A 53,495-nucleotide genomic window follows, 5' to 3' on the forward strand; every position below is an offset into this window, starting at 1 on the left:
GCTTCGCTGCCTCGACGGCCTCGGCCGAGACGGTCACGTCCTTCATCAGGTGCTACTTCCTTGATCGGGAGTTACACCGTTCTTTGTACAGACCCATATGAGGTGGGCCCACTGGAACAGCATTCGAGGCGGCTGGCACCACACCATGGGAGTGTTCAATGAACGGCGGATCCGATGGTCGAGGAGACGCCAGACGAGTGACATCACATCGAGCGGTCCTCACCAACATCGTCACCACGCCGTGACCAGCACCTTCACCACCCGCCAGGACTTTGGAACATCCCTGGGGTGGCTGTGTGGTGGCTGGTCGGGGTGGCGGGTCGGTTGCCGCGGAATCCGGGGGCTGCGTAGCTGAGCTGCCAGGTGCTTCGGCGGGTGTGTGGCCGGCAGTGGTGAGGGTGTGCCAGAGGACTTGCCCGGCGGTGGTGGGGTGGTCGGTGTTGGGGTTGAACGGTGCTGCGAGTCGTCGGCGGAGGTCGTCAAGGTTGCGCACGGTGGCGGGTCACCTCTTCGAGTGGTCTCAGGGGGTCGGGGGCTGCTGATCGGGGTGCGTGGGCTGGGGCGGTGTTGGTGGGGATGGCGGGGTGAAGAGGCGGTGCTGTTCGGTGGTGGGGGTGCAGCCGGCTGGGCAGGGGAGGTACTTCCAGGGGCGGCCGTTGGGGTAGCGGTGCTGTTCGTGGTGGCGGTTGGGGTCGTTTGGGGTGCAGCGGACGGGTAGTTGGCCGCGTGAGCCGCAGTGCGGGCAGAGGTGGAGGGGGTCGGTGTTGTCGTTGGTGACGGGGTGGGGGTAGGGGCGGGCGGAGTAGTCGACGGGGTGGCCGGTGGAGGGGTTGAAGAGGAAGTAGGACGATCGGGGGTGGATGGGGATGGACCACCAGCGGTGGGTGGGGTCGCTGGTGAGGATGTGGCGGCTGTTGTGGACGGTGCGGCCGTTGTGGTGGGTGTGGGTCCAGCGGACGTAGGCCCAGCCGTTGCCGTAGCGGCGGTGGTGTATGCGGGTGGCGTTGCGGGCGTGCGCTTCGGGTATGGCGGGCGCTGCTTGTTCGAGCTCGCGGCGGGTCGGGGCGATGATGACGGGGACGAGGTCGAGGGGCAGGTCGGTGAGGTCGATCTCCACGGTGGTGTTCTCCGGGCGGGGCCGGGCAGGTGGTGTGCCTGCCCGGCCGGGCGGTCAGGTGCTGGGGTTCGGCGGGTCGTGGCGGATGAGGTCGCCTTGGCTGTCGCCGATGAGGGCGGCGAGGTGGGCGTCGCCGGGGCCCCCGGTCCAGGCGACGATCCGCTGGACCTTGTCGGTGGTGGTGATGGTGAACTCGGTGTTGGGGAACAGCTCGGTGAGCTTCTTGGCGAGGTCGGCGTCGGGGATTTGGGCGCGGTAGGTGCCGGGAGTTCCGGTGCAGCCGACGTGCCGTCGGTCGTGTCCTCGGCTCGCGCGCAGGTGGCTGTAGAAGAGGTGGCCGGTCCAGTCGCATCCGGTTCGGCCGCAGCGCAGGTGCCAGTGGACGTCGCTGCCGGGATAGGGGCTGAGCGGGACGAGTTCGAGTTCTTCGAGGCGGGCGAGGGCTTTTCGGGCTGAGGCGGCGTTGCGTCGGGTGGTGAGGTCGAGCACGTGGGGTCCTCGTGATGGTCAGGCGGCGGGCTGGTGAGTGGGGATGCCTTGACGCAGGAATGCCGGCTCGGTGAAGAGGCGGATGATCGTTTCGTCGGTGCTGGGTGGGGTGTGGCGGGTGTGGGTGTGGTTGGTCCAGGTGCCGTTGGCGCGTTCCCAGATGACCTTGTCGTGGACGACGTGGTCGCCGTCCGCGAAGGCGGTGGGCACCGCGGGGTAGGGGATCTTGGGGAGGGTGTCGGGGTCGACGTGGCGGTACGCGGCGACCGGGACGACAGTGCTGCCGCTGTGGGAGAGGGTGTTGGGGAACTTCCACCAGGTATCGGGGAGGGCGATCATCGAGCCGCGGGTGGGCGGGGTGACGGTGCGGGCGGTGCGCCGGTATTCGCCCCGGCCGAGGTGGCGGATGTTGGTGATGACGGACTCGTGGCCGGTGGCGGTGTGCACGATGACGTCGCCTCTGCGCAGTAGGCGGGCGGGGAGGTCCATGACGCCGTAGGCGCCGATGCGGCGCTCGGGGTGGCGGGCGACCGGGCTGTTGGGCCAGTCGGTGACGTAGGTGGCGATGGTGTCGACGAGTTCGGTGATGGCCTTGGTGCGGTTGCTGCGGCGGTCGAGCCTGCGGTCGACAAGGGTGATCTGCTCCTGAGGAAGGGCCTCGTTCGGGTCGCCGAGGTAGTGGATCGCGTGCAGGCCGCCGATCTTGGCCGCGTCGTTGTCGATGCTGGCGTGCTCGTCGGTGCTCCAGACGAAGGTGCCGTCGGGGAGGTCGACGGCAACCCAGGACACGCCGGCGGAGGCGTGGCTGCCGCAGGTGGTGGCGATGCCGTGCTGGTTGAGGCCGGTGGTGATCAGGTCGCGCAGGGTGTTCATGGGTGTTCCTTGCTGGCCGGGGGAAGCGAGTTGCCTCCCCCGGGCGGGCTGGGTGCGGGTCAGGCGGTGGCCTTGGTGGTGCGGCGGCGGGTGGTGGGCTTGGGTGGGGCGTCCGTCGGGGTGGCGGTCTTGGTCGTCGCCTTGCGGGTGCGGGCGGGCTTGGTGTCGGTGGACTTTGTGGTGCCCTTGCGGGCCCGGGTCGGCTTGTCGGCCGGGGCTGCCGGGGTTCGGGGGGTGCTGGCTGCGCGCTTGCGCGGGGTCTTGGTCTTCGGCTTGGGGGCGTCGGTCGGGTTCGGGGTGGTGGGCTGCTCGGGCTCGTCGGCGGGTGCGGGGTCGGGGCTCGGGGTGGTGGCCGTGGGGGCTGCCGGGTCGGCGGCGTCGGCCGGAGGCGGGGTCGCTGGCTGGTCGCTGGTCGCGGTGTCCCAGGGGCGGTGGCCGACGCAGAGCGGCTTGTTGTCGAAGGCGGGTAGCAGGTTGTGCAGGAGCGTGGCGTGGATGAGGTCGGCTGGGTCGCCGTCGAGGCCGTGGAGGTGCATCACGGCGTGGTAGCTGCTGCCGGGCGGGAGGGTGCCGCCGTGGGTGGGGTGGGACTCCTTGGGGCGGACACCGGGGGTGGTGATCCACAGCTGGAGGGTCACGCCGTCGGGTCGGATGCGGGCGCCGATGGTGCGGCCGTCGTGGTTGGTGAGGCGCTGGACGTGGGGGTCGTCGTGGGGTCGGGGGCTCGGGGTGTAGCCGTCGAGGCGGGTTGCGAGGTCCTGGAAGACGGTGGCGAGGGTGGTGGAGATGAGCAGCACTGCGTGGTCCCTTCGCGGGTGGGGTGAACCCAACCCGCATTGTTTAGATTTTATACTCATTCAGGGCGGAATTGGCGGCCTTCCGGTCCAGCCCGTCCGGATTCGAGTCGGGCGCATCAATCCCGAGAGGGGTTCCCCTGAATCCCTTCCCTTATGTTTATATTTTATACTCATTCATGATGGGTGTCCACTCCTCTTCCCCGCGGTCAGGCCGCCTGGTCCATCGCGGCCCCGGTGAGCAACGCCTCGGCCCTGCCGACGGCGGCGATCATCGTCGCGCCGCCCAGCAGGGCGTCACGGTGCTTGAAGATCGCGGCCTTCTCCTCCAGGGCCAGGCGCTCGGTGTCGCCCTCGGCGAGCACGTCCCCGCGCCAGACGGTGGTGTTCGGGCCGAGGCCCCAGAGGATCATGTTGACGGCCGCGCCGGCTGCGGCGACCGGATCGATGTCGTTCAGGTGCCAGCGGCAGGTGGCCGGGTCGATCCGGTGCTCGCGCAGGATCTGGGCGGCGGCGCGGGTCATCCCGCCGGTGCCGCCTGCGGGGTCGCAGAAGCTGTAGCCGGGTTTGACGTCGGAGCAGTCGCCGAGCTGCATGTGGGCCATGAGCTCGCAGATCTCCGGAGGGGTGTGGTACTCCCCCAGTCCTTCCCTGGAGCCCTTGCTGCGCAGCGTGGTGACCATCCAGGACATCAGGTCGCACTCGGCGAGGTCGTAGGGGTCGCTGGAGCCGGTGACGGTGAGCAGGCTGTGGGTGATCGCGGCGTGGGCGACGGCCTTCACGCAGGCGAGTTCGTGCTTGCTCAGGGTCTCTTCCGTCCAGGTGGCGATTGGTGCGGCCCGGTGGACGAGGTCTGGGCGGCGCATCCACCAGTAGGCCCAGCACTCTCGGATCAGCCGGACGAGGTCGTCGGCGTCGAGGCCGAGCATCCAGTCGGCCTGCTTCGGGGCGTCCGGTCCCTTGAGCGGCCACAGGGCGAGGGCTGCGACCACGCCGACGGGTATCTCCATCCGGCTGCCGCCGTGGTGGCTGTGCCAGGCGTCGGCGGCGGCCTCGGCGATGCGCTGCGCCGCCTCGTGCGCCCGGGTCCCGGACGGCACCGGGAAGGTGCGGACCTTGGGCTTGGGCTTGGACGGTGGCGCCGGCGGGGAGGCTTCCAGGCCGGGGATGGCGGCGGCTTCCGCGTGCAGGGCGGCCAGCTTGGCGAGGTCGGATCGCCGGTCGGTGTCGGGTACGGCGGCGAGGTGCCGCCGGGGTGCGACGGCGCGTGTGGCGGGACCGGGCTCGTCCTCGACCGTGGCGAACAGGTCGAGCTGCTGAGACCGCTTCATGATGGTTTGTCCTCTATTTCTGGGCGTGAAAAGGCCCGGCCGGTGGACTGCGACCGGCCGGGCCGCGTGATCGTGCTGTGGAGGGGTTCAGTCGGCGGGCTTGTGCCGTGCCGGCGCTGAGGGGATGTCGATCCGGGTTCCTCAGCCGGTGGATCGGCCGGACAGCGGTGGCCTCTGCGCGGAATCGCGGGCCGTCGGGTTCCCCGCAGCGGAGCGCCGCCGGGGCTGGGCGCCGCGGGCGCTTACCACGTCGTTCCGCCCGTGGCGGTGCCGTCGTACTCCAGCGCCTGGAGCCGCTGGGCGTGTTGCTCGGCAGTGATGAGACCGGCGTGGAGCTGGACGTCGGCCAGGCGCCGGATGGCCGGCTCGGCGGCGGCGCGGGCGGCGGCGATTCGGTCCTCGTCTCCGCTGAGCAGGGCGAGCCGCCACATGGAGTGGCGGGCGACGGCCATCCCGGCCATGTCCTTCAGGTGCAGGCGGACGGCCGGGTCCAGCGCGGGGGGCGTGCGGTCGTTGTCCTTGTCGATGCCGGCGGGGGTCGCGGGACGGGACGGGTGGTGGCCGTGGTCGCGGCCGGAGGTCGGAGAGGGGTGGTCGGTCATTCGGTTTCGTCCTCGGCGAGCTGGAGGGCCGGGCCGTCCGCCAGGGGGCAGGGGAATTCGATGACCTGCCCGTCGGCGGTGCCGACCGGGCGGGGCGTCAGTCGGTGGGCCTGCGCTATCCGCCGTCGGCGAGGTGCTGCGCCTGCGTCTCGACGAGGTGGCGGGCGATCGTGGTGGCGTAGGTACGGCTGATCGATCCGCCGTCGGCGAGACGGGCGGCGATCGCGAGGGTCACGTCCTCGGCGTGCTCGAAGTCGAGGCCGTTCAGGTGCTCGGCGGCGGCGGTCACGTCGGTCTCCAGACCGACCATGGTGTCCGCCAGGCCCGGGGCGTCGTGGAAGAGGCCTCCGCGTGGACGTCGCGCCTGGGTCTGCGAGCGGGCAGCGGGCCGGCTCGGAGCGGGTCCGGACAGGGCGCTGTTCAGCGTGTGAAGGAGGTGGGCCGCGGCGCGCCCGTACTGGCTGGACAGGTGCAGCGCCGTGTAGGTGAAGACGGCCGCGACGGCCTCGGGGACGAGCCGGTCCCGGTACTGTTCCGCGCTCAGGTCCGACTCGCGCTGCGGCCGGTGGTTGTAGCCGCTGGCGAGGACGGTGGCCAGAGTGTCACGGGCGGCGCGTTCGATCTGCGGGTCAAGGCGCAGCCGGGTGGTCTCCGCGCGCAGGGCCTTCTCGACGGTGGTCATCGCGGGTCGGCCTTCCCTTCGGTGGCTTCGGCGTCGACCAGGATGTGGCCGGCGATGTCCTGCCCGTGGTCCAGGAGGTCGTCAAGGACGGCCAGGGCCCGGGCGTGGGCCGCCGGCAGGGAGCGGGCGGGCAGGACGAAGTAGGTGTGTCCGGCGAGACCTAGGTTGTTGGCTTCGCGTCGGCTGGGTACTCCCTTGCGGATCTGCTCGATCTCCGTGTCGCCATTGAGGACGACGGTCCACCTCGGCGCGTCCGGCAGGTGGGCGAAGTTCCCGCAGTCTTCGCAGCCCTGGCGGGGGCGGTGGTAGTCGTGGACGAGCTTGGCGAGGTGGTCCACGACGGAGTCCGGGGCCCCGCCGGTGTCCTGAACGGTCTGCGCCCAGGCGTGGGTTCGGGTCTCGCTGGGCGAGCCGGAGTCGGCGACGTGCAGGTGCAGGCGCGGCTCGGTGGGGTTGAATCGGACCTCGGTGCGGACGACGGCGTGCCCGTTGAGGTAGCCGTCAATCGTGGTTCGGCCTGTCAGGGCATCGCGGTTGACGACGACGTCGAGGCGGGTGGGCTCGCCTCGCAGTTTTTCCTGTACGACTCCCAGGCCGGCAAGGGAGGCCGCGGTGTCGGCCAGGGCGCTGGCGACGGTGGGTTCGGACTTGGTCATGGTGTGCTCCGTCGGCGCGGCGGTGGTCAGCGGTGGAGGTGGCTGGTGCCTGCGAGCGCGGCTCCGACGAGGTCGGCCATGTGGTCGACCTCGCGGAGGTCTCCGTCGTGGTGCAGGGCCGCGTGGAAGAGGTCGCAGTAGTGGAAGTAGCCGACGGTGTCGTGGAACTCGGTGAGCTTGAGGCCGAGCAGGCCGTCGGGGCGGCGGGCCCAGGCGACGGTGATGGCCTGCTGGAGCAGCGTTCCTGCGTCCATGGCGAGTTCGGGGCAGGCCGCGTGGCCGACGATCGTTGACACCACCTTGGGCAGGTGCTGCTCGGGAACGAAGTACAGGTCGTCGGCGAGGCTGCGGGTGGGGACGAGTCGGATGACGGTGGTGTGCATGGTCGTTGTGCCCTTTCGTGGCTGGTGAGGGTCGGCGGTTGGGCCCGGCCGCCGGCGGGCGGCCGGGCGGGCGGGTCAGGGGTTGAGCTGCGGGTCGTCGACCAGGGCGACGGCGATCCCCGAGGCGACCTCGGCGATGCGGTCGGCGTCGGCGTCCAGCGCGAGGCAGTGCCGGTACAGGTCGGCGTAGTGGCGGTTCCAGACGAGGTCGTGGAACTGGGTGAAGGCGAGGGCCCGGAAGGCGTCGGGCCGGATGGCCCAGCCGATGGTGATCGCGTGTTCGACCATGGTGAAGGCGCGGTCGGCGGAGCGGAGGTTGATGGAGTCGGCCGAGGTGATGGCGCCGATGATGGCGGTTTCGTGGTGCTCGGGGCCCCGCATCGTGACGGTGCCGACGTAGGACATGGAGTCGATGCTGCCGAGGACGGTCATGGTGTTCTCCGATCGGTGGTTGGCCCGGGGCCGCTGCCCCGGGCCGGGCGGGTCGGTCAGGCGGTGAGGTAGTCGAGGACGCTGAGGGAGAAGTCCCGCGGGAGGGCTCCGGGGCCGGCGTCGCGGCTGGTGGCGTAGTTCTCGGCGAGGGCGAGGGTGTCGAGGACGGCGTCCTCGCGGTCGGGGCGGGCCAGGAGTCGGGCGACCGCGTCGAGGGCGAGGGCGGCGGCGGAGAGGGTGAGGCGGTGGATCTCCTGCTCGGCGCGGGCGGCACGGGAGCGGGCGAGGCGGGCGTAGTGGCGGGCCTCTTCGGCGGCGGCGGTGAGCGCGTTCATGGTGGTTCCCTCCCTGGCGGGTGGGGGCCTCTCCCCCTCCCTTCATGTTTAAATTCTATACTCATTCAGAGTGGGGGTCCACTCCGTCGGAAGGTTCTCAAGGGGTGGACGGCGCCATATTTCCGCAGGTCAGAGCTTCGGGAGGGCCGCCACGAGCGCCGTGGCGTTGTCGGCCCGCTCTCCATGACTACTCATACGGGCTTCGGCAACGGCCTGCTCCACCGCGTCCGCGACCAGGTCCCCGGCGGTCGACTTGGCGAGGAAGTGGTCGAGGGTCACGTAGGAGTACCGGTCGACGGCCGCTCCCGTGGCGCCGCTCTTCTCCAGCGGGTGGTAGGCGCCATCCGTGCACAGCACCAGCGCGTCGACGAGGTCCCGGTGCACGGTCCGCTCCTCGATGTCCCCGTAACCGAGCTCCGCCAGCAGCTGGTTGTGGTCCCACCAGTCCAGCGGCCTGCCGAGGCGCCGCTTCACGGCAGCCACGTTGTGGTCCTCGGTCACCAGCTCGCTGCGCCCCGACGGGCTGAGCACCCAGACCCGGGAGTCGCCCGCCCACGCGATGCGCACCTCGTCCCAGTCGGGGTGCCACGTCGCCAGCGCCGCCGTGGAGGTGGTTCCGTCCGCGACTCCGGATCGCCGGTACCAGTCCGGCAGTTCGGCCCGCACCTGCCGGATCGCGTCGCCCGGGGAGCCCAGCTCCGAGGCGACGTACGCCAGCCGCGGGGCGGCGTACCGTGCGAACGCGGCAGTCTCGTCGGTGTCCCCGACGCCGTCGCAGACCACGAACGCCCACACCCCGCTGCTCCGGTCGCGGTGGACGGCGAGAGCGTCGCACTGCTTGTCGCGCTGGCCCCTCAGCTGCGCCCCGCCGATCGAGGGGCCTTCGGGGTGTACCCACCGCGTCGAGTCCGCAGCCTCGGACAGGCGGTCGACGTCGGCCCGGGTCAGGTCCGCGTAGGTGCCGTCGTGGCGCCGCCGGCCGGTGACGAGTACCGGGCCTCGGAAGAACGGGGCCCGTCCTCCGCCGGCGATCCCGGACCACATCTGCTGGCCGTGCCAGTTGGCCGCCTCTTCGGCGTCCCGGTTTCGGCCGTGCATGGTGTAGCGGCCGATCGGCAGCGAGGAGTAGTCCGCGCCGAGGTTCCGGAAGAGGATCTCCCACTGGCCGGTGGGCTCCGGCGGGTTGGGGATCTCGTCCTGCTCGCCGTCGGGGCCGACGGCGAACGCGAAGGTGCTGTTGGGCATGGTTGAAGTCTCCTTGGTGGGATGGGCTCAGAGCCCGTTGGTGGCCCACTCGTGGGCGTATACGCAGTCCTCGCAGCACAGGTCGTCGAAGATCAGGCCGACGAGGCCTCCGGGTTCGACGGTGAATGTGCAGTGGGCGCAGGTGATGTGCTCCTGGGTGGTCTGCACAGGGTCGGGCCCTTTCCAGGGTCTCTACCAGCGGGTGTGGCGCTCTCGTTGCGGCCGCTGCTCCGGGTGTGTGCGCCAGTGGTTGTCGTAGACCTGATGCCACGGGCGGGTGAGGGTCATGACCGCTTGGGAGTCTGCGAGCAGGGCCATGGTGACGAGGCCTTCGACGACGGTGCGGGCCAGGTCCTCCCGGGCCTTCCCGGGCGTGATCGTGTAGGCGGTGCCGTACGGGCCGGGGCCTTCCCTCCAGGCGATCCAGTCGTGTGCCGGGCACTCCAGCAGCCACATCGTGCGGATCTCGACCGCGCCGAGAAGGTCCTGCTCCGTGGCCCAGCCGGGCACGGTCCGGATGAACGCCGGGCAGCCGTCCTCCCCGATGTGCGGGATGCACTGCCCGGCGTCGGACACGTACCAGCAGGCGTCCCGTGCGGCGTCCCACGGATCCAAGCCCGCTTCGGCGGCCCAGCGTTCGGCGTCGAGGGAGATGTGCAGGTCGATGCGGATCTTCACGGCCCTACCGGGGTTCGGAGGTCGCTCCGTACCCCGGCCAGCAGTTGTTCGAGGCTGTGGACCTGCCTGTCCGTGAGGTTAGTGAACTGCCCGTCGGTGCCGAGGGGGCCGAGGAAGAGGACCGGGCCGTTCAGGATGAGCAGCGAGGGTTCGTCGCGGAGCAGATCCAGGGCGAGGCTCGCGGGCAGGTTCACCGGCAGGGTGTCGTCCTTCGTGACGGCGACGGAGAGGACGGGCGTTCCGTGCGGGCAGGTCCCGGTGTAGCCGGTGTAGTCGGCTTCGCCTCCGAGGTGCTGCGAGGCCGCGGCGTGCCGGCCTCCGGGGTCGGTCGGCAGGTGCAGCGGCGTGGTTTCACCGGCTGGGTTGACGAGTACGGCGTTGACCGGGGCTTCGGGGAGCTCGCGCGGCTTGCGGGTGAGCGGTCCGTTGCTTGTGGGCATGTTGGTGTTCCTTCGTGGTTTCGGGTTCGGGCCGGGCTTTCGGCTCCGGCCCTGCTTCAGCAGGTGGCCGCGGGCGGGTACTCGCCCGACGCGGGCTCCGTGTGGGTGTCGTAGAGCTGGCGGACCCGGTTGGCCGCGTCCGTACCGCTCTGGGCGAGTACGCCGTAGGACTCGTAGCCGGCTTCGAGCAGGGTCTCGGTCAGGTGATTGCTGGTGCTGGCGCACAGGGGCTCGGACATGATCCGGGCGATGCTCATCGTGGGGCCGTGGACGTGGATGGCGACACGCCATCCGGTGGGCTGCTGCACGGCGGCCGGTGCCGGGACGACGAGGGCGGCAATCAGGGTGCGCGGGAACACGGTGGGGCTTCTTCGGGGTTCGGTGACGGGTATCGGCTTCGGGGGCCGCCGGCGAGGCGGCCCCCGAGGAGGGGCAGGTCAGGCCACCGGCTTGTACCAGGCGTCGATGACCTCGAAGAGGGCCTTCTCCGCGTACCTGGTGATGCCGTCCCCATCGCGGACGTTGCCCGCCAGGGTGTCGAGCGGGGCCTTGCGGGCGTCGAGCAGGGTGAAGTCCACCCGGGTCTCACCCGGCTGCCGCCCCGGCCCGAAGCCGATCTTGACGGTGCGGTCGTCCTCCGGGTCGACGTCCACGTAGACCGCGTTGAGGACGGCGCGGGCCTGGATACCCGGGTTGTGGATCAGTGCGGCGCTGGCCTCGGCGAGCCGGGTGTAGTTCATGCGCTCTTCCTCTCGGTTCGGAGGGGGGACCCCTCGCTTATGTTTATATTTTATACTCATTTAACCCCGGTGTCCACACTCGGAGTTCTCAACTCCCCTGCTACACCAGGTACTTCCGGTCGAAGCGGTGGAGGTCGACCACCAGGACAGCACCCTCCGCGCCCGGGGAGGTCGTGGCGCGGGCGAGCCGTCCGGCGGCGTCCTTCGGGCTTTCCCCGTAGTCCAGGGACTCGTACAGGTGGCTCCGGTTGATCGTCGCGTGCAGGTTGACTCCGGGCGTGGCCAGCGCCAGCCAGCTGACGGCACGCATCGAGACCTCCCGGTAGTCCAGCGGTCCCACGGAGCCGGTCCCGCGGTCCTCGCGGACGGGCGTCCCGAACATGTCACCGGAGGTGCGCAGGCAGTAGGACGCGATGCCGCCGGACCAGGCCAGTTGGAGGAAGTCGTCCTGCGCGCGCCAGGTCGCGACGATGATGCCGGACAGTGATCCGCCCCAGGAGTACGGCTCCGCGCGGACGGCATCGAGTTGCCGCCGGAGAGCCTTGAGCGGGTCGCCCGCCCTCGCGGCTCGTGCCGCGAGGGCGGTGGCGTGCCGTCGGGCGTACCCCCCGGCGAGGCCCCCGGTGCCGGCGTCGCACAGGGCGACCGCGCGGCGGCCCGAGCCGGCGTCGTAGGCGATGCCGTGGCCGCTGAAGCCGTCGGGTTGGCCGCCGGGCACGGTGGCCACGCTCAGGTCCCATCGGCGGCGGCGCCTGGTCTTCGGCGCCGATCGGAGGATGTCCTTGAGTACGTGGTCGAGGTGCCACGGGCGGTACGTCAGCTGCGTGCCGGCGTGCGGGTGGAGGGTGAACCACACGGGGCCGCGGAACACGGGGGCGGTTCCGCCACGGGCGATCTCGTTCCAGATGTACCTTGCCGCGTGGTTGACGGCCTGCTCGTGCGATTGCGGGGCGGTGTGGACGAGGAGGGGGCCGAGGCGGATGGCGCGGGCCTGCGGCGGGATCGCCCAGCGGCGGTAGGTGCCAACAGCAGCCACGGTTCCGTCGGCCGCGACGCGAACGGCGAATCGGTCGTGCATGAGGTCTCCAGGTCAGTGATCGAGGTGGTCGGCGAGGGAATTGAGGAGGGCGGCGCCGGCTTCGGCGCCGTGCCGCGCGGTGTCGTTGTCGCAGGCGGCGGCAGCCAGGTGCAGGGCCGCGACGAGGATCGGGGCCGGCAGGCTTGCCAGCCACTCGGCGTAGGGGACTTCGCCGCCGACGGATTCCCAGGCGCCGTGGGCGGCGCTCTCGGTGACGGCGGCGGCGTAGGTGGCGCCCAGTGGGGTGAGGCCGTAGTCCTGGACCAGCAGCGCGACCAGGAGGCGGCGGTCGTCGGCGGCGATGAGGGCGGGGAGTGCGGGCTGCAGGGTGGTGGTCATGGTCTTCCTCGGCTCGGGCGGCTCCCGGTCGGGAGTGGTCCTGGGGTGGTCAGTTGTGGTGGAGGCGGCGGTCGGTGGCGAGGCCGGCGAGGGTCAGGCGTGCGATGCGCAGCTGGTGGGAGCCGGTCCACGGGTCCCGCAGGGCTTGGGCGGTGGTGTCGGCGAGGAGCTGTACGAGGGCGGGGCTGGTGGTGCTCAGCCACTCGGGGAAGGTCTCGCCGGGTTCGCCGACCTGTCGCCAGGTGCCGGCCAGGGTGTCGGTGACGACGGCGGCGGCTTCGGCGGCTTCGGCGGCCTCGGTGGGTGCGAGGTCGTGGTGGCGGCTGATCCAGTGGTGCAGTTGGCCGAGTGCCGTGAGGTCGTGAAGGTCCGGGGGTTCGACGGCGGTGGTCATGGGCTTCTCCTGGAGTGGTGGACGGGTTGGCCGTGGATGGGGTGCCGGCCGGGACACGGGGCCCCGGCCGGCGGGGAACTGCCTATTTCCAATGGGCGATGATCGCCGCGAACTCGGCCTCTCGTGCGCGGTCCTCGGCCGCCAGCCGGGCGGGGTGCTCGGCCGCGATGGCGTCGAGGCGCGCGATCTCCTCGCGGTCTTCGGGGCGCTCCCAGCGCACGATCGTCGTGCCGCCCGGGTTGGGCTCGGTTTTGGTGTACTCGTCCTCGGCGGCTTCGCTGGTGGGATGGCCGGTCGACAGGTACCAGAAGGCGTTGTAGTCGTACTCGACGCCCCACTCGCAGTCGTCGGGGTCGCCGCCGTACTCCCACGGTTCGGTGACCTTGTAGAAGCCGATGCTCCAGGAGCCGTCTTCTCGTTGCCAGGTGACGTTTTCGCGGTGCAGGCTCATCGGGATCCTCTCTCAAACCTTGTGTTTATATTTTATACTCATTCCTTTGTGGGAGTCCACTCCGGCGACAGGTCTTCTGCCACCAAGTCCCCTCTACAGCAGACCAGTTGAATCATTTGCCGTCGGCCGTTGCATCTGTGGCCACGCGACGCCTGCGAGAGCGCGACGGTGCTGTTCGGGCAGGACGGCCACGGGGTGGCCGAGCCAGTCGCGGCCCATGTGTGCGAGGACGGCGGCGTCCGCCTTGTCGTACCGTCCTGGGCCTTCGCACTCCAGGCCGTACCGTTCGGCAACGAGGTCGCGAACCATGCCCTTCGCCACCCGCGCGCGCACCTGCTTGGGGTGGTCCTTGGCCGGGTTGGCGACCCCGCACGCGTAGATCTTCAGCGAGGCCGGCGGGACCTGGGCGTAGGGGATCCCGCTCTCCCACAACTTCTGGGTCACCATCCACCACAGCCCGCCGAGCTCATGGTGCCCGGCCTGCGCGCCGTGCCCGTAGGCCGCCCCTTCGAGGACGACGAGGTCCGCGCGCCGGACCCGGTCGGTGATCTCCCGCTTGTGCCAGTCCAGTCGGGGGTGGCCGCGCAGGTTCCTGGGCCGCAGGGCATCGGCCCAGTCGACGCCGGCGATGCCGGTGGAGGTGAGGGACAGGTCGAGGCCGATGACCAGAGGGACGGGCCCCGTGGGTGTGCTCGCGATGCCGGTGGTGTTCATTCGCGTTCGTGCTTCCTTGCTGGTGACTGGTGGACCGCGACCGGCCCCATCCCGGGCGGCGGTGGTACTGCTGGAGGTGGTGCGGGCCGGGTCCGGCCGCGGCGTGGGCGGGCTCCGGCCGCGCACACCCAGCGGTCGCTGGTCGCCGTCAGCCCCTCCCCTTCGGGCAGGTCGGGCCGTTCGGCCGCCGCCAGGGGATCGGGTGCGGGAGGGTCGCGGCACAGGTCAGGCCGCGATCGCGAGGATCAGCTGGACCTGCTCCGGTTCGGTCTCCGGCTCGACCTGCGGCGGAGAGTCGAAGGCTGCCAGGCAGGGCTCGCACTGCTGCTCCCCGACGACGCGGTGCCGCTCGTGGCCAGCGGCGCTGCCGCAGATGTCGCGGGACTTGCCGGGCAGGGGCAGGTCGAGGTCGTCGACGCCGTCGACGGTGCCGATGACCTCTCCGCCCAGCCACAGGCGGCCGCCGGCGACGCCGTCGAACTTCGATGGGTGGGGGCGGGTCTGGCGGATGCACATGGCCCGGTACGGGCAGGGCACGCACTTGGGCATGACCGGCGTGCACATCTCGATCAGGTCGCCCTTGTTCGCCCAGCCGCCTTCGGCGGGGCTGAAGAGGGGGTCGCGGTAGCACTCGGGGGTGAAGACGTCGGTGTCGGGCAGGGCGATGAACACGGGCTTGGTGGTCCTTGTCGGTGGGCGCCCTGTCCGGCCGCCCCGGAAGGGGGCGGGGCGGCCGGACAGGAGTTCAGGGGCGGTCGGCGGGGCGCCGGTGGAGGCGCAGCAGGGTGAGGCGGCGGCTCGGGTCGTGGCACACGCAGGTGACGTAGTCGTCCAGGAGCGGGCCGCCGTCCCAGCCGCCGGCGCCTTCGCAGTGGCGGCATTCCGGGTCGGGGGCCTGCGCGAGGACGAGGGCTCGGCGCGGTGGCGGGTCCAGGCGCAGGCGCCACCGGGGCCGGGGGCCGGTCACAGGACTTCCAGCAGCTGGCGGCCGATCCAGTGGGCGACGTTGCAGGACACCGCGTTGCCCGCTTGCATCGTCTGTTCGGCGCCGGTGCCCAGGACGATGTAGTCGTCGGGGAATCGCTGTCCGGCCAACTGCTCGCGGGGCTTGAGCATCCTGAACCAGCAGTCCTCAATGCTCTCCGCGGTGACGACGACCGCCGCCGAGTCCCGGGTGGACAGGGTGTGGAGCGGGTAGCCGGCGTGCTTGGCGGTGGCCTTGCGGTACGGGACGACCAGGGTGTTGCGGTCGCGGGGGTCGACGCGGCCTCCCGGCATGACGAGGCCGTGGTGGTTGCCCTGCGCGCTGACCGTGGAGATCGGGGCGTGTACCGAGGAGGTGGAGGCGTGGTTGCGGAACTCCACGATGTACGGGGCGGTGAGGAGGGCTTCGGACTCGCGGGTGGTGCGGGTACGTAGCGGCTGCTCCGCCGGGTAGGGCTCGGTGTTCCAGCTGCCGCCGACCGGCACGATCAGCGCCTCGCCCTGCTTGGTGCTGCGGGTCGGCATCGGCCGCTCGGCGACCGCGTAGGCCCGGTCTCCGCCGTCCTTGCCGTGGGTGAGGGTGATCGAGTACGGCTCGTACGGGTACTTCGCGCGTCCGGCTTCGATGCGCTGCATCGTGGTGTCGGCGAGCTTCCTGCTGCGGGAGCCGATGCGCTGGCCGAGGTCGGTCCAGTCGATGGCCGCGCTGGCCGGACGTACCCACGGTTCGACGAGGGCGTGGCGGCAGCGCGTGTTGGGGCAGCGGTAGTCGTACTGCTTGCCGTACTTGCCGATCGTGATCTTCGGGTCTCGCCAGGTCTGGACGGCGTTGACCTGCTCGGCGCACTCGAAGCACCACGCTGCCGGGGACGGGGTGAGGTTGGGCTTGCGCATGCCGCGGCGGGTGAACGTGATGTAGATGCGATCGCGCCACTGGGGGGCACGCAGATTGTCGGCGTCTCCGATGTGCGCCGAACTCACGGATGTGATCTGGTAGTTGTAGCCGAGTGCCTTCATCGCGGCTATCCATGCCGTGAACAGGACCCAGTCGGTCGCGAATTCGAGCACGTTCTCCACGACGATGGCCCGGTAGCGGTGGACCTCGGCGGCCCGCACGACGCACCACGCCGTGACCCGGGTCTTCTCGAACGCGGCGTCGGGCAGGACTTTGAACTCGTCGTCGCCGTCGAGGAGGTCGAGCTGCGGGGTCTCTCGGCGGAGGCCGCCGGCGGGGCTGATCTCGGTGCAGATCACCGACGCCCACAGCACGTCGGTTCTGGGCAGGTAGCGCATCGGCATGCCGGAGACGTCGATGCACAGGTGGTCGGCCCGGCTGTGGTTGGCGGCGTGAGTCGCCAGCGCAAGGGTCCAGTGGTTCACGCCCAGGGCGAGTTCAAGCCCGGCTTCGACAAGGCCTGTCGAGGAGCCGCCGGCGCCGCACAAGAAGTCGGTGACGGTGATGGACACGAGTGGCTCCTCTCAGTTCTCGGGGTCGTCGGTCGCGGGTCGGGTGGGCGGGCAGGTCGGTTCGGGGCTGTCGTCGCCGGGGTGCCCGGGGTGGGTCTTGATCGCGAGATGCCAGTGGTTGGCGGCGTGGGGTATGTCGGGCGGAGACGGGGTGCTGTCGGGGGTGGGCATGTGGAGGTCCAAGAGGTGATGTCGGGCTCATCGATGATGGCCCATACAAGTTGAGGGATTGAAGGTGCTCAGGTCCGGCGGGCGATGCCGTCGTGGCCGGCGGCGAGGCGCAGGAAGGCGATCCAGCGCACCCAGGCGGGGTATCCGTCGTCGGGGTCTTCGACGGCGACCTGGGCCGGGTAGGGGCAGGAGTCGTAGGTCGCGAGGGCTGCGGTGATCTCGGCGGCGCTGATGCGCCAACTGCCTGGACGGGTCAGCTTGCTGTCGGGGATGCCGGTGGGGTTCGGGTCGGCGCTGTCCGGATCTTCCTGGAAGAGGCGGCGGCGCTCCGGTCCGTCGAGGTCCGGCCACAGCAGCGGCTGGTAGTCGGTGAGCATCCCGAACCCGCGCATGGTCTCGCGCAGGGAATTCAGCCCGAGGGCGGTGGTGTCGAACCGGCAGTCCTGGTCGTCGGTGGAACCGGCGGACCGGATGAGGTGGAAGTGCACTGTCATGGTGGGGGCCTTCGGGTTCAGTTGGAGCGCAGGCCTGCGTGGTCGCCGGCTGTGTGGAGGAAGTCGATCCAGGAGTCCCATTCATCGATGAGGGCGCTCACGGCGGCCCGCTCGTCGTGGGGGGCTCGCTGGTGGGCGGCGAGGGCAGCGGTGATCTCGGCGGGGGTGATCAGCCAGTTCTCGCCGGTTTCGACCTTGTACCGGGGGATGCCGGTCGGATTGGGGGCGCTGGCTACCGAGACGGCGTTCTTCTTCGCCGTGACTGTCTCCTGCGGGTCCGCGCCCATGAGTTCGCGTTCGAGGTCGTACAAGGCGGCAGTGAGGAAGGGCAGGTCGTAGTGCAGGTCCTGGATCATGCCGAGGCGGTCCATGGCGCGGACGACGCGGTCGTGGGTGAAGTGGTCCAGGAAGTAGGTGACGGTGGGGTCGGACAGTTCGAGCTGGTAGGCCCTACCCATGGCGGTCTCCGTAGGTGTGAGGTCGGGTGATGGGTCCCCGGGCCCGGCTGTCGGGCCGGGCCCGGGGTGATGCGGTGTTCAGGGGCGCTTGCGGGCGCGGAAGGCGGTGTGGGCTGCCCAGAGGGACAGGATGAAGGCGGCGGTGCTCAGGGCGAGGGAGACGGTCTTGATGGTGGTCACGGGCTGTCGTGCTCCCGGCTTGTCGGTGGTGTAGGCGGTCGTCGTGGTGGTGAGGTCGGCGTGTCCGAGGTGAGCGGCGCAGCCTCTCCTTGGGCCCGCGGAGGACCAGTTGGGCGGGATGGGCGGGCTCGCCCAGAACAGCCCTGTGAAGTCCAGCGGCAGTTCGGGGCCGTCGTCGTGCGGCTGGTCGTCGCTGGGGTCAGCCACGGGCGTTCGCCGTCCGCGCGGGGCACTGCGGCGCGGTGAAGAGCCGGAGGCTGGCCAGGTAGACGCCGTGCGCGTCGCCGATCTTGATGCCGTCCGCGATCTGCTGGCCGAGCTGGTCCTCTTCTTCCCGGGTCTGCGGGTGGGGGAAGCGGCAGACGCATGGGCCGTGGGGGGTGTTGCTGCTGTAGGCGAGTTCGGCAAGGGTCACCTGGACGACCCGGGTGCGGTCGCGGGCGGCGAGCGCGTAGCGGGGCCAGTCGGGGCTCAGGTGCTGCTGGGTGATTTCGACGGGCAGGCTTCGTGCGACCGCCCAGGCGTATCGGGCGACTTCCCGGCTTGCGATCGGGAAGGCCTTCCGGATCTCGTAGGTTGCGGGGCCGTGATCGTGGATCGTGGTGACGGTGACGACGACGGGGTGGGCGTGGGGGACGGTCAGCAGGGCTATTCCTCGCGCACCGAGATAGGTGTCGATGGCGACAAGGAGCGGGGAAAGGAGAGCCCCGTTGAGGAGGTCGAGCCCGTCCGGGGTGGAGTCGTACACGGTGTCGCGGACGGTCGGGTTGTCACTGCTGCCCCTGATCGCCCGCCAGGCGGTGGCGGTGTCGATGTCGTCGGGAAGGTCTCCGATCTCGTCGCCGGTGTCGATTCGCAGGTAGCTGCCGTCGGGCAGGTCGGCGGTGATCGCCTCGATGTCGCCGTCGAAGGTGATGTCGGTGACGAAGCCGCGGCGACGCAACGCGGAGATCAGGGGGCCGAAGGCCTTGTAGCGGGCCTGCCAGTTGGGGTCCGTGACGCGGGGGTGGGTGGGCAGTGGTGCGAAGGTCATTGGGGTTCCAAGAGGTCGTTGTCGGGGGCCTGTCGGCCGGTGGGGTCAGGTGAGGCGCAGCAGGCGGGTCAGGAGGCTGCGTCGTCGGGTGCGGGTGGGCGTCGGGGAGGGTGGGGGTGGCAGGTAGCGGGCGATGGCGCCGAGGACGGGGCTGGGGTTGACGCCGAGGCGGTGGTGGTCGCCGAGGAGGGTTGAGTCGTAGATGACGGCTCGCTGGCCGGTGGGGAGGGTTCGGGTGATCTGCCAGCCGGTGGCGCCGTTGGGCTTGCGGGCGGCGGCTCCTCCGACGCCGTCGTCGGTGACGGCCAGGAGTGCGCCGTCGGGCAGGTGCAGGTGCAGGCTGGCGTGCCGGTTGTTGGCGGCGAGGTGGAAGGGGATGCCGTACTGGCGGGCGAGGTCGGTGATCGGCTGGTAGGTGCCGGCGAGGATAGGGGTGTCGAGTGGTGGCACGGTTCCTCCGTACATGATGTTCGGCTCTTGCATGAGTACCCATACATGTTGGGGGCGGCCGGGGGTATGGACCCCCGGCCGTGGGGGGGGTTAGGCGGCGCGCTCGGCGGAGTACCGGTCGGACCAGGTGCTGAGCGTGGCGGCCATCGCGCGGAGCTGGGCGGCGAGGCGCCGGGCGTTCTGGGCGTCGAACCGGTTGGGCTCGGCGGGCAGTTCGTGGCGGCGGTGGCCGAGGAAATCGAGGAAGTCGTCGACGCGGTTGGACAGTTCGGCGGCAGGGGCGTCGGCGGCGTCCCGATTGGGGGCGGCGCTGACGCTCTGGGCGAGGATGGCGAGCTGGTCGAGTTCGTTGTCGATCTCTTCGTTCTCGGCGCGCTCGGTGGCGATGGCGCGGACGAGCGGGTCGAGGATGCTGGAGTAGTCGAGGGCGTAGGTGGGGCGCCCCTGGTCGTCCTTAACGGCGATGAGCGCGGGCAGCATTTCGATTCCCTTCGTCGGGGGGCCTCCCCCCTCTTCATGTTTAGATTCTATACTCATTCAATGGGGGGCACAACTCCCGCCAGCCAGTTACCTATTCGTGATACTTGGTGCGCTGGCGCGCGGCCCGGAGCGCCTCGAACGCCTTCCGCTTCGCCGACTGCGCCGCCTCCGAGCCGACCTCCGCCTGCTCTCGCCGCACCTGCGCGTCCCTCCGGAAACCCTCCAGCCACTCCTGCTCCCGCTGCCTCTGCGCCACCGTGCGGCCCCGCTCCTCGGCCTGCCGCTGCGCCCGGGCGCTGGTCCCGCAGGCCCGGCAGTTCTCCGCGACCTTCCGGTGACGCGAGCACGGCCGCGCCTTCGCCCCCTCCGTATCCGCCGGCTCCCCCGCGGCGCCAGCCGTGGGGGGTAGGGGGGTAGGTAGGACATAGGTAGGAGCAGGAAAGGAAGGGGTTCCCCCGGGGCAACCTGCTGGGTTCCCTTCGGGCGACGTGTCGGGTTCCCCCGGGGAAACCTTCACCCCCGGCGGAGGTGGGTTCCCCTCGGGCGACCCACGGCGCTCGGCCGCCCGAAGCTCTCGCTCCTCCACGTCGCGGGACGTACGCGCCGGGGCAGCCGGGGCAGCACGCTGGGTCCGGGGCCGCGCCAGACGAGGGTTCCGCGGCGCGGCGACCGCCGCACGCTGACGCTCCCGCAACTCTTCCCGATCCGGGGTCCGCGGCACCCCGGCCGGGAACACCCGGTAGAGGGCCGCGCGCCCCGGCCTGCCGACCTCCACGCGCTCCACCAGCCCCTTCGCCACCAACGCCGTGACCAGGGTGATCGTGCGCTTCTGCGACACTCCGGTCCACGCCGCCATGCGGTGCATGCCCGGACTCGACAGGCGACTCTCGTCGTCCGCGCTGTCGCAGATCTTCATCAACGCGAGCTTCTCGGTCGGGTTTCCGATCACCTCCGGCGGCAGGTACGCGGCGGCGACCATCAGTTGTATCGACATGCGGGACTCCCCCTCGGCGGCACAGTGCGGGTCGGTGCTGCACCGCGCTCACCTGGGGGCCGCCTTGACCTCGATCCGGCGGGCGCCCTTCTTGACAACCCTGCGCGTGGGCACCGCGATGCCGGCGGTCACGAGGGCCTTCACCATGCGCTCCGCGTCCGGGACCATCGGTATCGGCGCCTGGAGGTCGTCGAACAGCTCGATCATGGCGCGCACGTCCGGCTCGTCCACCTCCTTGTCCTCGCCCCGCCACGCCAGGACGTTGCGCCCGTACGTCCCCGCTTCGGTGCCGTCGACGGCCTTGCGCACGAACTTCTTAACCCGGTCGGCCTCCGCCCAGTCCTTGTGGGCGTCGGCGTAGTCCGCCAAGTGCACCGCCACGTCCTCGCGGTTGTGCACGATGTTGGCCTGGACCGGCCGGCCGCCCGCCGCCACGCCCCAACAGGCCGTCGCGAACGGGCAGCAGTCGCACACGGTGTCGATTCCGGGCCCGTAGAACGAGCGGGGGGCCTGCTCGGGGTGCTCGGTCTCGGTGATCCGCTCCAGCCACCACACGGCCTCTTCGGCGACCTCCGGGTCGTAGGGGAACTCCTGGACGAACTCCTCGCCGTTGTCGCGGCATATGAACCGCATCCGCACCCGCTCGACCTGGACTGGGCCGAGGCGGGCCAGGACCCGCTGCCCGTCGACGTCGGCGAAGCCGCCGGTGCGCAGCAGCCGCACGTAGGTCATGACCTGCCGCAGCTCCCCGGCGGTGGCGCCGTAGCGCCGCACCTCGTCCCAGCGGTAGATCGTGCGGGTCTTGATGTCCTCCACGGTGTTCACGTCGGCAGCGACCTTGGGACGCAGGCGGCGCGGGAGCTGCCGGGCGGTTGCCCGGTCGAGCTGGACGATGTCGATGCTGCCGCGGATCGTCGCGTCGGCGACCCGCTTCTCGGTGATCCAGCCGAACTCGCGGCGGGCGGCGGTGGTCAGGCCTTCGTGGATGTAGGTGCCGAGCATCGCGGCCGGGCTGACGACGTGGTCGGTCGGCTCCCAGCCGTGGTGGATGTACGCTGCGCGGCGCTCGCACACGAGGTCGGACGCGCCGAGCTGGCGTTGCCGGGAACGCGGTCGGGCCTGGTCGACGGCGTCGGCCGCGACCCAGATGGACGGCGACTCCGGCACGTCTAGGACGGGGGTGGACATGGGTGTACTGCTCCAAGAGGTCGTGACGGTACAGGGGCCCGCGAGGGCCAGGGCCGCCCGCATGGGGGCAGGCCGAGGGGCCAGCGCGGCTGCGGTGTACGGCATGCCGGCCGGGGTACGGTGCGCGTGGTGAGGGCGGGGCCGGGCTCCTGGCGAGGAGGCCCGGCCCCGTCGGTCAAGCGGCGGCCGCGGCCTGGCCGACGGCTTCGGCCCGCTGCGCCTCGGCAGCGGCGACCCAGACGGGCGGCGACAGGGCGCTCATCGTCGGGGTGGACATGGGTGTACTACTCCAAGAGGTCGAGAGGGGCGCGGCGCCGCGCCGACGGCAAGCCGTGCCCAGGCAGAGGCGGTGCCGTGCGGTCTACGGTTCGCGGGGGCATTCGCAGGGCGGGACGCAGATGCATCCGGCACAGCCGGGGCACCAGTCCTCGGGCGGCATGCCGCACTCGGTGCAGCAGTAGCAGCGAGTCAGACACGTCGTGCCTTCGCACAGAGGCGCGGGACGGGGATTGTCGGAGTTCACGGAGGAGCCCTTCGGCCGGGCCGCCCGCACGGGGCGGCCCGGCCAGCTGCTATGCGGCGGCGGGCGCCGGCTCGGCGGTGAACTCGGCGTCGGCCTCGGCCTGCTGCGCCTCGGCGGCGGCGCGCAGCCGGGCGGCGTCGCTCTCCAGGGCGTTGTCGAGGTCGGCCTTCGGGGCGGCGAGTTCGGCGACCCGCGCCTTGACCGCTCCTCGGACGGTGTGCCACTCCATCTCCGAGAGGCCGGTCTCCGGCCCGGTGTTCAGCTCGTTCCACAGTTCGACGCAGGCGTCACGGTCGGCTGCGGCGGCGACGCGGGCCATCCACGGGCCGGTGCGGTCACCGGTCAGCTCGGGCATGTCACGGGGCTGGGACTCGGCCGAGCAGCCGAGCATGTCGAAGATCAGCTTCTCGAAGGAGAAGTCCAGCAACGGCATCGGGTTGCCGGACTCGACACGGAACCTCAGGGTGCGTGCCTTGATGATCTGGGTGGCCTTGTCGCGGCGCATCCGAGCCCACACCGTGGAGTCGAACCCGATGTCTTTCTGTGCCGTGACGCTCCACTCCTTCACGGCGCGGCCCCTCTCGACCAGCGGCTGGCCGTTGGCGTCGGTGGCCGAGACCTCCCGGCCCCGGGCGAGCATGATGGCGATGCCCGGCATGGTCTGGAGCATGTGGACGATGCGGTACCAGCGGGCGATACTGTCGTTCCACAGATGGCGGCCGACGTCGATGTTCGCGTCCGGGTTCTGGGCGAGCTTGGCCCGGTTGCCGGTGCTGCGCTTGGCTCGCTCGTAGGTCCAGTTGGACAGCATCCGCCATAGCGCGGACCCTGAGTCGATGACGAATACGACGGGCTTCTCGCCGGCGGAGGCGGCGCGGTGCGCCTCCCACCAGACAGCCTCGACCTGTTCGGCGATCGACTGGTAGGAGCCGTCGTGGACGATCACCTCGAAGTCGGCGCCGGGGATCGCGGCGTACTCGTCGGCAGAGCCCTCGGACAGGTCCATCACATACATCTGGCCGACTCGTTTGCAGGCGCTGAAGGCGATGGTCTCGTACGGCTTGCCGGCACCTTCCTCGCCCTCGACGAGGATGAACGGCCAGGGCACGATGCCGGTGGGCTTGCGGGAGTTGAGCTTCGGTGGCAAGGGTGGTTCTCCAAGAGGTTGGTGCGGTGCGTCAGTCCGTGCGCAGGGCACGGACTTCGATGCGTGGTGCCCACTCGGGGTGTCGCTCGATGAGTAGGCGGGCGTAGCGCGACCTGAAGTCGTTGTTCAGCCGGAAGTCGCCGTCGGAGCCGAGGGTGGCGCGGCCGTAGGAGTAGCGGACGAGTTCGAAGAGCATGCCGAGGCTGATCGTGGCGAACTTCGCGTCGATGCACTCCGCGGTGAGCCGCTCCAGCTCGGCGAGGACCCACGGGTTGGCCCCGTGGAACTGCTCGAATCGCTCCTGGATCGTCGCCACGCGGGGCATCCCGGGTGCGGGCACGACGATGCGGCGGACGGTTTCCAGGCCAGGAAGGTGGTCCTGAGTGACAGCGGGCACGGCGCTCTCTCCCCTCAACTTGATGGGGATACTAAGCAAGAGTGCCCATACAAGTCGAATCTCTGGTCACCCCTCTCCGCAGAGGGGGTGATCGGGCGCCTTCTGCCGCGGCACCGCATGCCGGCGAGCGCATTCCCACAAGTGACCCCCATCTACAGGGGGCGGGCCCTTCGCCCACCCTCTTGTTTATATTTTATACTCACTTATGAGGGGGGGGTCAACTGGGTTCAACTCTTCTTCGTGGCCCCCCTCGTGAGGATCTTCGATCCGGGACCGTCGTACAGTCCGCTCTTGAGCGCCTCCACGACCTCCCGATTGATCACGGGAGTCCTGCTCTTAATCTTGGAGAAGCGGGTCGTGCTCTCCAGCGTGTCGAGGGCACTGCTCAGCAGCCACAGCGGCGAACCCGATAGGCGCCAGTCCGATGCCGGGAAATCGCCGTCCTTGATCGCGGCATCCAACCGGGGCAGGAAGCTGCTGGGATCCTCGTCGATCATGGCGACGATCTCGCGCTGGCCGACAATCGGCGGCAGGTCGCCGCGGTGCACCGTCAGCGCGGACACGAGACCGCGCCCAGGGGACTGCTCCTCCACCAGTTGCTCAACGACCGCCATGTTCGGCTTCTTCGCGCGCGCGAACCGCTCGCCCTGGGCAACCGCGAAGCCCAACGTCCAGTAGGCCCGGCCGCTGATGATCACTGCCTCGTCGTAGTCCAGCTGCCCGCGCTGAAGCCACTGCGCGACGTTGCGGGCCGTCCCGTCGTAGATCGCGCTGAACTCCTGCTGGCCGACGAGCACCGGCTTCTTGTCACTCACTTCGCCACTCCCTGCCGACATGAAAAGTGAGTATTAAGCCTATGCCCAGGCTGTGGAAGATCCGCTATCGAGGCCCGGTGCTAGAGTGGAGAATCCAAGAGGTCGGGCCCCCATTCCATTCGGAACGGGGGCCCAACTCGTTCTTCGGCACGGCGCCTTCCGGAAGCTCCAGCTGGCCGGTCCGGCGCGCGCCGGGTGCGCGGCAGCACGCGCCGAACCGTCACCCCTACTGTGGCAGCGGGGCCTTCCCCGCCGGATAGGCCGGGGGCTTGGCGTAGCCGAGCAGCCAGCCCCACCGGGGCGACAGATAGTGCTCCGCCGCCCGGAACACCGCGTAGTAGATGAAGGACACCAGCGGCACGAGGACGCCGGCGAGCGCGGTGGCGTCGAGGTCGAGACCGTAGCGGGCAGCAGCGGCCACCAACCAGCCCACCAGGGCGGGCACGCCGGTACGCAGCAGGGACAGGTACAGGTTCACCGGGCTCCTCTCGGTTACGGGGGTGTCGGTCAGGACCACAGTCGGCTCCAGGTGGACGGGCCGGGCAGGCCGTCTGCGTCGCCGCCGGACCACCCCTGCGCGCGCTGGAACGAGGCCACGTTCGCCCGGTCGGCTTCGCCCCAGGAGCGGGACGGCCCGACCTTGTAGGCGCCGCCGAAGCCCTTGCGCACGAGCTGCTGCCCGAGGGCGAGGATCGAGTCGTTCACCTTGCCGGGGCCGAAGGCGTCCCGGCCCGGGAACGGCGGCGGGCCGGACGGCTGCGGGCCGGGCCCGCCCCCGAGGCGGGCGGCAACTCGGGCACGGAATTCGCCCATGTCGACGCCGCGCGGATCGGGCTTACCCGGCTGCCACTCCTTGTGGCCGATGACGGACCGCTCGGACCAGCCGTGCGCCCGGCACACCGCGGCGGCGGCCCGCACCATCGCCTCGATCTGGCCGTCCGGCCAGCCCTCCGCCCCGGTCCCGCTGTTGACGCACTCGAAGCCATAAAAGCGCGAATTGCCATCGGTGTTGGCCTGGTCGGCCGGAGGCAGGGCCCGCTCGGCGATGACGGCCTGCAGGACGTCCCCGTCGCCCGCGCCGGCATGGTTGGTCCGGCCGTAGCCGACCAGGTGCACGCCGCCGTCGCGGGCGATGACGCCGTGGCACAGCGGGCCCGGAAGGCCGTCGTAACCGTCGCGGCAGATCTGCACGGAGCTGTCGGTACCGGAGGTAGCGGTGTGGTGGATCACGATGCCGTGCACCGGACCCCACGCGCCCTTGTGGTTGCGGTTGTGTGCGCGCCAGTCACCGACTTCGGTGACGGAAAGCCCCTCGCCGCGAAGGGCGTTGAGGAAGGCGTCGGCACTCAGAGGCGTTGCCAAGATGTGGTTCGCGTTTCTCCCCCGCGCACCAGGTGGTGGTGTAACTCGGCGCCAGCTGCCTACGTGTGTGCGCCCTTGGAGAGCAGCCACAGCTGCACCGCGGCCACAACCAGCGGCGCGACGAACGCGCCGATCAGCCACCGTCGGGCGGCGACCGCCGCCGCCTCGGCTGATTCCCGGGCGCGGGCCTCCGCGGTGAGGTCCCGTTCGATGACGACGAGCCGCTGGTCGACCAGCCGCTGATCGGACGAGTAGACGTCCTTCGTCACGGCCTGCTCGATCCGGCCGGCGAGGACCTGGAGGTCGGCCCGCAGATTCTCACGGAGTCCGGCGATACCGTCCCGCTGGTCCTCGCGAAGCTGAAGCAGAGCGCGCTGGAGCTCCCCGAGCGTAGGTTCGGCGGTCGGCGGGACGCTCACGACAACTCCAACAGGCGTTCCCCGCGCCGGAAGTCATCATACGGCTTCCGACTACACCACCCCAATGCCGACCTTGCACATTACACCCACTTTGCCCAGCTTTTTCTTCGCACCGAGCCCCGCCGTCCAAGATCAAGCGGCCATCAAGCCAATCGGCGCATCAGCGTTCGGCGCACACAAAGAACGTCCGACAAGAGAAATCGGACATATCGCAAACCAGACCCAAGTCATGGAATACCAGCATCGATCACATTTGCCTCCCGACCGACAATGAAGCCGCCGTCCGGATTGCCCACAAATATCCGCCAAGAGGTTTTGAGACATGCTGGCGATATATTCAGCCAACGGCACACTGGCCTCAATTCGATCAACAGGGCACCGTTACGGTCAGAATGCGCCGTGAGCAAACGGTGCGCCATGAATCAAATTGAACGGAGTGGGATTTGAAGTTTCGCCGTACCTTCGTGAGCACCGTGATTCTGATCATGTCGGCAGCCGGAGCAAGTATCGCCAAGGCCGCCCCTGAAGACCCCCCCACTTCAGGGACAGCCGAAGCCGGTGTCACCTCGCGGACCGCGACCGAGTCCGAGCAGGCCGTCCTCGACTTCTGGACGCCTGAGCGGGTCCGCCAAGCGGCCACCAACCCACTGCCCGCACAAACGGTGACCGAGGAAGCCGCCCGCAAGGCCCGCGAGCAAGCAGCTCAGCACGCAGACACCAGCTTCCAGAAGACGGAAGCGGTCAGCGCGGACGCCGTTGCACCGCTCGTGCCCCACCAGGCTCTGCAGGCATCACCGCGTGCCGCCGCCTCAATCGGGGACCTCTCCCGCTCGGACCTCGCCGCTCCCCTCGGCTGGAAGACCAAAATCACCGGTCGGCTCTTCTTCGACGTCGACGGTGAAACCCTCGGAACGTGCAGCGCCGCCGTCATCGTCTCCAACAACAAGAACTCGATCTGGACGGCCGGCCACTGCCTGCACAGCGGCAAAGGAGGAAACTTCTACCAGAAGTTCGTCTTCGCACCAGGATACGATGAAACCGCCCCCTGGGGATTCTGGCCGCTGAAGAACATCATCGTCTCATCCGCATGGGCCGATGAAAGCGACAATCTCTGGGGCGATATGGGCGGGGGAATCGTCGCCCCGCTATCCCAGTACGGAAATCTCCAGGAGTGGGTCGGCGCCTACGGATACCGCTTCAACAGCGAATCCGACATCAACGGGGTCACTGCTATCGGGTACCCGGTGGACGGCTACAATCGCCCCAGTTCCGAGTTTCACAACGGCGCTAAGCCGATGTACTGCCACGGCAACGCCTTCGACGCGGGCAACTGGAACCCCTTCGACGACCGGCTGAAGCTCCCCTGCGATATGGGGCACGGCGCCAGCGGCGGCCCCGTGATCGCCGACCTCAACGGGAACAGCCAGATCGTGGGGGCCAACAGCCACCGACTGGCAGACAGCAACAACAACTGGGTCGACAACTACATGTACTCGTCCAACCATGGAAGCAGCGCCGCCGGTGTGATGAGCTGGCTCAACTCGCACTGACCGCTACAGGCATCGGGGGCTGGGGCTGCGTATTCGACCTGCGCAGCCCCACCCCTGTGCGCTACTTGCCTCCCCCACGGATCTCACCCATCAGGGGCTTCGGCGGATGCGAACGCAGGTAGTCCTCGAACGCCGCCGGAGTCTCGACAAACTTCTGCATCTCCGGGGTGATCGGGAGGTTCTCCTTCGTCACCACCCCTCCCGAGTCCCGGGCAAAGACCGCTGCGGTGACACCGCCAGCTGCGATCAGAACTCCCCCCAACGCCAACAGGACTGTCCCTGCACGTCCCACGGCCATACTGGCCCCCTTCTCGACCTACAGCCACCCCGGCCTGCTATCGGCGTACCGCGACACGACCCCGAGCCACCGAAGGTCCGGGCACTCGAAGTCGCATCTCAACAATGTAGGCGGACGAGCACCGTGTCGGGAGCAATTGAACAACTGAGCGTCCCGGCGAGCTGCCTTCCCTTCGCTGGTGATCACCCTCGGCGGCGGCCGGCATCACTCCGCCCAGCTGTCGCCGCGAGCCGCCAAAAGTATGGTCAGTCGACGCAGGACCACTCCACCCCGCTGAACGAGATCCAACCGCCAAAGCTGCCAGTGGCGTTCCAGACCTCCAGGTTGCCGTTCGGCTGGAGGAAGAGTGTCGCGACCGCCGGGTTGGCGGCGGAGACGGTGAAGACTTCGCCGACCTTGGGGCGCAGTGCGGGGTCGTCGATGACGGCAACGACCCCGCCGACGAAACCTGCCGGTACGGCCGCGATTCCGCGCAGCATCACGGTACCGTCGGGCCTCTTCTTGATCCCGACCGACCGCCAGCCGGCGAGCGACGTGCAGCCGCTCTGGAAGGTCGGTGTCGTCCATGCCGCCGACTCCGCCCGGACGACGCCACTGGTGACGACGACGTCCCCTCCCTGGACACGGACACCGGTGCTGCTCTGGAGAAGCATCCCTCCGGCCAGCGCCCTGACGGTCAGGCCGGTCTTGTCGAGGTAGGTGGCGGCGGCCTGGTCGACGAGCTGCACGATGTGCTGCGAGGGGCTGAGCAGTTGGATCGCGGACTTGGCGTTGTCCTGGCGCCGGGCGGTGGACAGGACCGTGGCCTCGGCCAGCCCCGAGGTCGTCCCTGCGACGGTGGCGACGGACGCGCCGCCGGACTGCCAGCCGCCGACCGCTTCGAGGGTCGCCCGGCCCTGGGGCGCGTACCCGGCGTCGGGCCCGCCGGCGGACAGGACCAGGCGGCTGGTGTGGGCGCCGTCGGGCGTCACCTGGGGGCTGGACAGGGTGGCGCTCGGCGCGCTCCCGTCGGGGGTGTCCTGGACGGTGGCGGTCAGCCGGGACGGCGCCCGCTCGGCGGAGGCCCCGGAGTACAGGAGGGCCGAGGGGACGGAGGCGCCGGTCACGGGGTCGGTCGGCGCCAGCATGACCCTGCGCCCGGTGGTGCCGGTCTGCAGGGTGCCGCCGGTGACGGTGCCGCCGGTGATGGTGACGCCCTTGATGGTCCGGCCGTCGATGGCGTCGGCGGACAGCGCGGCGGCCGTGATCGCTCCTGCGGCGATCTTGTCGGCCGTGATCGAGTTGGCGGCGAGCTTGTCGGCCGTGACCGTCAGCGCCTTCAGTTCCCGGCCGGTCACCGTGTCCGCGGCGATCTTCCCCGCCACCACGGAGTCGGCGGCGAGGTTCACCGCGGTGACCGAGTTGGAGGCGATCTTCGATGCGGTGACCGCGCTGGCGGCGAGCTGCCCGGCCGTGACGGCGCCGGCGGCGAGGTTCGCCGTAGTGACGGCCCCTGCGGCGAGTTCGCCTGTGCTGATCGCTCCGGCGGCGATCTCCCGTGCGGTGATGGCGTCTGCGGCGATCGTGCCCGGGGTGACCGCGTCGGCGGCGAGCTTCCCGGCCACAACGGCCGCTTCGCCGAGCTTCGTGGCGGTCACGGCGGCGTCGGTGAGAGCCTTCTCTCCGATCGCCCCGGCAGCGACCTTCGCGGCGGTCACGGCGTCGGCCGCGAGCTGGAGCTCACCGACGATGCCGTCCAGTACCTCCTGGGCGACGACGGGGGCAGGCCCGGCGGTCGCCGTGCCTGACGGCGCCGACGCCTTGCCGGAAGTGCTGCGCGCCACCAGGGTGACCCACACCGGCACGGTCGTAGGGACGGTGACGACTCCCCCTTGCGGCGTGTCGATGGTGGTGACGAGGGTGGCGGGCGACGGCACGAACACCGCGGTGGGCGAGGCGTGGACCTCGACGTGGGCCAGGTCCAGGGGGCTGACCGCCCCGTCGGCGAAGCCTCCGGTCCAGGTGACGCGGACGCCGCCGAGGGCCGCGGCCGCGGTCGGCGCGCGCGGCGCGGGAGGGACGGGCCCGTTGACGGCGGTGATGCCCGTGGTGCCGTCGGGCTGCTGGCCGATGATGGCGCGCAGCCGGCCGCCGGACGTGACGGTGAGGGCGCCGTCGTCGATGCTGCTGTGGGAGAGCCGGGAGGACCGGGACAGTTCGAGCAGGGCCGTCTCCAGCGTCGCGATGCGCGTCGCGAGGGCGTCCAGGGCGGTGGGCACGGTTCAGGCTCCGGTCGTGTAGGCGCGGTCGAGGCGTAGCGTGGCGGTTTCGGGCTGGTCGCCTTCGGCGGGGCGCAGTGTCCAGCCGGTGATGCGGCACCAGCCGGCGAAGTCGGCCCACTGGTCGTGGAGGGTGACCTGCACGTCGTCGCCAATCCGCCAGGAGCCGATCGGCGCGGCGGGGTGGTCAACGACGGTGATCTCCTCGACGGTGGCAAGCTGCTGGCGGCGGGCTCGTTCGGCGCGGGCGATCTGCGCGAGAGCGGCGGGGTCGGTCACCGAGGGCCGGTCAAGCACGTGTTCGAGACGCAGTCGACCATCGCGGACCGCGTCCACCGCCCGGACCTTCGCCGAGCCGTCGCCAGCGCCGAGCGCAACGACGACCTGCGCGTAGTCGTCGGCGCTGCTGGTGATCGGCTCGGGCTCGATGACGTTGACGCCGGACGCGAAGTGCAGGTCGGTGCGGCGTGTGCCCAGACGCGGCCAGGCGACGAGGATGCGCCGGCCGGGCCGTTCGCCTTCCCAGGCGACGGTCTCCGTCCACTCCGGGCCGCCGTCCAGGGCGGTGGCATCCCGGATCACCCCCGACAGGGCCGGGGCCTCCCACTCCTTGGTGGTGTAGGGGTGCTCGGCGTCGCCCAGACGGGCAGGGCAGCCGCCGGGCGGCAGGTCGACACGCACGCCCAGGTCGCCGTCGGGCTGCTCCTGGAGGTAGGCCCAGGTGTCGGCGATGACCTGGCACGGATCGACTCCGGCGTAGGGGCCTCGGCCGCCCAAGTTGCCGTGCAGGTCGTGCCGCCGGGTCGGGTAGGCACCGAACCCGGCGGCCTCCAGCTGGAGGGCAGGGCCCTCGGGCTTCGCCGACCAGATCTGACCGCCCCATACGAGCTGCTGGTCGCGCACCGCCCACGCCAGTACGGTGCCGGCCTCCGCCTGCGCGGGTGCCAGGTGCGCGAACCGGGGTTCGAGGGTGCCGCGCAGCTGGCCGGGCCCGTTGCGTTCGAAGCCGAACGCGACGCCGGACAACGGCAGGTCCCACACGAGGACCTCGCCCGTGAGGGCATGGGTCGTGAAGTACCGATACACGGCTCCGGGCATCAGTAGGTGCTCTCCACGAAGTCGACGGCGGCATGCATCACTGTCGTGCCCGTGAGGGCCACGTTGCCGCTCGTGTCGAGCCGGATGGCCTGGACGGCGAGGGACTGCGTGGTGCCGCGCTGGTCTTCCCGGAACCGGTAGCGATCCACGATGGTGATGGATTCCCGCGACACCACCGTCAGGGCGTCAGTGTCGAGATAGGAGTCCGAACCCGGGCCACCGCCGAGCACGTTCCGGAAGCCGATGTTCACGCTCCCGGCGACGCGCAAACCGTGGAGGCTGGTGGTGACAGATGCTTCTGTGGCCCAGGACGGTATGTCGATGTCGACCTTCGCACCGGCGGACGCAGGCCAGTCCTGCCAGGTCGCCGCCCCGGGGACCGACGAGTCGTCGAACCCGAGGACGGTGCGGACCTGGTGCTGCTGGCGGGGGTTGGCGATCTGGCGCAGGTCGGTGATCATCGCGTCGGTGATCGTCTGGCAGTTCGGCGGCTGGGTGATCCTGGCCAGCGGAATCGCGGTCATGCCGGGCGGCGGCGCGTCGGTGTTCGCCGAGACACCGGGGATGACGTGGAAAAAGCCGATGTCCTCGGTAGCCGGGTTCCGCGAGCCCTCGTAGTCGGGGTCTTCCACTCGCAGGCACAGAAGGTCAGTTCGGCCGGTGGCGCCGGTCGGGGCGATCGGCACGAGGTGGTCGCCGGTGTTGGCCTGCGTGTAGGAGCCCTGGCCCCAGGTCGCGCCCGCGATGATCGCGGAGCCGTTGCCGACGCGCACGCCGGGCCCGGCGGTGACGGTGGAAAGAACCTTGAGGTCGCCGCCCCCGGTGATGCCCTGGGAGCCGTTGGACAGATCCCTCACCATCATGCGAAGTGCGCGAGCCGGGTGGGTGCCGCCGGTGACCATCAGGGGCGGCTGGATGAGCGTCATTGCGTGGTGCTGCTTCCGTGCTGTGGTGCGGGAGGGGTTAGAGGGAGGAGGAGGCGTCGCGCCAGGTGAGGGCGAGGCGGGAGGTGCCGGTGGCGTCCTGGGCGGTCCAGCGGACCTCGCTGCGGCCCGGCGGGATCCGGAACTGATCGAGGCGGCTCGCGCGGGTGAGGGCGCCTGCGGCGGACCCGAGTTCGTTGCGGATCACGGTGCGGGTACCGGGCCTGGTCTCGATGTCGATCGTTTCGCCGTCGCCGAGGACGACGGCGAGTTCCAGGACCGCGTCGGTCCCTTCGATCCGCACCTTCGGGTTGACCACGGGGCCGGTGATGCGGATCGTCGGCCAGGTGGGCCGGTTGCCGGTGTTGACGGCCCAGCCGGGCCGGGCTTTCGGGTCGGCGGTGCCGGTGGTCATCGGCGCGCGCAGCGGCGCGGTGAAGCCCTGGCCGCGCCGGGCGGAGACGTCCAGTCCCAGGTTGAGGCCGGTCGTGCTGTCGGCGTACCAGGCCGGGTCGAGCGCCACGAAGGTGATGTGGACGGGGATCCAGCCGAACGGCGCGCCCGCGAGGCTGACGGCTTCGACGCCGGCCAGGCGCCCGTACTGGCGGCGTACGGGCTGGCCGGGCCTGCGGATGCGCAGCACGTCGAAGGCGCCCGGGGTGAGGCGCACCTTCGTGTCGGCGGCCCGCTCCAGCTCGGCGAGCCGGTCGAGCGCCGCGCCGGGATTGCCGGGGGTGCGGATGCCGGCGGTGATGCGCAGGGTGCGCGGAGCGTAAGTGTCCCGGCCCGGGTAGTTGCCGTCTTCGCCGGCGATGGGCCGGTCTCCAGTGCGCCGTTCCGGGGTGCCGATGCCGTCGATGTCCTCGATGAGCACGTCGGTGCCGTGGCCTATCAGGACTCCGCCGACGTCGATCTGCCAGTCGGCCAGCTGGGTGGTGTCGGTGGCCATCAGGCGCGACCTCCCCGCTGGAGGTGGCGCACTCGGCGCATCACGGCGTCGGCGACCTGCTCGCCGCTGACGTTGGCGCCGGTGACGCTGATCGTCATGGAACCGACCAGCGGCGCCGGGGCGTTGTCCCGCACGAGGACGGCCGTCGCGGCGGCCGGGCGGGCGGGGACGAGCTTCGTCGCGGCGGGCCGGGACGTCCGCGCGGTGTGGGCGGTGGCGATGCCGCCGTCGGCGAAGTGCCGCTGCTCGCCGTACAGCACGGTGCCGCCGAACCGGCGGGCGGTCTCCTCCAGGATCGCCTTGGAGCGGGCACGCTTCGCCGGCGCCAGGGGGATGTAGCTCTCCCCCAAAGTCTCCGGCTCCGCCATCACCCGCCAGGTTCCGCCGGGGACGATCTCCGCGATGTGGTTCTCCGGGCCACGCGGAGCCCGCAGCTTGCCGTCCCGGATGCCGCCGTTGGCGTAGAACTCGACGATGCCGCCATCGGCCTTGACCGCGGCGAACGGGCTGTCCCACGTCCCACCGTTGAAGTTCGCTGCGCCCTTCGGCGAGAGGATCACCGGGATGTCGATCCGCGACGGCGCGTTGACGTTCACCGAGATGGTCTTCGAGCCGGGGATGCTCTTCACCGACGCGCCGATGCCGTTCAGCTGCGCCTGGACGGCCGCCATGTCTCCGGACAGCAGCGCCGAGGTGAGGGCCTGCGCGGCCGCAGCACCCTTCTGCTGGGACACCTGCGCGATCAGCGTCAGCATCGACGACCACTCGGCGTTCGCCGCACCGCCCGCGGTCTTGAACGCCCCGATCACGGCGGACAGGTCGGGGGCGTCGATCGGCTGCTTCGCCCCCCAGATCGTTTTGATCATGTCCATCGCGGCGTTGATGTCGCCTGCGAGCAGCGCCTGCGAGAACGCCTTCGCCGAGTCCAGGCCCTTGAGGCCGGCGATCTGGGTGACCAGGTCGAGACCGGTGGACAGCTCGGTGCGGGAGGCCTCGGCGCCGGCCCGAGCGGCGTTCGTCATGTCGGTGACGGCCATCTGCTGCATCAGCGCACCGAACTTGGCGATGTCGTCGGTCTCCGCCGCCGACGCCCACGCCCTGGCCGTGTCCTTGCCGTACTTCTCGGCGATCATCGGGACCTGCTCCAGGCCTGCCCGGTAGGCGTTGGTGGAGCGGGCGGTGCCCTCGGTGACGATCGACTCCAGCTCGTCGGCGACCTGCGTCTGGCCGGACTTGAGCTGGCCGACGAGTTCGGCGAGCATCCCGGCGCTGGACACGCCGAGCTTGCTGAAGTGGTCGGCCAGGTCGAGGCGTCCCTGGACGGCGAGCTCCGACAGGTTCGCCTGGAACTCCCGCTGCGCCTGGAGCTGGCGGCGCATCTCCCCCATGTAGTCGTCCAGGCCCGCCTTGGCGACCTGGGTCAGCTCGGTGAGCTGCTGCGCGGCGCCGGTCTTCCCTGCCTTGAGGTTGGCGACGAGTTCGTGCGCCATGCCGGCACTGGCGTCGCCGAGCTTGCTGAAGTGGTCGGCGAGCGGCCCGTAGCCGCGCGCGGTCAGCTCTTCCAGGTCGCGCTGGAAGCCCTTCTGGGCGCCGGCCTGCTCGCCGAGGGCCTTGATGTAGCCGGACACCGAGGTCTTGGCGAGGTCGAGCTGCACGGCCCCCGCGCGGCTGGACGAGGCGACACGGTCCTGCGCCGCCTTGAACGCGTCCGCCGGTTCGACGATCGAGCCCAGGACCTTGGCCATGTTCTTCATCTCGTCGGTCCACTTGGGCGTGCCGTTCTTGTCGGTCGGCAGCGCCATGGACGGCGACCACACGTCCAAGTTGGCCTGCACCGACGCCTTGACCTTGGCGTTGACGAGGTCCATCGCGGAGGCCTGCTCGGCGTCGGCCTTGATCGCGTCGGACCAGGACTGGCGCCGGTCGTTGAGGATCTTCTTCGCCTTGTCGAAGCTGGCGTCGTACCCGCCCAGGTCGGGGTTCCACGACTGCGCCTTGCCCAGGTCCAACTTGTCGTTGAGCTGGGCGAGCCGCTCACCGCCGTTCATGAGGCCGTCGATGACCTCGGTCATCTCCAGCCCCGCGGCCTTCAGCTTCTTCATGTCGTCGCTGTTCGCGAGGGACTGCGCGAGGGCGCGCATGCCCGCGCCGACGTCGTGCTGCTCCCGCTCGGCGCGCAGCGCCTGGGTGAGGTCGTCGGTGACCGCCTTCGCCTTCTGCTTCGACGAGGAGTAGGCGGCGTAGCCGAGGACGCCGAGGGCGAGGACGCCGGTGAGGCCGGTGACGGCCAGGCTGGTGCCGCGCAGGATCGCGGGCAGCATGGAGCCGCCGGCCTGCGCCTCGGTGACGGCGGTGCGGAACGCGGTGAGCTGGGTGGAGAGTTGGGCGACACCGGCGCGGGTGACCAGGGCGACGGCGCCGAGCGCGACGAGGACGCCGATCGTCTCCTTCACGCCGGGCGGCAGGGAGTTGAAGGCGTTGGCGACGATCGACGCGTCCTGGGCGAGTTCCTGGAGGACGGGCAGCAGGACGCGGGCGATGTCCATGCCCAGCGCGGCGGCCTTGTTCTTGAAAAGGTCCCACTGGCCGGCGGTGGTGTTCATCTGGAGCGCGTAGGCGCGCTGGGTGGCGTCCGCGCGGTTCACCGCGATGGCGATGCCCTCGTAGGTGTCCGCGTAGTTCTTGCCGTCGGCGGCCGCCAGGGCCAGCACGGCCCGGACCGCGCGGATGTCCTTGAACAGGTTGACGGTCGCTTCGGCCTGGCCGCCCGTCGCCGCGTTGATCTTGTTCATGACGACGTACAGGCCGTCCTGCTGGATGGCGCTGGCCGCGGACTCGTAGCCGAGGTCCTTGAAGAGCCCGGCCAGGTCCCGCGTGGGCTTCATCAGCCGGGTCATGAGCATGTTGAGGCTGGTCGCGGACTCGGCCGCGGGGATGCCCGTCAGGGTGATCGCCGCGAGGGCGGCGGACACGTCCTCGAAGGAGACGCCTGCGGCGGCGGCCATCGGGACGACGTCGCCGAGCTGCATGCTCAGCTCTTCGAACGAAATGACACCCTTGTTGACGGTTTGGAACATAATGTCCATAACGTCGGCGGCCTTCGACGCGGGCATGCCGTAGGCCTTGAGGACTCCCAGCAGGCCTGTGGCCGCGGTCTCCGTGCTGGTCAGGCCGGCGGAGGCCCCCATAGCCGAGACCCGCAGGATGCCCATGGCCTCAGCGCCGTCGAAGCCCGTCGACACGATCTGATACAGGCCCTGCGCCAACTGGGTTGCTGTCTGCGGCAGTTCAGTCGACATGCGGACGATCTCGTCCGTGAACGCGCGGACGTTCCGGCTGTCGATCTGCTCACTGATCGTGAGGACGTTGGCCATCTCCCGCTCAAGGCGGATCGCGCCGATCGCGCCGGCGGCAAGGACGGCGCCGAGCGCGAGGGAGCCGGTGACCCAGCCGGATATTCGGGACGCCGTGGCGGCCTGGGAGGCGGCGGCGGCCTCGGTCTGCGCGCGGCTGACCTCGGTGGCGGCGGTGGCGGCGCGCCGGGTGGCCTGCTCCTCGGCGGAGGCGAGCGTGGTGCGGGCCTGCGCGGCGGCAGCTCCGGCCTGGGCCGCGGCGGTGCTGCTCCGCTCGGCCAGCCCGGCCGCGCGGGCGGCGGCTTCCTGTGCGGTGGCGGCCCGCGCGGCCTGCACCGCCTGGGCTTCGGCCGCTCGGGTCGCCGAGGCGGAGGCGGCCTCGGCGGTGCGCTGCGCGGCGACGGCGCCCGTGCCGGTGGTGGCCTGGGCCCGGGCGGCCATCGTCTGGGCGACTTCCTGCGCGCGGGTCGCCCGGGTCGTGGCCTCGATCGCGGCGGCGTGCTCGGCCTCGGCGCGGGCGGCGGCCTGGGAGGCCACCACCTGGGCGCGGCCCGCGCGCTCGGCGGAGGCGGTCGCCGCCTGCTGGGCGGCGGCGGAGCGTTCCGTGGCCTCGCGGACGGCCGTCTGGGAGACGGCGGCCTGCTGGGCGGCGGCTACCTGGGCGCGGCCGAGCCGGGCGGCCGCCGCCTCGGCGCGTTCCAGCTCGGCGCGGGTGGCGGCGAGTTGCCCGTCGAACTGCCTCAGCTGCTGCGCGCCACCGCGCAGCCCAGCGGTCAACTGCGGGAAAGAGGCCTGCAGTTGGACGTACAGGGTGTAGGCGCCGGACACCCGGCTGCTCCTAACTGGACTGCTTGATCAGCCCGATGCGCACCCCGCGCCCCTCGGCCCCTTCCGGGACCTGCTCCGACTCCATCTCAATCAGCTCGCAGCCCGGGCAGCGGCTGGTCTGCGCCACGTAGGCGTGGCGGTCGCCGCCCTGCTGCTCGTCCCACTCGGCGCTCCGCGTGCCGCACCCACCGCACACGTCCCGCTGCCACGCGGCCCACGCCAGCGCCTTCGCCCGGTCCAGCGCGCTCCACCTACCGCCCGCACTCGCGCCCATCAGCTGCGAGTGCGGGATCCGGTAGGCCTCGCACAGCTCCATCTCCGCGCGAAGGCCCGGGTCGGCCTCTAGCCTTTTCCCAGGTCAACCCGGATCTGCTGGTTCACGGCGAGCGCCCCGGTGAAGAGGATCTTGGCGTCGCTGTCGGACCATTCGTCCAGCAGCACCTGGGCGTCCTCCGCCGTCATGCCAGCGACCTCGGCACCGCTCTCGTCCCGCTCGACATGGGCCGCGGAGATCAGCCCGGCGGGGAACGTCTCGACGTCGTAGTCCATGCCTCGGTCGGCCTGCTCCTCCGTCGGCGCGTGCGCCTTGAGCAGCGCCTCCCACGCCGGCCTCGGCAGCGCCCGAAATGTCAGGGAGACGGTGGCGTCGGCGAGAGCCTGCTCGGCGGTCGCGAGGACCGAGCGGGCGATGACGACCTGCGGGTGCGCCTCCATGAAGGCGTCCACCGCGGCATCGTCGATGCCCTGTCCGGCGGCGGCGGTTCGGGCCGCCGCACGGGCCTGCGCCACCTTCATCTGCGCGTCGGTGACGGCGAGCTTCGCCGCGTCGTCGTCGCAGATCTTCACCGTGCGCTCCGGGAGGGCGCGGGCCCTGAGCCTGGCCATCTTGGCTCGCCAGTGCGCATCTTGGGCGACCGCCTGAACCGGCGGCTCCACCATGGTGGTCGTCATCGCCCGCCCCCTCAGCCCGCGGCGGCGGCCGGAACCGGCGCGTCGAGGGTCGGCAGGTCGCTGATGCTGAAGCTGACCTTCGTCTTCGCCGGCTCCGCCCCCGTGCTGTAGCTCGGCGCCCTGGAACCCACGCGCACCGGGAAGATATCGAGGCTCTTGGAGGCCGGGACGTCGCCCTTGCGGAGGATGCAGACGTAGCCGGTGACGTCCTTGGACAGCAGGGTCTCGACGGCGTCGCTGGTCAAATCCTCGTAGAAGGTCAGCGAGCTGTTCGCCGCCTTGTCCTCGCCGGGGATGCTGGTGCTGAACTTCGCGCCCAGGTCCGGCGTTTCGATCGGGCTGTTCTCCAGGCTCCAGCCTTCGATGTCGGAGATCTGCCGCGACAGGTCGGTGCCGGCGGTCAGCTCCTGCCGGGTCGGGATGTTCGTCGCGGCGGCGATCGCCTTGACGAAGTAGATCTTGGTGACGCCGCGGCGCATGTACCGCTGCTGCGTGGATGCCACGCTGGACTCGCATTTCCGGGGACGCGATCACCCGGGCGGTGCGCCGCCGGAGACCCATCCCCTCGTCGCACCACCCGACTTCGGGGCGGCGGCGGGGAGTCGGCCCGTACCGGTGGTCGGGCGTCCGTGCGGGGGTCTCCACGGTGAGATGAGGCCGCCGAAGCCGGCGAGGCCCTGCGGGTCAGCTGTCAGGTGTGGTCACGTGCAGCAGGAACCGCGAGATGTAACTGTATACGCCGTTGGCGACGGACTGGCCGTCTTCCTTGTCGATCTCCCGTCCGACGACGGTGTGCCCGGCCGGAGAGATCGGCGTCGCGAAGCCGCCCTTCGGCGACGTGCCGAGGATCGCGGCCCGGACCTTGTCGGCCATCCACTCGGCCTGCTCGCCGGTGCTCGCCACCGAGGTGACCTGGTACAGGAGACGTCCGTCACCGGCCTGGTCTCCGAACGGCGGGCCACTGGCGGTGCCGCCGAGTGGGTACAGCACCGTGTACGGGATCGCGTTCCCGCTGGGCTTGTCGGCCGTCGTCGGCGGCGCACCGTACCCGCAGCTGCGGCCGGTCGCCGCGGCGATCGCGTCCCGCAGCGCCGTCGACACCACGCGTCCCTGAACGGGCATCTACTCGTCCTCCTCTTCGTCTTCTCCCGCGTCGTCACCCAGCCGGCACGCCGTGATCTGCCCGGCCAGGTCGAGGTCCGCGTAGCGCAGCATCCCGGCCCGGTCCCACACCGGCATGTCCACCGGCGAGGTCTCCAGGTACAGGCCCAGCTCCCCCGTCTCCTCCTCCACGACCTCCAACACGAACACCGCCCTCGACAGCAGCCCGGCGCCGTGCGCCCGCAGCACCCCGGCCACCGCCTGGTGGATGTCGTCGGTCAGCTGCTGGTTCACCCGGCCACCGCCTCCGCGACCCGGGCCATCCCCGCGACGAACAGCGGCTCGACCCGCTGTACGGCCGGGCCGACGTGCGGGAACGGCGGCTGGTGATACACCCGGCCAAGGCTGTCGGCCCCGGAGAAGCCGTACTCCAGGCGCGCGGCCTGCGGGCGGGCGGTTCCGACGATCGCCTCCACCCCGGCAGGGGTGGCGTGGACCTCCGTCGTCCAGGAGCGCCGATAGTCGCCGGTCTGAACTCCGGGGCCCGGGCGCCCGGATGCGCCGGCGCGGATCGCGGCTTCGAGGATCATCGCGTGGTGGCGTACCACCGCCGTCGCCGCGGGAACCGCGACGGCAGCCCGTGCCTCCAGCTGTGCGGCCAGCACACTGGCGTTGCTGCTCACCTGGGCCATCAGCCGTCCACCGCCTCGTGCTCGCCGGGCTGGCGGACGCCGAGCGCCCACTCGGTGAGCTGGGCGAGCAGCGCGCGGGTGAACTCGTGGGGGCCGCCGTCGAGGAGGTCGTGCCGGGCGAGGACGGCGCGTTCGGTCTCGGGCGGGTCGAGGGCGCGCAGGAATGCGGCCGCGGCGGGGCCTGGGTCCGGGGCCTCGCCGACGACGACGCGCGCGGTGCCCTCCCACTCGGGGGCGGAGGTCGGGCGCAGCAGCAACTGGAGCTCCGGCGGCTGCCCAGCGGTGTGCCGCAGCTCGTACGAGCGAACCTGGTCGGCAATGTCATGGTCGTCGATCTCCAGGCGGGCCGTCGGGCCGGTCGCCTGGATGCGAACATGCCGCAGCTCAGGAGGGGTGGTGGGGGTCATGGTCATGAGCCTAGGCGGGGCAGCGGACATCCTCCAGGAGGGAGAGGCGCGGGCGTCCCCCGCCCGTTCTGGCGGTCTGCCAGACATGGGCCGCCCACGCTGGAGAGAATCAGGTCGTGACTCAATTGGAGCCGTTCACGCCGGAGCTAGAGAGGCAGCGTGAGGAGTACGTGCGGCTTCTGCGCGCCGGGATGCTTTCTCCGTACTCACTCCCGGCTGTGGCGCACACCGTGGAGGAGGCTGTCCTTACACGCGCATGGGCCCGAACCCGGGACCCATTCGAGAATGTGGGAAGCCGAGTATACGTTCTCTCCGTGGCGGGGACGCATGGGCGTGTCAAGGTGGGAAGAGCACGCAACGTGCACGGCCGCATCGCCACCCATCTGAATGAGTACCACTGCAATGGCCACGGACTTGTCGATGCCTGGATTTCGAACTCGCTAATTACGGCGGCCCCCATGGAACTGGCTATACACAGGTTCCTGAGGATCAGCCATCAGCCGAGCTATCGAAGGGAAGAATACCCGGACGGCGACTTCGACGGAATTTGCGAACTGGTAGCCACCTTAGATGCGACGAACAGCCTCACCGAGGAGCAGATTGAATTCTTCCGACAGGAGGAAGAAAAGCGCGGCAGAAGGGCAGAGGAGGATCTCCTCCGCGAGCTCGAATACCAAGTCGGGCACGCCGTCGACAATGGAAACGCCGACTGAAAGCCTCCATCAGCCGGGGCCTTTATCTGAGAGGCTGACGAGGCATCATCCTTCCGGTCCGGGATACAGGCGACGGCACGGTGCGCGGGCCAGCGACGCCTTCAACGCCAGCCCGCGCGCTAGGCCTACGGTGCTACAACCTCGTCCAGCCTCGTGATCCGGGCGACCTCCACGGTGCTGGCCTCTCGGGTCGAGGGCCTGCCAGGTCCGCCGGACCGTGCCGGCGGTCGGTGCCTTCGTGGCGGCGACGGTCACCAGGTCGCCACACGCGGACGGCAGGGCAACTGGCCGGCTCCCTTGTCCGACTCTCCCTCCATCCACGGCACCATCCCCGGAACCTCCCGACGCGCGGTTCGGCCATAGCCGTCGCGCGCCGTTCGCACCCCTTCACGCCGGTGACGATTCGCGTACGCAGTCTTACCGTTGGTTGCGATCGCGGGGCGCACTCGGCGCCCCGGTGTCCAGGAGGTCCCATCATGCGACGCCTCGTCACGACGCTCGGTACGCTCATCGCCGCAGGGACGCTGGCCGTGGCCGTCCCCACGTCCGCCCAGGCCGCCACGGGCACCCTGACGTTCTACAACGTGATCTTTCCCGACGGGTCGGGCTCCGGCCCGGGCGTGCCGTACGTCGACCCGGCCCCGGGCTGCTACGACGTACCGGAGACGACGCGGGGGCCGCTGTCGGGTGTGAACAACGCAACGGACAGCACGGTCCGCTTCTACTGGGGAGAGGACTGCACCTACGCGCTTTTCAGCGTGTCGGCTGGCCGTTCGGTCAGGTTCAACTCGCACCCGCGCTCCTTCCTGGTCGAGAGCTGACCGGAACCCGACTGCCGCCACACCGGCCCATGTAGCCGGAGGACGGGCAATTCGGGCGCAGGGCCCGGTCCGGTGGGCAGCGGCTACGTCGCTGTCTACACCGTCCGATCTGCGGCAGCGAGAGGAGTCGACCCAGCCGGGTGGCAGGCAAGTCGTCGCAGGCGCCCGCCACCACCCGGCGTCGCAGCTACAGCACCACCTCGTCGAGGCGGGTGATCCGCGCGACCTCCACGGTGCTGGCCTCACCGGGGTCGAGGGCCTGCCAGGTCCGGCCGACGGTGCCGGCGGTCGGTGCCTTCGTGGCGGTGACGGTCACCAGGTCGCCACGCTGTGGGAGCGGTGCGGCCAGCGGGGTGACGAGCCCGTACCAGGAGGCGTTGTCCTCCAGCCACCGGCCGCCGACGAGGTGCTCAACCGCGGCGAGGCCGTGCGCGGACAGCACCGCACCGGCGCCTTCCCAGATCGTGACCGTCGGCGTGGGCCCCACCAGCCCAGTGCCAACGTCCAGGACGGGGGTGCCGGTCGGCCTGCTGATCCGCACGGTGTCGACCATCACGGTGGCCTCCATGGCCTGGCGGACGGCATCGAGGTCCACGGGGGTGCTCACACCGCACCTCCGGCCTTCTCGATGCGCATCCACGTCCGGCGGACCACCGTCAGGCCGCCGGACTCCCCCGGGTCCAAGACCTTGAACGTTCGGCCGGCGGCGGCCGGGTCCGTGCTCTCCACGATCGTCACGGTGTTGCCCTCGGCAGCGACCGGCGCGGACAGCGGACTGAACAGCAAGTAGCGGCCGTCGCCGTCGTCCTTGTACGGCTGGCCTTCCAGGCGCAGCACGACCCCCGGACCACCGCTTGCCCGGTGCAGGCCGGGGCCCTCGTACTTCACGACATCGGGGCCCGGCACGTACTGGCCGGTGTTCGGGTCGAAGATCTGCGGGCCGGACTCGCCGATCCGGATCTTCTCGGTCAGGAGCAGCCGCTCGACGAAGGCGGTGACGCCGCCGGATTCGGGCATGGCGGTGCCGGGGTCTGTGGTGGGGGTGGTCATGATCCGAGCCTAGAAAGCACGGCGGACACTCTCAGGTTGGCAGCGAGCCCTCCCACCTGCGGGGCGCCTCGGTTGCTCGCACGCACCGTTCGCTTGCCGACGGCAGGCTGGTAGCCTTCCGTCCGCGTAGTGGCCACACAGAGTGTTGAAGCGTGGCCTGTCGGCCGGTTAGGGCCCAGCGGCGCAGGGGGCGATCAGATGGGCGTAGTTCTTCCCGACGAGTTGGCATGGCTTCTTGATCTCATCGGCGTGCATTGGCCGAACGTGGACGAGGACGAGTTCTACGAGATGGCGACCGCTCTGCGCAGCTTCGCCGACGAGGTCGACAACGGCCGCGCCGGTACGGTCGTCGCGGTTCAGCGGATGGTCGCGGAGAACCTCGGGGCGGCCACAACGGCGTTCGAGGCGCACTGGAACAAGCTCAACGGCACGCATCTGCACAACCTTGCCGAGGGCGGACGAATGCTGGCCACTGCCCTTGACGGTGTCGCCCTCGTGATCGCGGGCGCCAAGGGCGCCGCCGTCGTGCAGCTTGGCATCCTCGCCGGCGAGGTGGTGGCAGCTCAGGCAGCGGCGCCGTTCACGTTCGGCCTGTCGGAGTTCGGCGCGCTGGGCGCCACGCAGATCACGCGGATCGCGGTGAAGAAGCTCCTCAAGGAGGCTGAGCAGCAGATCGTGGCTCAGCTCATGGAGATCGCGAAGGCTCCGATCATGAACGCACTCGCCGGCATGGCGGCGGATCTCGCGATCCAGGCCGTGAGTATTTCTGCCGGCGTCCAGAGCGGCGTCAACTGGAAATCTGTGGCTGGTTCAGGCGTCGAAGGCGCCAAGGAGACTGATCTCGGAGCGGCTGTGACAGGGGGCGGGAATGGCGGACATCCGGCATAACTACGAGGAGACCGCAGAGCTCGCGAAACGCATGGGTGAACATGCGAATCACCTGGAATCCACGGCCGGCGGGCACACGAGTCACGTTGCGAACAGGCTGAAGAAGACTCGCGGAAAGGACCCGCTGGCCAATGCCGCGGTTAACGCCGCAGAGCAGATCATGAATGTCATTCGGAAAGCCGAAAGAGATCTCCACCGGCACCTTCGGCTTGTCCAGCAGGGCCTGGAGCACACGTCGAGGAACCATCACCAGAACGACAAGGCCCTGGCGACCATGCTCACCAAGATCAACAGTCGATCGGAAGACCAGGTCAAGGCGCTGAAAACGGCGCCCGACCGCGTGCAGGGCCCAGATCCGACGAAACCTCCGGTCACGGTCGCAATCCAGTGGAAGCCGGGGATGCCAAGGTCGGCATTCGCGTGGAAGGCCCAGAGCCTGGCCGGGGCGAGCCGCCGCGGGGAAACGTACAAGGCGACCAACAAGGTGCTGCGCGATCGCGAAATCACTGACACCTACAAGGGTGCCCTCATCCACCTCATCCTGAAGAACAACAAGGACAATCCGGATCTGGCCGAGAAGGCCAAACAAGCTGTCCGCACATCGATGCAGCCGGACCACATCATAGACCTTCAGGCCGGTGGACTCGACCACTGGCAGAACCTTAGAATGCTAGAAACAAAAACGAACTACGAAACCGGGACCGTGCAACTATGGCGGACCATTAGACCCGTCCCGGACGGAACACCTATCAAAGTCAAAGTGAAATGGAAATGACAGAACTCGACATTCCCGGCACGATCGCGCTCCTGCGTGAAACTCTGGCCGCGCACGAGAAGGAACTCGAACTCTGGGACCCGGAAATTCCCGCCGGAGCCGACCCCGACGAAATCCCGCCGAACATCCCTATGGGCGTTTCCGACCTGCTCTCCGCCTCCAACGGCCTCTACCTGACCCACTCCACAAGGCTCTTCACGGCCAGCGAGCTGATGGACAGGCAGTTCCCCGAAGGGCTGGAAGAAGCCGAACTCCCCGACGGGTCACCCATCGAAGACACCTCCAGGTTCTTCTTCTTCGGCCTGGCATGCGAAAACCCGCTGCTCGTAGACCGTGACGGGAGCGTGTGGCGGGCCCCTGACGAGGGCCACGTCTGGTTCACCGGATGCCGGATCGAACCGATCGCAGGCAGCGTCGACGAGTTCTTCCGGACCTGGGTGGCATCCTCCCGGTTCCAAGACCTCGCCGGCGTCGCCCCCGACGATCTGGGCAGCAGCCACTGGTACCAGCTGCTGCGGCTCAGCGGCCTCGCCGCGTAACCTCACTGCCTGAACCATCCGATCGCCCGAGGAGCACCGTGGCCACGCACGCAGAACTCACGAAGCTGTTCAGCCCCCAGGGGGTGATCACGCTTCCCCGTGAGGAAGCCGTCCGGAACAAGCTGCCGCAGGCCGACGTCGACGCCCTCGCGGACGTCGGCCTACCTGCCCACCTCGACGTGTTCTTCAGCATCGACGTCACCGGGGAGCCCTCTGCGTTCACGCTGGTCCCGATCGACACCGGCGACGCGGTCGTCACCGTGCTGTGCCTCGGCGGCCCGCCTGCCGCGGCCGACGGACGCTTCTGCCTTGATCTGGAGGACGGGTACATCATCCTGCTCCAGCTCGGAGAGCAGCCCGCCGCCGAGATCGTCAACACCTCGCTCGCGCAGTTCACCGAGTTCCTGTACCGCATCGGCCTGCGCTACGAGCACATCCACGGCAGGACCGACGACGAAGCTGACGACTACACCCGTAAACTCCGCGACTACCTCGCCGCCCGTGACCCCCAGGCCTTCGCCGAGAAGGACACCTGGTGGAGCATGGTCTTCGACCACCTCCTCGGCAAGGACCTCCAAGCCTGAACCCTCACCCGGCCGGGCAGGAGCGCACGGCTAGCATCGACGCCATGAGCAGCAGCGCCCCCGCACAGCGCCCGGCATGTGGCCGACGTGCGGCCATGAGGACCCGACCGGCCCCCGCAGCGGCCCGGGTGCCGGCCGTTGCGTGCGTCCTCGCGGTCACCGCGAACGCGCCGACGGCACCGGCCCGCTCATTCACCACGACGGCGTCCGCGAGTGGGAGCAGCAGCCGGAACAGCGGTGGTGGGCGGAACTCGGGCTCGGCGGCGACGACTGACCCCGTCCCGGGGCAGTGCGCTCAGGTGACCGCGTAGGGCCTGGGGTACCCCATCCGCTCGCAGGCGGCCGCTTCCTCGTCGATGTGAGCCAGGGCGCCCGCGTGCCCGCGGGCGTCCAGCAGCATGACCACAGTGCAGACCGCGATCACGTGGATCTGGTCCACAAGCCCCAGGCCTGCCACCGCTTCGGCGAAGCCCGCTTCCTTCGCGGCGACCCGGCGCACAGCGGCCGTCGTCGCGAACTCGGACTCCGGCGGCGCCAGGGCCGCCACCTCGTCGAGGTCTCGCACGTTCATGGGCGGCGCCCCGAGATCGCCGAGGAGGTCGTCGTAGGACAGGCCCAGCAGGGCGAGTACGAGCTCCCGGCGCTCCGTGCCCAGGCCTTCAAGGCATGCTGCGACCTGGCCGCGGTTCCTCGTCAGGTAGGCCCGCGTCAGGTCGATCCCACGCCACTTCGCGTCCACCATCCACGGGTGGCCTGTCTCTATCACACCTCCACCTCTACCCGACTGGCGGGTGCAGCGGAGGCGGTTTCGCGTTCCCGGGCTGGAACGATGGCTAACGAGCGCGCGGCTCCGCCCCATCTGTCGGGCGAGGCCGCGCGAGGGCTGTTTCGGACAGTTACCTATGGGGACAGTTAGAGGTGGTTCGACCGCCCCCGGGCTATGGATTCGTGGAGGTACCGGTCGCTGCCGCCTGTGCGGCCTCGGCGATGTCGAGGCGGCGCATCAACCAACTGGCCAGAACCAGGGTTTCCTGGGCCTCCTCGGGATCATCCAGCTGATCAGCCCCGTGAGCACGAGGATTCCGCAGCGCCTGCATGGCCCCTGCGAAGATGTCCCGCATCCCGTCCTGCTCGCTTTGAAGGGAGGCCCCCGACGATGTCGTAACGGTGATTCTCGGCGTCGGGCTGTTCAGGGCCTTCCCCATCAACGGCCTGCCTACATCGCCGAGTCCTGTGAGCTGCTGCACCCGGTGCTCCACCTCCCGGTACGCGGCAAGCACCGCATCTGCATACTCACCAGCATCGAAGCGTCGAGCTGCCACGGTGGCGATAGCAGGGTGCAGTGCACAGGTCAGCGTGAGGACAGGCACCGGAGCGGGCTGGTACTCCGTGACAGCTAATGGCTCCGGGATGCCAGCAACTGCTACCGCCTCCGGGCGGCCAAGATGCTGCTGACGGCGCTTCCAATAGGCACCGACATCTCCGAAGTCGATTGTCGCGTACTTCCTGACCCGCTTGTCCAACAACAGCTCCCAGGTCCCACCAAGGGGATCAGCCCAGGTCGACGGGGCTCCTGCCCACTCACCAAGGGTGCGCAGGTTAATCCCAGATGCCCATGGTTCAGAGGATGCGACGTGTGCAGCGAGCGCCACAGTCCGCTGGTCAAGGAACTCCGGATCGCACCCCACCGCAAACGCATCGAAGTTGAGACTAGGCAGGTCGGCCTCGTACCTAGGCCACCAGTCTCGCTCGACCTCGATGGCCCGCTGAAGAAGCCGGAGCATCGTGATGAGAACAAGCTCCGACCCGACACAGAGCACACCAGCGACGGTGAGTTGAATCTTCTGCTCGCCCTGCTGTGGGATCCCGGTTCCTGCGTCGACTCCCCATACCAGGTCCAATGGCAGCTGTTGGACAGCCTTCTCTGTGTCGAAGCCTGCCTGATACAAACGACGGTCCACCTCGTCGAAGGTTGGCCACTCCCCACATCCGTGAAACTGCTGGTAGGCGTACTTCAATAGCCAGAAGCCCTCATCACCCCCCGGACGCGGGATCCCCTCAGGAATGGTCCAAGCCATGTCCCACCTACTTCTCACACTCTGCTTGGACGGCAGAATATCCGCCAAGCCGGTTCGACCGCAGTCGGATTCCGTGGCCCGCGTCGAGCGAGATGGTGGCGATGGTGTTCCAGCAGATCTGCCAGCTGAAGCAGGTCCTTGCGGCCGGGCAGCGGTGCGAGGCACCAGTAGCCCTTGTTGACGCTGATCCGACTCACGGTGGACGGGGCATGACCGGGCCAGATCTAGTGGATGGCCTGGACAAGTTCGTCGGTGTCGGTGTCGGCGGCCGCGTAGGCGGCGGTCATATGGAGCACGCCGAGCGGGTAGTCGGTGGGGTCAGGGCCGAGGACCTGGTGGACGGCGGCGCGGACGCTGTACTGGAGGGCGGCGAGTTCGCCGTCGGGGTGCAGGTCGAGGCGCACGCCGGCGCGGTAGGCGATCGGCGAGCCGACCTGCAGGTGGATCGGCCCGGTGTTGGTCAGCGCGGTGCGCAGCCGGTCGGCGAGGTCTTGGCGTGCGGTATCGCTGATGTCCTCGGCCGGGGCGGAGGTGACCATGCCGAGAGTGATGTGGAAGCCGTCGGAACGTAGCAGCAGAACGGGGAAGTCAACCATGGCCGGGCGCAGGCCGGTGAGCAGGATGTCCCGGGGCGACCCCACGGGCAGGACGGGCAGGGCGTTCACCTGGAGGGCGCGCAGGCCGTCCGGCCAGGGCTGCTGTCCGAAGGTGTGGTGCACCCGCCGATGCCGTCGTGGCCCTGGACCCGTTCGTCGTGGTGCCCAGGTTCCCTTTCGGACGTGGCCGTCAGCGGGGTGAGTGCGTGATCGGGGCCCGACGCCTTGAGGGCGCACCCTGCGCAGCGGCGCCTGCCTGTCGTGAAGTAGTGGGTGACGGCCTTGTCGATGTGGCCGCAGGCGAGGTGGCGAACGCGCACCGGAACGCGATTGCCTTGGTACGGATCCAGGATTTCGTAGCCGGCATCGCGGAGGCGCTCTGCGACCACAGCCTGGTCGAGACGGGGCGGGCCCGAGCGGGATCGGCTTGGGACGGGGGCAGCGGGTGCCGGCACCCTGAGGGCCCGGCATCCCGGGCATTTGGTTCCGCGCTGCTTGATACCGCGGACCCTGCGGTCGCGGTTGTTCAGGTGGGCGCTCCGGACGGTGTCAAGGGAGCGGACCGAGACGTAGCCGCAGGCGACGTGACGGACCCGCCACTTGCGGGTGACACCGCCCGGGTAGGGGTCATCGGCCGGTTCGTATCCGAAGAGGAGAAGGAGTTCCTCAGCGGCTTTCGGACTGAGGGCCAGTTTTTGGTTGTTCGTCCAGGACTGGGTCGATCCGTTCTGGACTGCTTGCTGCCTGACGTGGTGGGCGCAGCGGGGGCACTGTGCGCCGGCGGTGAGCTGGTTGAGTGTCGCGGTGATGATGTGGCCACAGGCGGTGTGGCGCACGCGCCAGGGCTCGAAAGCGGAGCCGGGGCAGGGCTGCTCCCCGGTGTAGCCGAGGTTGTGCAGCAGCTTGGCAACCCTGCGGCTTCTCGTGGAGGAGGGGACAGCGGTCGTGATCCCGGCGCAGGTGCCGCAGTGGCCGTCGAACCCGACCAGGGAGATGTCCGATGCGGTGCCGCAAGCACGGTGCCGGAGGGGCCACTCCTTGGAGACGGAACCGGGGTAGGCCGCTTCGGGATCCCAGCCGAAGGTGGCCACGTACGCGACGACTTCTTCCGGTGAGAGGCCTTCGGCACGTGTGGGCCGGGCGGGTCCGTCGGGCAGGCAGATCCGGCAGCTGAGCCCGATACGGGTGAGGGTGTACAGGTGGGAGCGGGCTTGGTGACCGCAGTCTATGCGGCGGACGCTGACGGGGATGTGATGGTTCTGGTACGGCTCCAGGAGTTCGTAGCCGGCCTCGTGAAGGCGCTTGCGAACCTCGTCCTGGCTGAGCGATTGCCGGCCCTCGGGCCTGTCGCCGATCGGCGTGCGGCCCTCGATCAGATCAAGCTGCTGAGTCGAGTTGGCTGTCACGGAATGTCCTTACACAGATGGCCGAGTGGCAGGTCGGGGGCTCTGATGGTGTCGGGCAGATCGGGCAATGGGCGGGCGGCCTGGGTCCAGGACCCTCTTGCGGGTGAATCATGGGGATGCCCAGCGGGCATCAACACCGGCCGATCCGACGCCATGTCAACTTTGGTATTGGGCTGCGTGGTTCGTGATGCAATCCACGGGGTGATTGTGGCAGGGTCAGCAGGTGCTCCTTCTTGACTACGCGGACGCCCGCGATCACCGAGGCTTCGACTACCTGACCGCCGGGTCCCTGCGCGACCTGGCTGCCTCGGGCACGCCCGAGGACCAGGCCGCGGCGTTCGCGGCCACTGTCCTGCGCAACCCCTCCGTTCCGGCTGTGCTTGAACGCCTTGCTGGTCTTGGCTTGCCGCCGTGGTACCTGACGGCCGGGTCGCTGTTCCAGACGGTGTGGAACGCGGCTGCCGGCCGGACGGATCTGTCGGCGGGGATCCGGGATCATGATCTGTTCTTCTTCGATGAGGACACGTCGTGGGAGGCGGAGGACGTCTGGATCAAGAAGTGCCTGGGAGCGGTAGCGGATCTTGGTGTTGAGCTGGAGCCGCGGAACCAGGCGCGTGTGCACATCTGGTACGAGTCGAAGTGGGGCAAGAAGATCGCCCCGTACCGGGATCTGCACGATGCGATCAGTTCCTTCGCGGCGACCAGCTGCTGCGTGGGGCTGTCCCTGGACCTCGGCGGGAAGCTGGCCGTGCACTCCACCCACGGGTTCGTCGATCTGTTCAACCTGGTGCTGCGGCCGAACCCGCTGACCGTCGCCCCGCAGGAGGTGTACGAGGCGAAGGCCGAGCGGTGGATGCAGGAGTGGCCGCAGCTGACGAAGCTGCCGTGGGTGGAGCCGACCGGCCGGTAGGCCCGCGCTGGTCAGATCGCGGTGAGCAGCAGCGCGGAGTGGTCGCTGAGGCGGCTGACCCGTACCTCGTGGTCGAAGCCGACCGCGACCACGCGGGCGTGGATCTGCGGTGAGGTGAAGACGTGGTCGAGCCGCTGGCCTCCCTTGGGCCCGTACCAGCTGAGGTCGGCGGCTGTGGGGTGGGTCTGCCGGAAGGAGTCGAGCAGCCCGAGGCGCTGGCCGAAGGCCCGGTAGAAGTCGAAGTCGTGGTCCTCGAACAGGGTGCGGCTGGCGGACGGGCCGTGGTCGGGCTCGACCACGTTGAAGTCGCCGGTGACCAGGAGCGGGATGTTCGGCTCGGCGTCGAGCCGGGCCGACAGGGCGTGGAGCGTCTGCTGCTGGAACGTGCTGCGCCTGGTGCTGCTGTCGGCGCTCATGCCGTTGGTGAGGGCGTACAGGCCGATGACGTCGAGGGTGCCGAGGTGGCTGGCGAGCCGCACCCCGTGGAAGCGGGGGTTGACGCCGGTCAGCGGGGTCGGGCTGGTCTCGTAGCCCTTGGTGGCGATCACGGTCATGTACTTGTCGTCGGGGCCGGTGCGGGGCCGGGCGACGGCGTAGCCGGAGGAGGACAGCTCGCGTACCAGCAGGTCGGCGGCCTCGCCGGTCTTGACCTCGGTGAGGACGAGGCAGTTGGCGTTGGTGGCGTAGAGCCAGTCGAGTTGGCGGCGGACGCGCTCGGCGGACGAGCTCGCGATGTTGAGGGCGAGCACGCGCAGTTCGCTGGCGGCGACGCTGTCGGCGACGACGTCGGGGTTGCCGAAGAGGAAGTCCTGCTCGGTCACCGGTTCTCCTTGGGCTGGGTGGGGCGGGCAGTGAGGATGTCGTGGACGGTGGCGGCGATCACGTCGGGGCGCATGCGCTTGGCGTCGCGCTGGGCGTCGGTCTCGGACTGGGCGCCGCGGGCGGTGAAGGAGCCGCCGCTGGGCGCGTCGATGATGCGGAAGGCGTCCTTGACGGCGGGTCCGCGCATGACGAGGGAGATCGTTCCGGCGTCGGCGGTGACGGAGTGGACCGCGGTGTGGTGCAGGGCGTACTGGTCGCCGGCACGTTCGGTGCGGATCTGGCGGGGACGCAGGGCGGCCGGGTCGATGGTGTCGAAGCCCTCGTTGGTGCCGTACTGAATGTGCCGGTAGGCGCCGGTGAGGATCATCGACGCGAACGACCAGCGGTGGTCGTGGGGACGGTCGAAGTAGCCGGGCCGGAAGCGGTGGATCCGCAGGCGGTAACCGTCGTCCTGGTGAAGGACGAGCTTGTCGAGGAAGTCGAACCGCTCGCACATCGCGGCGAGTCCGGGCGAGGCGGGCAGGGTGGTGAGGAGGTCGGCGAGCAACGCCCAGTTGTCGCGGGTGAGGTCGTGGAAGGCGAGGGCGGAAGCGGAGGCCACGGCCGGGAGGTCATCCCAGTCGAGGCCGCTCAGCGACGGCAGCAGGGCCGGGGTCATGAGGCGGCTCCGTTCAGGCGGGGCGCGGTGTCGAGGCGTTGCCGCAGCGCGGGGTGCATGCGGTAGTGGCGGCGAGCGGTGCCGGTCTGCGGCTGACCGGCGGACAGAACGCCGGTGGCGGCGACGTTCCGGCAGACGTCGGTGAGGAGTTCGAGCTGGGTGTCCTTGACGGCCTGCCGCAGGTCGGGGATGCCGGTGGGCACCTCGCGGGCGGCCAGGACGTGCCCGGCGTCGACGTCGTCGGTGACGTGGTGGACGCTGCACTCCACTGGGTCTCCGGCGAGGACGGCCCAGGCGACGGCGTCCATGCCGCGGTAGCCGGGCAGGGCGCCGTTGTGGGCGTTGATCGTGCCCAGGTGGGGGACGGCGAGGACGGTCGCGGGGACGACGTCCATGCCGATCAGGACGAGCAGGTCGGTGCGCCAGTCCGCGAGGTGGGCGGCGACGGTGGGCCAGTCCCGGTGCGCGGCCCGCTGGTGCGGCACGGCGGAGGGCTCCGGGGCGGGGCGGGGCGGGGTGTTGCCGGAGGCCGGGTACCAGGCGCTGGCGTAGGCGCTGCGCGGTGGTTCCGCGCGCTGGCCGGCCTCGTGGAGGACCACACCGGTGATCGGCAGGTTGCGGGCGGCGGCGAGGAACTGGGGAAGGCCGCGGGAGTCGGCGCCGGCCAGCACCGCGATCCGCGGCTCCAGCATGGTGGCGGGCTCGTTGGTGCCGGTCTCGGCGACGGCGGGCAGCGGGGGGTCGGCGGGCCGCGGCGGGTGGACGGTGAGCGTGTCGAGGGCTTCGAGGGAGCGTGCGAGCGTGTCGGCTGCGAGTTCGGTGGCGGGCAGCGGCGCGATGAGGCAGACGCTGAGGAGCTTCAACGCGGCGTTGAGGTAGCGAGGGTCTGCGCTGCCCTTGGCCAGGTCCAGC

The 53,495-nt window shown here is 70.0% G+C and carries 71 protein-coding genes (1 of these 71 running past the window's edge); 9 read left to right on the forward strand and 62 right to left on the reverse strand.

The genetic code is table 11. The features are described from left to right. Positions 1-520: 520 nt before the first annotated feature. From ACGFSC_RS32320 to ACGFSC_RS32515, 40 genes are all read right to left on the reverse strand, one after another. Positions 521-1,117 carry a hypothetical protein gene (locus ACGFSC_RS32320; RefSeq protein WP_359898097.1) on the reverse strand — a complete coding sequence of 199 codons (597 nt, stop codon included), beginning with the start codon at positions 1,115-1,117 and terminating at the stop codon, positions 521-523. A 54-nt stretch (positions 1,118-1,171) separates the two neighbouring features. Next, complete coding sequence (locus ACGFSC_RS32325; protein WP_359898099.1) at positions 1,172-1,606, reverse strand: hypothetical protein; 435 nt, start codon at positions 1,604-1,606, stop codon at positions 1,172-1,174. An 18-nt stretch (positions 1,607-1,624) separates the two neighbouring features. After that, positions 1,625-2,479 (reverse strand): hypothetical protein, encoded by an 855-nt coding sequence (locus tag ACGFSC_RS32330; RefSeq protein WP_359898101.1) that lies wholly within the window; start codon positions 2,477-2,479, stop codon positions 1,625-1,627. Positions 2,480-2,538: 59 nt separating this feature from the next. After that, the gene (locus tag ACGFSC_RS32335) at positions 2,539-3,276 is read right to left on the reverse strand and encodes a hypothetical protein (RefSeq protein WP_359898102.1); all 738 of its coding nucleotides are present in this window, start codon (positions 3,274-3,276) and stop codon (positions 2,539-2,541) included. A gap of 206 nt (positions 3,277-3,482) precedes the next feature. Further along, positions 3,483-4,604 (reverse strand): N-6 DNA methylase, encoded by a 1,122-nt coding sequence (locus ACGFSC_RS32340; protein ID WP_359898104.1) that lies wholly within the window; start codon positions 4,602-4,604, stop codon positions 3,483-3,485. A gap of 242 nt (positions 4,605-4,846) precedes the next feature. Further along, complete coding sequence (locus ACGFSC_RS32345; RefSeq protein ID WP_359898105.1) at positions 4,847-5,206, reverse strand: hypothetical protein; 360 nt, start codon at positions 5,204-5,206, stop codon at positions 4,847-4,849. A 115-nt stretch (positions 5,207-5,321) separates the two neighbouring features. After that, positions 5,322-5,888 carry a hypothetical protein gene (locus ACGFSC_RS32350; protein WP_359898106.1) on the reverse strand — a complete coding sequence of 189 codons (567 nt, stop codon included), beginning with the start codon at positions 5,886-5,888 and terminating at the stop codon, positions 5,322-5,324. Further along, positions 5,885-6,544 (reverse strand): hypothetical protein, encoded by a 660-nt coding sequence (locus ACGFSC_RS32355; protein WP_359898108.1) that lies wholly within the window; start codon positions 6,542-6,544, stop codon positions 5,885-5,887. Before ACGFSC_RS32355 ends, ACGFSC_RS32350 begins: the two co-directional genes overlap by 4 nt. Positions 6,545-6,570: 26 nt before the next feature. Continuing rightward, positions 6,571-6,927 carry a hypothetical protein gene (locus ACGFSC_RS32360; RefSeq protein ID WP_359898110.1) on the reverse strand — a complete coding sequence of 119 codons (357 nt, stop codon included), beginning with the start codon at positions 6,925-6,927 and terminating at the stop codon, positions 6,571-6,573. A 75-nt stretch (positions 6,928-7,002) separates the two neighbouring features. Continuing rightward, positions 7,003-7,359: a hypothetical protein gene (locus ACGFSC_RS32365; protein WP_359898111.1), complete on the reverse strand. Its 357-nt coding sequence runs from the start codon at positions 7,357-7,359 to the stop codon at positions 7,003-7,005. Positions 7,360-7,415: 56 nt separating this feature from the next. Then, complete coding sequence (locus tag ACGFSC_RS32370) at positions 7,416-7,694, reverse strand: hypothetical protein (protein ID WP_359898112.1); 279 nt, start codon at positions 7,692-7,694, stop codon at positions 7,416-7,418. A gap of 129 nt (positions 7,695-7,823) precedes the next feature. After that, a complete protein-coding gene (locus ACGFSC_RS32375; RefSeq protein ID WP_359898114.1) occupies positions 7,824-8,939 on the reverse strand; it encodes a SpoIIE family protein phosphatase in 1,116 nt (371 codons plus the stop codon). A gap of 27 nt (positions 8,940-8,966) precedes the next feature. After that, the gene (locus ACGFSC_RS32380) at positions 8,967-9,107 is read right to left on the reverse strand and encodes a hypothetical protein (RefSeq protein WP_359898116.1); all 141 of its coding nucleotides are present in this window, start codon (positions 9,105-9,107) and stop codon (positions 8,967-8,969) included. Positions 9,108-9,131: 24 nt separating this feature from the next. Next, on the reverse strand, positions 9,132-9,617 hold the full coding sequence (locus ACGFSC_RS32385) for a hypothetical protein (protein ID WP_359898118.1): 486 nt from the start codon (positions 9,615-9,617) through the stop codon (positions 9,132-9,134). Next, positions 9,614-10,057, reverse strand: a complete 444-nt coding sequence (locus tag ACGFSC_RS32390) for a hypothetical protein (RefSeq protein WP_359898120.1) — start codon at positions 10,055-10,057, stop codon at positions 9,614-9,616. Before ACGFSC_RS32390 ends, ACGFSC_RS32385 begins: the two co-directional genes overlap by 4 nt. 56 nt (positions 10,058-10,113) lie before the next feature. Next, positions 10,114-10,416, reverse strand: a complete 303-nt coding sequence (locus ACGFSC_RS32395; protein WP_359898122.1) for a hypothetical protein — start codon at positions 10,414-10,416, stop codon at positions 10,114-10,116. A 78-nt stretch (positions 10,417-10,494) separates the two neighbouring features. Next, positions 10,495-10,797, reverse strand: coding sequence for a hypothetical protein (locus ACGFSC_RS32400; protein WP_359898124.1), 303 nt, complete (start codon positions 10,795-10,797; stop codon positions 10,495-10,497). Between the two features lie 100 nt (positions 10,798-10,897). Beyond that, entirely contained in the window at positions 10,898-11,875 is a 978-nt protein-coding gene (locus ACGFSC_RS32405) for a hypothetical protein (RefSeq protein WP_359898125.1), read from the reverse strand. A gap of 12 nt (positions 11,876-11,887) precedes the next feature. After that, positions 11,888-12,214: a hypothetical protein gene (locus ACGFSC_RS32410; RefSeq protein WP_359898127.1), complete on the reverse strand. Its 327-nt coding sequence runs from the start codon at positions 12,212-12,214 to the stop codon at positions 11,888-11,890. 49 nt (positions 12,215-12,263) lie between these two features. Then, positions 12,264-12,608 (reverse strand): hypothetical protein, encoded by a 345-nt coding sequence (locus ACGFSC_RS32415; RefSeq protein WP_359898128.1) that lies wholly within the window; start codon positions 12,606-12,608, stop codon positions 12,264-12,266. Between the two features lie 82 nt (positions 12,609-12,690). After that, entirely contained in the window at positions 12,691-13,059 is a 369-nt protein-coding gene (locus tag ACGFSC_RS32420; protein WP_359898129.1) for a hypothetical protein, read from the reverse strand. 93 nt (positions 13,060-13,152) lie between these two features. Continuing rightward, complete coding sequence (locus tag ACGFSC_RS32425; RefSeq protein WP_359898130.1) at positions 13,153-13,773, reverse strand: hypothetical protein; 621 nt, start codon at positions 13,771-13,773, stop codon at positions 13,153-13,155. 225 nt (positions 13,774-13,998) lie between these two features. Beyond that, a complete protein-coding gene (locus ACGFSC_RS32430; RefSeq protein ID WP_359898131.1) occupies positions 13,999-14,445 on the reverse strand; it encodes a hypothetical protein in 447 nt (148 codons plus the stop codon). Positions 14,446-14,518: 73 nt separating this feature from the next. Further along, on the reverse strand, positions 14,519-14,740 hold the full coding sequence (locus tag ACGFSC_RS32435) for a hypothetical protein (RefSeq protein ID WP_359898132.1): 222 nt from the start codon (positions 14,738-14,740) through the stop codon (positions 14,519-14,521). Beyond that, positions 14,737-16,224, reverse strand: a complete 1,488-nt coding sequence (locus tag ACGFSC_RS32440) for a DNA cytosine methyltransferase (protein ID WP_359898133.1) — start codon at positions 16,222-16,224, stop codon at positions 14,737-14,739. The genes ACGFSC_RS32435 and ACGFSC_RS32440 overlap by 4 nt, the downstream gene beginning before the upstream one ends. A gap of 12 nt (positions 16,225-16,236) precedes the next feature. Further along, positions 16,237-16,395 carry a hypothetical protein gene (locus tag ACGFSC_RS32445; protein WP_359898134.1) on the reverse strand — a complete coding sequence of 53 codons (159 nt, stop codon included), beginning with the start codon at positions 16,393-16,395 and terminating at the stop codon, positions 16,237-16,239. Between the two features lie 68 nt (positions 16,396-16,463). Further along, entirely contained in the window at positions 16,464-16,889 is a 426-nt protein-coding gene (locus tag ACGFSC_RS32450) for a hypothetical protein (RefSeq protein ID WP_359898135.1), read from the reverse strand. 17 nt (positions 16,890-16,906) lie between these two features. Beyond that, positions 16,907-17,347, reverse strand: coding sequence for a hypothetical protein (locus ACGFSC_RS32455; RefSeq protein WP_359898136.1), 441 nt, complete (start codon positions 17,345-17,347; stop codon positions 16,907-16,909). A gap of 78 nt (positions 17,348-17,425) precedes the next feature. Continuing rightward, positions 17,426-17,734, reverse strand: coding sequence for a hypothetical protein (locus ACGFSC_RS32460; protein WP_359898137.1), 309 nt, complete (start codon positions 17,732-17,734; stop codon positions 17,426-17,428). Beyond that, complete coding sequence (locus tag ACGFSC_RS32465; protein ID WP_359898138.1) at positions 17,727-18,560, reverse strand: hypothetical protein; 834 nt, start codon at positions 18,558-18,560, stop codon at positions 17,727-17,729. The genes ACGFSC_RS32460 and ACGFSC_RS32465 overlap by 8 nt, the downstream gene beginning before the upstream one ends. A gap of 45 nt (positions 18,561-18,605) precedes the next feature. After that, entirely contained in the window at positions 18,606-19,010 is a 405-nt protein-coding gene (locus ACGFSC_RS32470; RefSeq protein ID WP_359898139.1) for a hypothetical protein, read from the reverse strand. 90 nt (positions 19,011-19,100) lie between these two features. Further along, a complete protein-coding gene (locus ACGFSC_RS32475) occupies positions 19,101-19,490 on the reverse strand; it encodes a hypothetical protein (RefSeq protein ID WP_359898140.1) in 390 nt (129 codons plus the stop codon). A 91-nt stretch (positions 19,491-19,581) separates the two neighbouring features. Continuing rightward, on the reverse strand, positions 19,582-20,484 hold the full coding sequence (locus ACGFSC_RS32480) for a hypothetical protein (RefSeq protein ID WP_359898141.1): 903 nt from the start codon (positions 20,482-20,484) through the stop codon (positions 19,582-19,584). A 48-nt stretch (positions 20,485-20,532) separates the two neighbouring features. Further along, the gene (locus ACGFSC_RS32485; RefSeq protein WP_359898142.1) at positions 20,533-21,672 is read right to left on the reverse strand and encodes a hypothetical protein; all 1,140 of its coding nucleotides are present in this window, start codon (positions 21,670-21,672) and stop codon (positions 20,533-20,535) included. 572 nt (positions 21,673-22,244) lie between these two features. Next, positions 22,245-23,342 (reverse strand): hypothetical protein, encoded by a 1,098-nt coding sequence (locus ACGFSC_RS32490; protein WP_359898143.1) that lies wholly within the window; start codon positions 23,340-23,342, stop codon positions 22,245-22,247. A 31-nt stretch (positions 23,343-23,373) separates the two neighbouring features. Then, positions 23,374-23,739, reverse strand: a complete 366-nt coding sequence (locus tag ACGFSC_RS32495; protein ID WP_359898144.1) for a hypothetical protein — start codon at positions 23,737-23,739, stop codon at positions 23,374-23,376. Between the two features lie 227 nt (positions 23,740-23,966). Further along, positions 23,967-24,554: a hypothetical protein gene (locus ACGFSC_RS32500; RefSeq protein ID WP_359898145.1), complete on the reverse strand. Its 588-nt coding sequence runs from the start codon at positions 24,552-24,554 to the stop codon at positions 23,967-23,969. A gap of 226 nt (positions 24,555-24,780) precedes the next feature. Beyond that, positions 24,781-25,032 carry a hypothetical protein gene (locus ACGFSC_RS32505; protein WP_359898146.1) on the reverse strand — a complete coding sequence of 84 codons (252 nt, stop codon included), beginning with the start codon at positions 25,030-25,032 and terminating at the stop codon, positions 24,781-24,783. A 29-nt stretch (positions 25,033-25,061) separates the two neighbouring features. After that, positions 25,062-25,916, reverse strand: a complete 855-nt coding sequence (locus ACGFSC_RS32510) for a peptidoglycan-binding protein (protein ID WP_359898147.1) — start codon at positions 25,914-25,916, stop codon at positions 25,062-25,064. A gap of 59 nt (positions 25,917-25,975) precedes the next feature. Continuing rightward, positions 25,976-26,335, reverse strand: coding sequence for a hypothetical protein (locus ACGFSC_RS32515; RefSeq protein ID WP_359898148.1), 360 nt, complete (start codon positions 26,333-26,335; stop codon positions 25,976-25,978). A gap of 464 nt (positions 26,336-26,799) precedes the next feature. On the opposite strand from ACGFSC_RS32515, the gene ACGFSC_RS32520 reads away from it, so the two are divergent. Next, positions 26,800-27,885 carry a hypothetical protein gene (locus ACGFSC_RS32520; RefSeq protein WP_359898149.1) on the forward strand — a complete coding sequence of 362 codons (1,086 nt, stop codon included), beginning with the start codon at positions 26,800-26,802 and terminating at the stop codon, positions 27,883-27,885. A gap of 61 nt (positions 27,886-27,946) precedes the next feature. Here ACGFSC_RS32520 and ACGFSC_RS32525 read toward each other — a convergent pair whose 3' ends face one another. From ACGFSC_RS32525 to ACGFSC_RS32585, 13 genes are all read right to left on the reverse strand, one after another. Then, on the reverse strand, positions 27,947-28,183 hold the full coding sequence (locus ACGFSC_RS32525) for a hypothetical protein (RefSeq protein ID WP_359898150.1): 237 nt from the start codon (positions 28,181-28,183) through the stop codon (positions 27,947-27,949). Positions 28,184-28,428: 245 nt separating this feature from the next. Beyond that, entirely contained in the window at positions 28,429-30,441 is a 2,013-nt protein-coding gene (locus ACGFSC_RS32530; protein WP_359898151.1) for a hypothetical protein, read from the reverse strand. Positions 30,442-30,444: 3 nt separating this feature from the next. Continuing rightward, positions 30,445-31,539: a hypothetical protein gene (locus ACGFSC_RS32535; protein ID WP_359898152.1), complete on the reverse strand. Its 1,095-nt coding sequence runs from the start codon at positions 31,537-31,539 to the stop codon at positions 30,445-30,447. Continuing rightward, complete coding sequence (locus ACGFSC_RS32540) at positions 31,539-32,465, reverse strand: hypothetical protein (protein WP_359898153.1); 927 nt, start codon at positions 32,463-32,465, stop codon at positions 31,539-31,541. Before ACGFSC_RS32540 ends, ACGFSC_RS32535 begins: the two co-directional genes overlap by 1 nt. A 37-nt stretch (positions 32,466-32,502) precedes the next feature. Further along, positions 32,503-33,411: a hypothetical protein gene (locus ACGFSC_RS32545; RefSeq protein ID WP_359898154.1), complete on the reverse strand. Its 909-nt coding sequence runs from the start codon at positions 33,409-33,411 to the stop codon at positions 32,503-32,505. Further along, a complete protein-coding gene (locus ACGFSC_RS32550; RefSeq protein WP_359898155.1) occupies positions 33,411-37,592 on the reverse strand; it encodes a phage tail tape measure protein in 4,182 nt (1,393 codons plus the stop codon). The genes ACGFSC_RS32545 and ACGFSC_RS32550 overlap by 1 nt, the downstream gene beginning before the upstream one ends. 10 nt (positions 37,593-37,602) lie before the next feature. Next, positions 37,603-37,908 carry a hypothetical protein gene (locus ACGFSC_RS32555; RefSeq protein WP_359898156.1) on the reverse strand — a complete coding sequence of 102 codons (306 nt, stop codon included), beginning with the start codon at positions 37,906-37,908 and terminating at the stop codon, positions 37,603-37,605. Positions 37,909-37,934: 26 nt separating this feature from the next. After that, positions 37,935-38,543, reverse strand: coding sequence for a hypothetical protein (locus ACGFSC_RS32560; protein WP_359898157.1), 609 nt, complete (start codon positions 38,541-38,543; stop codon positions 37,935-37,937). 11 nt (positions 38,544-38,554) lie between these two features. Further along, a complete protein-coding gene (locus tag ACGFSC_RS32565) occupies positions 38,555-39,046 on the reverse strand; it encodes a hypothetical protein (RefSeq protein WP_359898158.1) in 492 nt (163 codons plus the stop codon). Between the two features lie 181 nt (positions 39,047-39,227). Then, positions 39,228-39,665 (reverse strand): hypothetical protein, encoded by a 438-nt coding sequence (locus tag ACGFSC_RS32570; protein ID WP_359898159.1) that lies wholly within the window; start codon positions 39,663-39,665, stop codon positions 39,228-39,230. Continuing rightward, positions 39,666-39,938, reverse strand: coding sequence for a hypothetical protein (locus ACGFSC_RS32575; protein WP_359816783.1), 273 nt, complete (start codon positions 39,936-39,938; stop codon positions 39,666-39,668). Beyond that, complete coding sequence (locus ACGFSC_RS32580; RefSeq protein WP_359898160.1) at positions 39,935-40,336, reverse strand: hypothetical protein; 402 nt, start codon at positions 40,334-40,336, stop codon at positions 39,935-39,937. The genes ACGFSC_RS32575 and ACGFSC_RS32580 overlap by 4 nt, the downstream gene beginning before the upstream one ends. Further along, positions 40,336-40,743 carry a hypothetical protein gene (locus ACGFSC_RS32585; protein ID WP_359898161.1) on the reverse strand — a complete coding sequence of 136 codons (408 nt, stop codon included), beginning with the start codon at positions 40,741-40,743 and terminating at the stop codon, positions 40,336-40,338. Before ACGFSC_RS32585 ends, ACGFSC_RS32580 begins: the two co-directional genes overlap by 1 nt. A gap of 116 nt (positions 40,744-40,859) precedes the next feature. Between ACGFSC_RS32585 and ACGFSC_RS32590 the strand changes: the two genes are divergently transcribed. Both ACGFSC_RS32590 and ACGFSC_RS32595 read left to right on the forward strand, forming a co-directional pair. Continuing rightward, a complete protein-coding gene (locus tag ACGFSC_RS32590; RefSeq protein ID WP_359898162.1) occupies positions 40,860-41,456 on the forward strand; it encodes a hypothetical protein in 597 nt (198 codons plus the stop codon). 476 nt (positions 41,457-41,932) lie between these two features. Next, positions 41,933-42,277, forward strand: coding sequence for a hypothetical protein (locus tag ACGFSC_RS32595; protein WP_359898163.1), 345 nt, complete (start codon positions 41,933-41,935; stop codon positions 42,275-42,277). A 187-nt stretch (positions 42,278-42,464) separates the two neighbouring features. Here ACGFSC_RS32595 and ACGFSC_RS32600 read toward each other — a convergent pair whose 3' ends face one another. Both ACGFSC_RS32600 and ACGFSC_RS32605 read right to left on the reverse strand, forming a co-directional pair. Further along, a complete protein-coding gene (locus tag ACGFSC_RS32600) occupies positions 42,465-42,884 on the reverse strand; it encodes a DUF6093 family protein (protein WP_359898164.1) in 420 nt (139 codons plus the stop codon). Then, positions 42,881-43,327: a DUF6093 family protein gene (locus ACGFSC_RS32605; protein ID WP_359898165.1), complete on the reverse strand. Its 447-nt coding sequence runs from the start codon at positions 43,325-43,327 to the stop codon at positions 42,881-42,883. Before ACGFSC_RS32605 ends, ACGFSC_RS32600 begins: the two co-directional genes overlap by 4 nt. A gap of 198 nt (positions 43,328-43,525) precedes the next feature. Here ACGFSC_RS32605 and ACGFSC_RS32610 point away from each other — a divergent pair, with 198 nt between their 5' ends. From ACGFSC_RS32610 to ACGFSC_RS32630, 5 genes are all read left to right on the forward strand, one after another. Continuing rightward, a complete protein-coding gene (locus ACGFSC_RS32610; protein WP_359898166.1) occupies positions 43,526-44,215 on the forward strand; it encodes a hypothetical protein in 690 nt (229 codons plus the stop codon). Further along, on the forward strand, positions 44,196-44,990 hold the full coding sequence (locus tag ACGFSC_RS32615) for a hypothetical protein (protein WP_359898167.1): 795 nt from the start codon (positions 44,196-44,198) through the stop codon (positions 44,988-44,990). Before ACGFSC_RS32610 ends, ACGFSC_RS32615 begins: the two co-directional genes overlap by 20 nt. Next, positions 44,987-45,529 carry a hypothetical protein gene (locus ACGFSC_RS32620; protein WP_359898168.1) on the forward strand — a complete coding sequence of 181 codons (543 nt, stop codon included), beginning with the start codon at positions 44,987-44,989 and terminating at the stop codon, positions 45,527-45,529. Before ACGFSC_RS32615 ends, ACGFSC_RS32620 begins: the two co-directional genes overlap by 4 nt. Positions 45,530-45,567: 38 nt before the next feature. Then, the gene (locus ACGFSC_RS32625; protein WP_359898169.1) at positions 45,568-46,113 is read left to right on the forward strand and encodes an SUKH-4 family immunity protein; all 546 of its coding nucleotides are present in this window, start codon (positions 45,568-45,570) and stop codon (positions 46,111-46,113) included. Positions 46,114-46,255: 142 nt separating this feature from the next. Next, a complete protein-coding gene (locus ACGFSC_RS32630) occupies positions 46,256-46,387 on the forward strand; it encodes a hypothetical protein (RefSeq protein ID WP_359898170.1) in 132 nt (43 codons plus the stop codon). 21 nt (positions 46,388-46,408) lie between these two features. Here ACGFSC_RS32630 and ACGFSC_RS32635 read toward each other — a convergent pair whose 3' ends face one another. The 4 genes from ACGFSC_RS32635 to ACGFSC_RS32650 form a co-directional block, all read right to left on the reverse strand. After that, positions 46,409-46,879 (reverse strand): hypothetical protein, encoded by a 471-nt coding sequence (locus ACGFSC_RS32635; protein ID WP_359898171.1) that lies wholly within the window; start codon positions 46,877-46,879, stop codon positions 46,409-46,411. 172 nt (positions 46,880-47,051) lie between these two features. After that, complete coding sequence (locus ACGFSC_RS32640; protein ID WP_359898172.1) at positions 47,052-48,191, reverse strand: TIGR02391 family protein; 1,140 nt, start codon at positions 48,189-48,191, stop codon at positions 47,052-47,054. Between the two features lie 224 nt (positions 48,192-48,415). Beyond that, entirely contained in the window at positions 48,416-48,910 is a 495-nt protein-coding gene (locus ACGFSC_RS32645; RefSeq protein WP_359898173.1) for a 2'-5' RNA ligase family protein, read from the reverse strand. Next, entirely contained in the window at positions 48,853-50,193 is a 1,341-nt protein-coding gene (locus ACGFSC_RS32650; protein WP_359898174.1) for a hypothetical protein, read from the reverse strand. Before ACGFSC_RS32650 ends, ACGFSC_RS32645 begins: the two co-directional genes overlap by 58 nt. Before the next feature lie 223 nt (positions 50,194-50,416). Here ACGFSC_RS32650 and ACGFSC_RS32655 point away from each other — a divergent pair, with 223 nt between their 5' ends. Next, entirely contained in the window at positions 50,417-51,103 is a 687-nt protein-coding gene (locus ACGFSC_RS32655; protein WP_359898175.1) for a nucleotidyltransferase family protein, read from the forward strand. 11 nt (positions 51,104-51,114) lie between these two features. On the opposite strand, the gene ACGFSC_RS32660 is transcribed toward ACGFSC_RS32655, so the two are convergent. The 3 genes in view from ACGFSC_RS32660 to ACGFSC_RS32670 are tightly spaced (each overlapping or abutting the next) and all read right to left on the reverse strand, a layout consistent with a single transcriptional unit that may run on beyond the window. After that, positions 51,115-51,924: an endonuclease/exonuclease/phosphatase family protein gene (locus tag ACGFSC_RS32660; RefSeq protein ID WP_359898176.1), complete on the reverse strand. Its 810-nt coding sequence runs from the start codon at positions 51,922-51,924 to the stop codon at positions 51,115-51,117. Beyond that, positions 51,921-52,583, reverse strand: a complete 663-nt coding sequence (locus ACGFSC_RS32665; RefSeq protein ID WP_359898177.1) for a hypothetical protein — start codon at positions 52,581-52,583, stop codon at positions 51,921-51,923. Before ACGFSC_RS32665 ends, ACGFSC_RS32660 begins: the two co-directional genes overlap by 4 nt. Further along, positions 52,580-53,495, reverse strand: the 3' portion of a protein-coding gene (locus ACGFSC_RS32670) for a formyltransferase family protein (protein WP_359898255.1). 365 nt of this gene lie beyond the right edge of the window; 916 of the gene's 1,281 nt are visible here — the last part of the coding sequence; its start codon lies beyond the right edge, outside the window — the gene reads right to left on this strand; its stop codon occupies positions 52,580-52,582. The genes ACGFSC_RS32665 and ACGFSC_RS32670 overlap by 4 nt, the downstream gene beginning before the upstream one ends.

This window comes from Kitasatospora sp. NPDC048715, assembly GCF_043198905.1.
GTDB classification, from domain to species: Bacteria; Actinomycetota; Actinomycetes; order Streptomycetales; family Streptomycetaceae; genus Kitasatospora; species Kitasatospora lactacystinica.

Bases quoted from the DNA above. Each gene is read 5' to 3' on its own strand.
- ACGFSC_RS32330 (WP_359898101.1), bottom strand. From the start codon at position 2,479: ATGAACACCCTGCGCGACCTGATCACCACCGGCCTCAACCAGCACGGC.
- ACGFSC_RS32340 (WP_359898104.1), bottom strand. From the start codon at position 4,604: ATGAAGCGGTCTCAGCAGCTCGACCTGTTCGCCACGGTCGAGGACGAG.
- ACGFSC_RS32345 (WP_359898105.1), bottom strand. From the start codon at position 5,206: ATGACCGACCACCCCTCTCCGACCTCCGGCCGCGACCACGGCCACCAC.
- ACGFSC_RS32350 (WP_359898106.1), bottom strand. From the start codon at position 5,888: ATGACCACCGTCGAGAAGGCCCTGCGCGCGGAGACCACCCGGCTGCGC.
- ACGFSC_RS32355 (WP_359898108.1), bottom strand. From the start codon at position 6,544: ATGACCAAGTCCGAACCCACCGTCGCCAGCGCCCTGGCCGACACCGCG.
- ACGFSC_RS32360 (WP_359898110.1), bottom strand. From the start codon at position 6,927: ATGCACACCACCGTCATCCGACTCGTCCCCACCCGCAGCCTCGCCGAC.
- ACGFSC_RS32365 (WP_359898111.1), bottom strand. From the start codon at position 7,359: ATGACCGTCCTCGGCAGCATCGACTCCATGTCCTACGTCGGCACCGTC.
- ACGFSC_RS32370 (WP_359898112.1), bottom strand. From the start codon at position 7,694: ATGAACGCGCTCACCGCCGCCGCCGAAGAGGCCCGCCACTACGCCCGC.
- ACGFSC_RS32375 (WP_359898114.1), bottom strand. From the start codon at position 8,939: ATGCCCAACAGCACCTTCGCGTTCGCCGTCGGCCCCGACGGCGAGCAG.
- ACGFSC_RS32390 (WP_359898120.1), bottom strand. From the start codon at position 10,057: ATGCCCACAAGCAACGGACCGCTCACCCGCAAGCCGCGCGAGCTCCCC.
- ACGFSC_RS32400 (WP_359898124.1), bottom strand. From the start codon at position 10,797: ATGAACTACACCCGGCTCGCCGAGGCCAGCGCCGCACTGATCCACAAC.
- ACGFSC_RS32405 (WP_359898125.1), bottom strand. From the start codon at position 11,875: ATGCACGACCGATTCGCCGTTCGCGTCGCGGCCGACGGAACCGTGGCT.
- ACGFSC_RS32410 (WP_359898127.1), bottom strand. From the start codon at position 12,214: ATGACCACCACCCTGCAGCCCGCACTCCCCGCCCTCATCGCCGCCGAC.
- ACGFSC_RS32415 (WP_359898128.1), bottom strand. From the start codon at position 12,608: ATGACCACCGCCGTCGAACCCCCGGACCTTCACGACCTCACGGCACTC.
- ACGFSC_RS32420 (WP_359898129.1), bottom strand. From the start codon at position 13,059: ATGAGCCTGCACCGCGAAAACGTCACCTGGCAACGAGAAGACGGCTCC.
- ACGFSC_RS32425 (WP_359898130.1), bottom strand. From the start codon at position 13,773: ATGAACACCACCGGCATCGCGAGCACACCCACGGGGCCCGTCCCTCTG.
- ACGFSC_RS32445 (WP_359898134.1), bottom strand. From the start codon at position 16,395: ATGCCCACCCCCGACAGCACCCCGTCTCCGCCCGACATACCCCACGCC.
- ACGFSC_RS32450 (WP_359898135.1), bottom strand. From the start codon at position 16,889: ATGACAGTGCACTTCCACCTCATCCGGTCCGCCGGTTCCACCGACGAC.
- ACGFSC_RS32455 (WP_359898136.1), bottom strand. From the start codon at position 17,347: ATGGGTAGGGCCTACCAGCTCGAACTGTCCGACCCCACCGTCACCTAC.
- ACGFSC_RS32465 (WP_359898138.1), bottom strand. From the start codon at position 18,560: ATGACCTTCGCACCACTGCCCACCCACCCCCGCGTCACGGACCCCAAC.
- ACGFSC_RS32475 (WP_359898140.1), bottom strand. From the start codon at position 19,490: ATGCTGCCCGCGCTCATCGCCGTTAAGGACGACCAGGGGCGCCCCACC.
- ACGFSC_RS32480 (WP_359898141.1), bottom strand. From the start codon at position 20,484: ATGTCGATACAACTGATGGTCGCCGCCGCGTACCTGCCGCCGGAGGTG.
- ACGFSC_RS32485 (WP_359898142.1), bottom strand. From the start codon at position 21,672: ATGTCCACCCCCGTCCTAGACGTGCCGGAGTCGCCGTCCATCTGGGTC.
- ACGFSC_RS32525 (WP_359898150.1), bottom strand. From the start codon at position 28,183: ATGGCCGTGGGACGTGCAGGGACAGTCCTGTTGGCGTTGGGGGGAGTT.
- ACGFSC_RS32535 (WP_359898152.1), bottom strand. From the start codon at position 31,539: ATGCCCGGAGCCGTGTATCGGTACTTCACGACCCATGCCCTCACGGGC.
- ACGFSC_RS32540 (WP_359898153.1), bottom strand. From the start codon at position 32,465: ATGACGCTCATCCAGCCGCCCCTGATGGTCACCGGCGGCACCCACCCG.
- ACGFSC_RS32545 (WP_359898154.1), bottom strand. From the start codon at position 33,411: ATGGCCACCGACACCACCCAGCTGGCCGACTGGCAGATCGACGTCGGC.
- ACGFSC_RS32555 (WP_359898156.1), bottom strand. From the start codon at position 37,908: ATGGAGCTGTGCGAGGCCTACCGGATCCCGCACTCGCAGCTGATGGGC.
- ACGFSC_RS32560 (WP_359898157.1), bottom strand. From the start codon at position 38,543: ATGACGACCACCATGGTGGAGCCGCCGGTTCAGGCGGTCGCCCAAGAT.
- ACGFSC_RS32570 (WP_359898159.1), bottom strand. From the start codon at position 39,665: ATGCCCGTTCAGGGACGCGTGGTGTCGACGGCGCTGCGGGACGCGATC.
- ACGFSC_RS32580 (WP_359898160.1), bottom strand. From the start codon at position 40,336: ATGGCCCAGGTGAGCAGCAACGCCAGTGTGCTGGCCGCACAGCTGGAG.
- ACGFSC_RS32585 (WP_359898161.1), bottom strand. From the start codon at position 40,743: ATGACCCCCACCACCCCTCCTGAGCTGCGGCATGTTCGCATCCAGGCG.
- ACGFSC_RS32595 (WP_359898163.1), top strand. From the start codon at position 41,933: ATGCGACGCCTCGTCACGACGCTCGGTACGCTCATCGCCGCAGGGACG.
- ACGFSC_RS32605 (WP_359898165.1), bottom strand. From the start codon at position 43,327: ATGACCACCCCCACCACAGACCCCGGCACCGCCATGCCCGAATCCGGC.
- ACGFSC_RS32610 (WP_359898166.1), top strand. From the start codon at position 43,526: ATGGGCGTAGTTCTTCCCGACGAGTTGGCATGGCTTCTTGATCTCATC.
- ACGFSC_RS32615 (WP_359898167.1), top strand. From the start codon at position 44,196: ATGGCGGACATCCGGCATAACTACGAGGAGACCGCAGAGCTCGCGAAA.
- ACGFSC_RS32620 (WP_359898168.1), top strand. From the start codon at position 44,987: ATGACAGAACTCGACATTCCCGGCACGATCGCGCTCCTGCGTGAAACT.
- ACGFSC_RS32640 (WP_359898172.1), bottom strand. From the start codon at position 48,191: ATGGCTTGGACCATTCCTGAGGGGATCCCGCGTCCGGGGGGTGATGAG.
- ACGFSC_RS32665 (WP_359898177.1), bottom strand. From the start codon at position 52,583: ATGACCCCGGCCCTGCTGCCGTCGCTGAGCGGCCTCGACTGGGATGAC.